The sequence below is a fragment of the Stenotrophomonas sp. BIGb0135 genome (assembly GCF_024810105.1).
GTDB classification, from domain to species: Bacteria; Pseudomonadota; Gammaproteobacteria; order Xanthomonadales; family Xanthomonadaceae; genus Stenotrophomonas; species Stenotrophomonas maltophilia_AB.
This window is the reverse complement of the sequence record NZ_JANUDX010000001.1, coordinates 682,612-740,282: the sequence shown is the minus strand read 5'-3', so window position 1 is coordinate 740,282 and position 57,671 is coordinate 682,612. Positions and strand designations below refer to the sequence as shown.

Genomic DNA, 57,671 nt, shown 5'->3' with positions numbered 1-57,671 from the left:
ACACCGCCGCCAGCACCACGGTGATCGCCACCACCGCGCCGGTGATCTGGGTCATGGCCTTCTGGGTAGCGGCCTTGGGCGGCAGCTTCTCCTCGGTCATGATCCGCTCGACGTTCTCGATCACCACGATGGCGTCATCGACCACGATGCCGATCGCCAGCACCATCGCAAACAGGGTGAGCTGGTTGATGGTGAAGCCGATGACGCTCATGCCCAGGAAGGTGCCGAGCAGGGCCACCGGGATGACCAGGGTCGGGATCAGGGTGGCGCGGAAGTTCTGCAGGAAGATCAGCATCACCAGGAACACCAGTGCCACTGCTTCGATCAGCGTCTTGACCACTTCCTCGATCGAGATCTTCACGAAGGTGGTGCTGTCGTACGGCGAGAACCAGCTGACACCGGCCGGGAAGCTCGGGGCCAGTTCGTCCATCTTGGCGGTGACCGCGTTGGCCACGTTCAGGGCGTTGGCGCCCGGCAGCAGCTGGATCGCGAAGGCACCGGTCGGCTTGCCGTTGTACTGGGTGTCAAAGCCGTAGTTGTTGGCACCGAAGGCGATGCGTGCGATGTCCTTGAGCATCACCCGCGAACCATCCGCGTTGGCGCGCAGGATGATGTTCTCGAACTCCTGCGGCGAGCTGAAGCGTCCTTCGGCCGACACCGTGGCGGTGAAGTAATGCCCCTCCGGCGACGGATCGGCACCCAGCGAACCGGCCGCGAACTGCACGTTCTGGTCCTTGATCGCGGCCAGCACCTGGCTGGCCGACAGGCCGTAGCCCTGCATCTTTTCCGGGTTGAGCCAGATGTTCATGGCGTACTCGGAGCCGAACTGCTGGGTGCTGCCGACGCCGGGGATGCGCGAGATCTGGTCGAGCACGCGCGAGCCGACGATGTCGTTCAGCGCGTCACGGTCGATCGACGCGGTGTCCGACTGCAATGCCACCACCATCAGGAAGCCGGCGTTGGCCTTGGCCACCACCACGCCCTGCTGGGTGACTTCGGTCGGCAGGCGCGGCGTGGCCAGCGACACCTTGTTCTGCACCTGCACCTGGGCGATGTCCGCGTCGGTGCCGGTCTCGAAGGTGAGGGTGATGGTGACGCGGCCGTTGGACGCGGAGGACGAGCTGAAATACAGCAGGTGATCGATGCCGGTCAGCTGCTGCTCGATCACCTGGGTGACCGACTTTTCGGCGGTGTCGGCGCTGGCGCCGGGGTAGGTGGCGCTCACCGTCACCTGGGGCGGTGCGATGCTGGGGTAGGACTCCACGCCCAGCCCGAGGATCGAGATCACGCCGGACAGCGAGATCAGGATCGCGACCACCCAGGCGAATACCGGGTGTTCAATGAAAAATTTAGGCATGACGGAGGGTTCCCGTTATTGCTTGTTCGATTCGGCAGCCGGGGCCGCGTCGGCCTTGTCGGCAGTCGCGTCGGCGGGTTTTGCAGCGGCGTCGGGCTTGGCGGCGGCCGGTGCGGCACCCCCCGCGGCCGGGGCCTGGCCGTTGGCTGCGGCGCTGGCCGGATCCCACGGCTTGGCCGTGGCCGGCGCCCCTTCCTTGACCTTCTGCACGCCTGCCACGATCACCTTGTCGCCCGCATCAAGACCGCCACTGACCAGCCAGTTGCCGCCCTGCTGGCCCTCGCTCTTGACGTTCTTGCGCGCCACCTTGCCGTCCTTGCCGACCACCAGCACGTAGCCGCCGGTGGTGTCGCGCTGGAGCGCCTGCAACGGCACCAGGAACGCGTTGTTGCGCTCGCCGAGGGTGGCCTGGAAGCTGACGAAGGCACCCGGCAGCAGGATCTGCTGCGGGTTGGGCAGTACCGCGCGCAGCGAGACCGCGCCGGTGGTGGGGTCGACGGTGGTCGAGGAGAAGTCCAGCGTGCCCGGCTGGTCGTAGAGGGTGCCGTCGGCCAGCTTGACCTGCACGGTGGACTTGCCGTCCCCGCTCAGCGCCAGCTGGCCCTTGGCCTGCGCGGCGCGCATCTGGGTCAGCTCGTCCACGCTCATGGAGAAGTTGACGTACAGCGGGTCCAGCTGGTCCACGGTGGTCAGCAGGGTGACATCGCCCTGGCCGACCAGCGCGCCTTCGGTGACCTGCTGCTTGCCGGCGCGGCCGCTGATCGGCGAGGTCACTTCGGCATAGCCGAGGTTGATCTTCGCGCTGGTCAGCGCCGCCTGGGCCTGCTGCACGGCCGCCGCAGCGGTGCGCTCGGTGGCTTCTGCTGCGTCCAGGTCCGACTTGGAGACGTACTTCTGCGGCGCCAGCGAACGGGCGCGGTTGGCGGCGGCCTTGGCGTTGGCGTAGGTGGCCTGTGCGGACGCCAGCTCGGCCTGCGACGCGTTCAAGGAGGCACGCAGCGGGGCCGGGTCGATCAGGAACAGGACCTGGCCCTGCTTGACGTCGGCGCCTTCCTGGTAGACGCGCTTGAGCAGCACCCCGGGCACGCGGGCGCGGACGTCGGCGCTGCGGTAGGGTGACAGGCGGCCGACCAGCTCACGCTGCAACGGCAGGGTCTGCGGCTTGGCATCGATCACGCCCACTTCCGGCGGCGGGGGCGTCTGTTGCTCTGGCTTCTTGCAAGCGGTCAGTGCGACAGCAACTGCGCAGGTCAGGGCAAGGCTGCGGAGTGGGGCGATCATCAGGAAAAACTCCGGTGTTGGTTTGAATGCGATGCCGCGGCGGTCTCCGGCACGGCGAACGCGCGCAGGAAGCTGTCAACGGAGAATTCGGCCCAGCGGCGGCGCACGGTGGCGTCAGCGCGGTGGGGGGTGTGGAAGCGCTGTTTCTCGAAATCCAAGCCGGCGATCATGCTCAATAACAGTTCGGCCATGAAGTGCGGGTCGTCATGCCCCAACTGGCCCAGCGCGGTGCGCGCCTGGAGCCATTCAGCGACGTGAAGAACGAGCGCGCCCGCCCCGTCGCGGTACAGGGCGCGGGCTTCCTGCGGGAAATGCGGGGAGTCGGCGGCGATCAGTCGCCGGGCCTGGGCCACGTGCGGCTGGTTGCAGTGCTCCAGGTAGTCGGTGGCGAACTGCAGCAGGCTGCCGCGCAGGTCGCCCTGGTCCAGGCTGTGCAGGCCGGCCGTGGCCCGGCTGACATGCCGCTGCATGACCCGGCGCAGCAGTTCCTGCTTGCTGCCGTAGCGGCTGTAGAGGGTCTGCTTGGAGCAGCCCGCCTGCTGGGCCACCGCATCCATGCTGATCTGCATGCCCTGGGTGGAGAACAGATCGCGCACGGCATCGAACACGCGCTGATCGCGCGCATCCAGGGTGCTGGCGGCGGGGTGGGGGGGATTCACGCGATGGACTATACCGTCCAGTTCAGAATTGGAGAAGCCTTGTGTTTGCCGCGGATTTGATACCCATCGTCAAGTTGCCACGGAAGTGGCCGATGCTTGCCTGCGTGGATCTCCTACGCGAGCGTCCGTACTCGTGCGGATTGACCATCGCGACGTAAACGCCACCCAACCCGATTTGCCTTATTCCGTCCTGCAGCAAGGTATTTTTGTGCGGTAGGCCTACAATTTCATTTTCCCAACTGAGCAACACGCACCGCTCTGCCATGAAACCGCAAAAACCAGCAGCCAAGACCGTGAAAAACAAATCCAAACCAGCCGATACGCAGACTGTTTCGCCAGTGGGCTTCTCGCTGGAGCCGGTGTACACGGCCTTGCGCAAGCGCTACCCGGCGGCCGGGCAGGCCGAGGCAGTGGCTTTCGCCGCCGACTTCTACAAGCGCATGGAGGCGGACGAGTTCCCCCACCACACCGCCGAGGAGTGGGCCGCGCTGGCGGCGGACACGCTGGAATTCGCGCGTGTCCGCAAGCCGGGCAAGGCCAATGTCCGCGTGTTCAACCCGAGCCTGAAGGCCAACGGGTGGGAATCGCCGCACACGGTGCTGCAGATCGTCAATGACGACATGCCGTTCCTGGTCGACACGGTCACCATGTCGCTGGCCGAGCATGGCATCGGCGTGCACGTGCTGGGCCACCCGGTGATCCGCTTCGCGCGCGACAAGGCCGGCAAGCTCAGCGGCGTCAGCGAGGGCAACGCCGAGTCGGTGATGCTGCTGGAAATCGACCGCCAGCCGGCCGATGCCATGGCCGACGTCGAGCAGGCGATCGTCAAGGCGCTGGACGAGGTGCGTGCCATCGTCCACGACTGGGACGCGATGCGTGCCAAGGCGCAGAGCCTGGCCGAGGACCTCGGCAGCCGCCAGCTCCCGATCGATGCCGCTTCGCGCGCCGAAGCGCAGGAATTCCTGCGCTGGGCCGCCGACAACCACTTCACCTTCTTCGGCTACCGCGAATACCGCGTGGAGAAGCAGGGCAAGGAAGAGGTGCTGGCACCGCTCAATGAAACCGGCCTGGGCCTGATGCGCGGCAAGGACAAGTCCGCCGCCCGTCCGGTCAAGACCCTGGCCGCGCAGGGCCTCAACGCCACCACCGGGTTGAAGGACGCGCTGATCCTGACCAAGACCAATGCCCGTTCGCGCGTGCACCGCGCCGGCTACATGGACTACATCGGCGTGCTGGAATTCGACGCCAAGGGCAAGATCATCGGCGAGCAGCGCTTCCTCGGCCTGTTCACCTCCAGCGCCTACAACCGCCGCCCGTGGGAAATCCCGCTGGTGCGCCAGCGCCACGAATACGTGATGACCCAGTCCGGCCTGGCGCCGAGCAGCCACAGCGGCAAGGCCCTGCGCCACATCCTGGAAACCCTGCCGCGCGAAGAGCTGTTCCAGTCCAGCGAGGACGAGCTGTTCCGCACCGCGATGGGCGTGCTGGGCCTGCAGGAGCGCGTGCGCAGCCGGCTGTTCCTGCGCCGCGACAAGTACAGCCGCTTCATCTCCGCGCTGGTCTACCTGCCGCGCGAACGCTTCAACACCGATGTGCGCCTGCGCATCGAAGCCATGCTCAAGGACGCCCTGCAGGGCGAATACGTGGACAGCTCGGTGGTGCTCGGCGAATCGCCGCTGGCCCAGGTGCACCTGATCGTGCGCCCGAAGGCTGGCCAGACCCTGGAAGTGGACACCAGCGTGCTGGAACAGAAGCTGGCCCAGGTGCTGCGCAACTGGCAGGACGACCTGCGTGAAGCGCTGGTGGCCCGCCACGGCGAAAGCGAAGGCCTGCGCATTGCCGCGCGTATCGGCAAGGCATTGCCGGCCGGCTACATCGAAGACTCCAGCACCGAGATCGCGGCCAACGACGTCAGCCAGCTCGACGCGCTGACCGGTCCGGACGACCTGCGCCTGAGCCTGCAGGCCGTGCAGCGCGACGGCGGTGACGGCCTGCGCCTGAAGCTGTATCGCCAGCTGGACGACATCCCGCTGTCGGACGCGCTGCCGATGATGGAAAACATGGGCCTGCGCGTGATCGCCGAGCGTCCGTACCGCCTGACGGTCGACAACGCCCCGGTCTACGTACAGGACTTCGAGGTCGAATCGGTGGCCGGTGCCATCGACGCGCCGAGCGTGGATGCCGCCTTCGGCGAAACCTTCGCCCGCGTGTGGCACGGCGATGCCGAGAACGACGGCTTCAACCGCCTCGTACTGGCTGCCGGCCTGCATTGGCGCCAGGTCGCCATGCTGCGTGGCTACTGCAAGTACCTGCTGCAGACCGGCGTGCCGTTCTCGCAGGCCTACGTGGAAGGCACCTTCACCCGCTACCCGCTGCTGGCGCGCCTGCTGGTGGAGCTGTTCGAAGCCCGCTTCGACCCGGCCACCGGGCATGAAAGCAAGGAGGCCATCGCCGAGGGCCAGGCCCAGCTGCGTGCGCACCTGACCGTGCTCGCCGGCGGCGACGAGGCCACCCTGAAGGTGCTCAAGACCGTGGTCGATGCGCGCAAGGGCGACCGTGCCGCGCAGATGGATGCCGCGCGTGACGCGCTGGTCAAGCTGATGGACCGCGTCTCCAGCCTGGACGAGGACCGCATCCTGCGCAGCTTCATGGGCGTGATCGATGCGACCCTGCGTACCAGCTACTACCAGACCGATGCCGATGGCCGTCCGGGCCACGTCATCAGCTTCAAGTTCGATTCGGCGCGGGTGCCGGACCTGCCCAAGCCGCGCCCGTACCGCGAAATCTTCGTGTACGGCCCGCGCGTGGAAGGTACCCACCTGCGTTTCGGTGCCGTGGCCCGTGGCGGCCTGCGCTGGTCGGACCGTCGCGAAGACTTCCGCACCGAGGTGCTGGGCCTGGTCAAGGCGCAGATGGTCAAGAACACGGTCATCGTGCCGGTCGGCGCGAAGGGCGGCTTCTTCGCCAAGACTCCGCCGGTGAACGGCGACCGTGATGCGGTGTTCGCCAACGGCGTGGCCTGCTACAAGCTGTTCATCCAGGGCCTGCTGGACATCACCGACAACATCGTCAACAACAAGATCGTGCCGCCGGTGGACGTGGTCCGCCACGACATGGACGACCCGTACCTGGTGGTGGCCGCCGACAAGGGCACCGCGACCTTCTCCGACATCGCCAACGGCCTGGCCATCGCGCACGGCTTCTGGATGGGCGATGCGTTCGCCTCCGGTGGTTCGGTCGGTTACGACCACAAGGGCATGGGCATCACCGCGCGCGGTGCGTGGGAGTCGGTCAAGCGCCACTTCCGTGCCCTGGGCCGTGACAGCCAGAGCCAGGACTTCACCACGGTGGGCGTGGGCGACATGTCCGGCGACGTGTTCGGCAACGGCATGCTGCTGTCGCGCCACATCCGCCTGGTGGCCGCGTTCGACCACCGCCACATCTTCCTGGACCCGAACCCGGATGCGGCCAGCACGTTCGTCGAGCGCGAGCGCCTGTTCACCGTGCCGCGCTCCAGCTGGGCCGACTACGATGCCAAGCTGATCAGCAAGGGCGGTGGCATCTACCCGCGCTCGCTGAAGTCGATCGAGATCACCCCGCAGGTGCGCGAGGCGTTGGGCCTGGACGACAACGTCAAGGCGCTGTCGCCGAACGACCTGATGAGCGCCATCCTCAAGGCGCCGGTGGACCTGCTGTGGAATGGCGGTATCGGCACCTACGTCAAGGCCTCGACCGAGCAGCACAGCGATGTGGGCGACCGCGCCAACAACGCGTTGCGCGTCAACGGTGGCGAGCTGCGCTGCAAGGTGGTGGGCGAGGGCGGCAACCTGGGCATGACCCAGCTCGGCCGCATCGAGGCCGCCCAGGCCGGCGTGCTGCTCAACACCGACTTCATCGACAACTCGGCCGGCGTGGATACCTCCGACCACGAAGTCAACATCAAGATCCTGCTCAATGACGTGGTACGGGCCAAGAAGTTGACCGTCGAACAGCGCAACAAGCTGCTGGCGTCGATGACCGACGAAGTGGCCGCGCTGGTGCTCAACGACAACTACCGCCAGAACCAGGCCCTGAGCCTGATGGAGCGGATGGCGGTCAAGCGCCTGGGCTCCAAGCAGCACTTCATCCGTACGCTGGAGCAGCAGGGCCTGCTCGATCGCCAGATCGAGTTCCTGCCCTCCGACGCCGAGCTGTCCGCGCGCAAGGCGCGTGGCCAGGGCCTGACCCGGCCGGAGCTGTCGGTGCTGCTGTCCTATTCCAAGCTGGTCGCGTTCGCCCAGCTGCTGGATTCGGACATCCCCGAAGACCCGTACCTGTCCAAGGAACTGCAGCGCTACTTCCCCACGCCGCTGCAGAAGAAGTACGCCGACGCGATGGAACGTCACCGCCTGAAGCGCGAAATCATCGCCACGGCCGTGACCAACCAGACCATCAACCGGATGGGTGCCACCTTCCTGATGCGCATGCAGGAAGACACCGGCCGCAGCATCGCCGAGGTCGCCAAGGCCTACACGATCAGCCGTGAAACGCTGGACGCGCGCGCCCTGTGGGCACAGATCGACGCCCTCGACGGCACGCTGCCGGAGTCGGTGCAGATCGACGCGCTGGAAGTGATCTGGAAGCTGCAGCGTTCGTTCGTGCGCTGGCTGCTGTCGCGCCCGGGTGCGATGCCGGGCATCACCGAGGCGGTCAACCGCTACCAGGCGGCCTTCAACGACATCCGTGTCGCCTCCGGCGTGCTGCCCGATTCCCAGCGCCCGGCCTACGAGGCCAGCGTGGCCGAGTGGAAGGAAAAGGGCCTGCCGCCGGCACTGGCGCAGCAGTTGTCCGAGCTGCAGTTCCTGGAACCGGCGTTCGACATCATCGAACTGGCGCGTACCCGCAAGCTCAAGCCGGTGGATGTGTCCAAGATCCACTTCCGCCTGGGCGATGCCCTGCAGCTGCCGTGGTTGTTCGAGCAGATCGACGCGCTGGAGGTCAATGGCCGCTGGCACGCCGTGGCCCGTGGCGTGCTGCGCGACGAGCTGGCCGCCCATCACCGCAACCTGGCTGCCCAGGTGCTGTCGATGAAGGGCGGCAGTGCCGAAGCCAAGGTGGCCGCGTGGATCGGTCGTGACGACAGCAGCCTGCGCTTCACGCTGTCGATGCTGGCCGAACTGGCCGAGCAGAAGACCCTGGACTACCCGACGGTGTCGGTGGCCGTCCAGCGTCTGGGCCAATTGGCGGCCCATGGCGCGTAAGCGATAGCGCCGGGCGCTGCCCGGTGGCATGAAAAGGAAACGGCCCCGCAATCGCGGGGCCGTTTTCGTTTCCGGTCGTGGTGCTCGCCGCTGCCCGGCAATCGCATCGACCCGACGGCGGATGCGCGGACCCGGCCAGCGGCCGGCACGACCGGGTATGCTCTTGCTGGCATACCCCACCCGGATCCACCGATGAGCGACACCCCCCGTATCGCCTTCCTGGCCAGCAACACCGAGGCCGCGCAGCAGGCCTTGGCCGTCATGCTGGCCCGGTATGGCACGTGCGCGCCCGAGCAGGCCGATGTGCTGTGCCCGCTCGGCGGCGATGGCTTCATGCTGCAGACCCTGCATCGCTACGCGGCGCTGGGCAAGCCGGTGTTCGGGATGAAGCTGGGCACGGTGGGTTTCCTGATGAACCAGTTCCGTGATGACGACCTGCCGGCACGCCTGGCGGCGGCCGAGCCGGCCAATCTGCGCCCGCTGGAGATGCTGGCATTGACCGAATCGGGTACCACCACCGGGTCGCTGGCGTACAACGATGTGTCGCTGCTGCGCCAGACCCGCCAGGCCGCGCACATCGGCGTGGACCTCAATGGCCAGGAGCGGGTGGCCGAGCTGATCGGCGATGGCGTGCTGGTGGCCACCCCGGCCGGCAGCACCGCCTACAACTATTCCGCGCACGGCCCGATCCTGCCGCTGGGCTCGCACACCATCGCGCTCACCCCGCTGGCCCCGTACCGCCCGCGTCGCTGGCGTGGGGCGATCCTCAAGGCCGACACCGAAGTGCGCTTCCGCGTGCTGGACCCCTACAAGCGCCCGGTCAGCGTGACCGCCGACTCGCACGAAACCCGCGACGTGGTGGAAGTGACCATCCGCGAGTCGCGCGAGCGCCGGGTGACGCTGCTGTTCGACCAGGAGCACAACCTGGAAGACCGCATCCTCAGCGAACAGTTCATGTTCTGAGCCCACCCGGGCGTGACGGCCGCGCACTGTGGGACAATGGCTGGCCGGCCGCTTCGGCCGCATTGGATTGCTGAGTGCCATGGGCGACAACACCCCCCGTCTGCTGACCGTCGCGGTGACCTCGCGCGCGCTGTTCGACCTGGAAGAAGGCCACGCGCTGTTCGAGGCCGAAGGCGTGGACGCCTACGCCGAGTACCAGCGCAAGCACGAGGACGACGTACTGCGCCCCGGCGTGGCGTTCCCGGTAGTGCGCAAGCTGTTGGCGCTCAACCAGGGCCAGTCCCCGGAGTCGCCGCGCGTGGAAGTGATCCTGCTTTCGCGCAACTCGGCCGACACCGGCCTGCGCATCTTCAATTCCATCCAGCACTACGGCCTGGGCATCATCCGCGCCACGTTCACTGCCGGCGAGCCGACCTGGCCCTACGTGAAGCCGTTCGGTACCGACCTGTTCCTGTCGGCCAACCCGGAATCGGTGCGCCGCGCGCTGCTGCATGGCATCGCGGCGGCCACCATCCTGCCGAAGCCGCCAGGCGAGACCATCGCCGCGGCCGAGCAGGTCGACCTGGGCCGGCCGCTGGGCCAGCTGCGGATCGCCTTCGATGGCGATGCGGTGATCTTCGGCGATGAGAGCGAGCGCATCTCGCGCGAGCAGGGCGTGGAAGCGTTTGGCCGGCACGAGCGCGAGAACGCGCGCGAGCCGCTCAGCGGTGGCCCGTTCCGCAACTTCCTCTCCGCCCTGCACACCCTGCAGGCCGTGTTCCCCTCGGGCGAGGATGCCCCGATCCGCACCGCGCTGGTCACCGCGCGTTCGGCGCCGGCGCACGAGCGGGTGATCCGCACGCTGCGCGAGTGGGGCGTGCGCCTGGATGAAGCGCTGTTCCTGGGCGGGCGGCACAAGGGGCCGTTCCTGGAAGCGTTCGGGGCCGACATCTTCTTCGACGATTCGCAGCACAACATCGACAGCGCCCGCCAGCACCAGCGCGTGGCCGCCGGCCACGTACCGCATGGCGTGGCCAACGACGGCTGACCTATCGCCGTGGCGGGCCGCGGCCGTGCTTACCGGAGCGGCAGGCCCGACGGCACATCCGGCGCGCTGACCAGCGGCAGGCGGATGTCGACCAGCTTCCAACGCAGGCCGGAGCGCTGCAGCACGAAAACCACGGGGGTGCCATCCGGGGTGTGGGTGGTGGCGGTGAAGCGCGACAACGACTCGAAGCGATGCGTGGCGCCCTGCAGCGGCCGTGCCTTGCGCGGTGCCGCGTACGCGTCGCTGCTTTCCAGGTCGTTGCGGGCGCGTTTCCACAGGGTGTGGCCTTCCAGCAGCGCGCCGATCCCGGTCGGGGTGACCATCGCGTCCACCGCGGTGCCGGTGAGCGTTTCGCTGGCCGACAGCAGCAGCGCGCCGATGACGTTGGACTGCACGTCAGCGCCGGCGCGGCGGACCACGTAGTCGTTGAGCTGCGCGCGCAGGTTGGCCCGCAGCATCGGGAAGTCCACGTAGCGGTCGAGCTTGGCGGTGTCGCGGGTTTCGATGGCCTGCGACAGGCCGCGCACGGTGAGGTAGGGGCCACTGAAAAACACGCCTGCCAACAGCAGCAGCAGGGCCAGCAGCAACCAGGGAAGCTTTTTCATCACATCACGCATCTGCAGGGCATCGGGTTGAGCTTGCCGCAGTGGGTGTCGGGAAATGTGAAGGCTTACTGGCTTGGCGATCGCCCTGACTGGAAGGCGGCCACCAGGCGCGCGCGCTCGTCCGCTTGCAGTGCGTCCACCCGCGTGTCCAGGACCTGCGCCAGGTTGCCGATGCGGGTGGTGCCGAGCACGCCGCTGGCGATCGCCGGGTTCTGCAGCACGTAGGCGAACGCGGTCTGCGCGGGCGTCTGCGACCGCACCGTGGCGACCGCGCGCTGCATCGTGCGCGCACTGCGCATCAGTTCGCGGCTGGACGGCTTCAACCACGCGCGGGCGAGGTACCACGCGTCGGCCAGGCGCGGCACCCGCGGCCGTGCGGGCAGCAGGTGGCCCTGGGCCAGCACGGTGCCGGCCAGGACGCCGATGCCCGCCGCGTGCATGGCCGCGATCAGCGGTTCGCGGTCCTGCTGCAGGGCGTTGTAGTCGATCAGCGCGACATCGAACATGCCGGGGTGGGCAGCCATGAACCGCATGGTGCCGGCCGTGTGGGTATTGATGCCGAGCAGGCGGAACATGCCGTTGCGGCGCATGCGCGCCAGTGCCGAGAGCAGCTCGTCGGTGATCTGTGGCACGCCGATGCCGTGCAGCTGGAAGATGTCCAGGTGGTCGCAGTGCAGGTTGCGCAGCGAGGCGGCGCAGCTGCGCTCGATGGCCTCCGGGGAAAAATCGCGGTGTTCGGCACCGCTTACCCCGGCCTGCCCGGTGAGGGTGCCGGCCTTGCTGGAGATCACCAGCCCATCGCGCGGGTGCGCGGCGAACGCGCGCTGGAGGATGCGCCCCAGCCGCGGCTCGGCATTGAAGGCGGCGTAATTGTGGCCGGTGTCGAACAGGTTGACGCCGCGCTCCAGCGCGTAGCGCACGATGCGCTCGGCCTGGTCTTCGGCGAAACGGCGATGGCCCCAGAAGCCCGAGCAGCCCAGCGCGACCTGCGATACCTGCAGGCCGCTGCGGCCGAGCGGGCGCAGCGCCACGGGAGACGGCGTCGGCATGCGGCTCAGAACTCCAGGTCCAGCGCGGCGCACAGGTAGTCCACGAACGGCCCCAGCGTGACCAGGTCGGCGGCGATGGTCTGGCGCAGGCGCGGGCCGGTCATGGTGGCGTCGTCCAGCGCGCGCCAGAACACCCAGTTGCGGTGTTTGAGGTCATCGATGAACTCGAAGTCCGGCTCGAAGCCGCGCGGGGCACGCACCAGCTTTTCGCTTTCCTCGAAGTCGAACTTCTTCCGCAGCACCGGCGAGTGCGCGGCGGCCTTCCAGCTGCCCGGGTTGTCGACGATGAAATGCCGCACCTTGCGCTGCGTGGCCGGCTCGGGATGCCACAGGCCGGCACCGACGAAGCTTTCGCCTGGCTGCAGGTGGATGTAGAACGACGGCGCGGGTACCTGCCTGCGGCGCTCATGGAACAGGCGCGCGCCCTGCCAGCTCTTGTAGGGCGATTTGTCGTTGGAGAAGCGCGCGTCGCGGTAGATGCGGAACAGCGAGCCACCCACGCCGCGCGGGTCGGCGCGGAAATGCGGGCTGACTGCGGCCAGGTCGGGCTGCAGGTCGGCGATCAGGCGCAGGAACGGCTGGCGCACGTGCTCCTCGTACTGCGGTTTGTGCTCGTTGAACCAGCTCTTGTCGTTGTTGCGGGCCAGCCCACGCAGGAACGTGAAGCTCTTGGGGGTGAAATAGCTGCTCACAGGCTCTGCTCCAGGTGGGTGCCCCAGTCGCGCAACTGTTGCAGCAGGGCGAGCCGGGCCGGGTCGGCGGCGTGCTCGGTGGCCAGTGCATCCAGTTGTTGGCGGAACTGCGGCAGGTTCTGCTCGCCCAGCGCGGTGTCGCCGAGCAGGCGCTGGCGACGATAGTCGTTCCAGCGTGAGTGCTCGGTCGCGTCCAGGGTGTCCAGATGATTGCGTGCGCGGTAGCGGAACAGCAGCTCGGGCATGCGCGGGTCGCGCAGGCGCTCGGCGAAGCTGGCCAGTTCGGCCGGTGGACTCGTGCGGATGCGGGCCATCAATGCCTTGTCGCCGTCGGCCAGGAAACCGTCGTACAGCGAGGCATCCACGTCGCTTGGGGGCAGCGCACGTTCGCCGCCGAACACCTGGCGGGCCTTCTCGGCCAATGCCGGTCCCAGCTCGCGCAGGCGCGCGGCCTTGGCTTCGATGGCGGCCACGTCCAGGCCAAGGCGCGCATGGTCGGCGGCCCGCAGGTGGTTCCAGGCGACCAGCGCAGGCACCTTGTTGACGTGCACTTCCTTGAGCGGCACGCGCTGTTCGCCCTCGGCCAGGTCGGCGGCGCGGGTGTACAGGCGTGCGGCGATGGTCTCGGCGGGCAATGCCAGCAGCGCGTCGACGTCGCCGTCCAGGTCGAACACGATGACCCGGTTGCTGATGTACGGATGGCGTGCCAGCGGCAGCACCGGGGCGGCGCACAGGCGCTGGGCCGGATAGCGCATCGAGATGTGCAGGACCGGCTGCATCGCCTCCACGTCGAGCAGGCTGGCCACGAAGCGCTTGTCGCGCAGCTTCAGGGCGTAGTCCCACAGCCGCGGCTGCGCCTGTTTGAACAGGCGTGCCATGCCGATGGTGGCGTACACGTCCGACAGCGCCTCATGGGCATCGCCCTGGCGCACGTCGTTGGCGGTGGCCAGGTGCTCGAGTTTGAACGAGGTGGCGCCATCTTCGCGCTGCGGCCACACCACGCCCTCGGGGCGCAGCGCGTGCAGCAGGCGCATCATGTCCAGCAGGTCCCAGCGCGAATTGCCGTTGCGCCACTCGCGCTCGTAGGGATCGTAGAAGTTGCGGAACAACCCGTGGCGCACGAACTCATCGTCGAAGCGCAGCGTGTTGTAGCCCAGCGAGCAGGTGCCCGGTCGCGCCATCAGGTCGTTGATGCGCGAAAACGCGTCGGCCTCGCTGACGCCGGTGGCGAGCGCGTGCTGCGGGGTAATGCCGGTGATCAGCGTGGCCACCGGCGAGGGCAGCAGGTCGTCGGCCGGCTTGACGTAGAAGCTGACCGGCGCCTCGATGATGTTCAGCTCGGCATCGGTACGGATCGCGGCGAACTGCGCGATGCGGGTGCGCCGAGGGTCCTGGCCGAAGGTCTCCAGGTCGTAGAACAGGAAGCTGTCTGCCATCAGTGTGCGCCCTCCAGCACCGGCAACTGCGCGTGCACGATCCGCTCCAGCGCCGGCCAGTCGATGTGGTCCATGCTGTCATGCCCGGCGGTGGCGTCCTCCAGGATGCGCCGCTGCAGTTCGGTGCGCGCCAGCGCCACCGCATACGGTGTGTGCAGGAAGGTCACCATGGTGTAGTGCGGCACGAAGCGGGTCGGCCAGCGTGCCTGCAGCGCCTGTTCGAGCTCGCGCTGCAGCAGGAACGCCGGATCGGCCACGCGGTCGCGCATCTCCAGGTAGTTCTCCAGCGCCATCTGCTGGATCGCCTCGGCATTCGGCTTGCGGTCGGCCTCGAACGCGGCGAAGGCCGCGGCCAGCGAATCCTGCGCCAGCAGGTGGCCGGCCAGCGCCACGCAGTCCTCGAACGCGCAGTTCATGCCCTGGCCGTGGAACGGCACCATCGCATGCGCGGCATCGCCGAGCAGCACGGCGCGGCCCTGCAGGTGCCAGTGGGTGAGGTGCAGCGTGCCGAGCAGGCCCGGCGGATGTTCTTCCCAGTCGCGGCGCAGGTTGGGGATCAGCGCCAGCGCATCGGGGAAGTCGCGCGCGAACAGCGCCTCGGCTTCGGCGCCCGTGGTGGTGGTGGCAAAGCTGGGCTCGCCCGTGTTGGGCAGGAACAGGGTGACGGTGAAGGTGCCTTCGTCGTTGGGCAGGGCGATGCACATGTAATGCCCGCGCGGCCAGATGTGCAGGGCGTTGGCCTCGATGCGGAAGCCGCCGTCGGCGGTCGGCGGGATCTCCAGCTCCTTGTAGGAGTGGTCCAGGAACTCGATGCGCTCGTCCAGCGGCTGCTTGCGGTTCATCGCCGCGCGCAGCGCCGAGCCGGCACCGTCGGCGCCGATCAGGGTGTCGAAGCGGATGTCATGCGGCTGGTCGTCGCGGTCGTCGATGAAGCGGGCGTAGCCGGCATCGAAATCCACGGTGTGCAGGCGGCGGTGGAAGTGCACCTGCGCGCCGGCGTCCTCGGCCAGCTGCAGCAGCGTGGTGTTGAGGTCCTTGCGGTGGATCGACCAGATCACCTCGCTGTCGTCGCGGCCGTAGCGCTGCAACTGCGGCTCGCCCTGGCGGGGATGCACCATCCGGCCGCGCATCATCACGGCCTTGGCCATGACCGCGTCTTCCACGCCGGCCTGGCGCAGCGCATTGCGTCCGCGCTCGGCCAGCGCCAGGTTGATCGAACGGCCGGACTCGTAGTCGCTGATGCGCGGGTCGCCGCGGCGCTCGTAGAGGGTGATGCGCCAGCCTTGGCGCGACAGCAGGATGGCGAGCAGGGAGCCGGCCAGGCCGGCGCCGATGATGCTCAGCGAGCGTGAGGGGGTAGCGATCAAGTCGGTGTCCGCAAGGGGGAGGGGGCGCGGCTTAGTGGCCGGCCCAGGCGCCCACTTCATCGATGAAGTGGTGCAGGTCCTGGTAACGGTTGTAGAGCGGGGTGGGCGAGATGCGGATGACGTCGGGCTCGCGCCAGTCGCCGAGCACGCCGACGGTCTGCAGGTACTCGAACAGGCTGCGCCCACGCTCGCGCCCGCCGACCACGCGCAGCGAGAGCTGGCAGCCGCGACGCTCGGGTTCGCTGGGGGTGAGCACCTCCAGCACGCCGGCCAGACGGGCGCGCACCAGCGAATCCAGCAGCCCGGTGAGGCGCAACGATTTGGCGCGCAGCATGGCGATACCGCCGGCCTTGTCGACCACGTCCAGGGCCGCGCGCAGCGGCGCCAGGCCCAGCACCGGCGGGTTGCTCAACTGCCAGCCTTCGGCGCCGATGGCGGGCACGAACTGCGGGGCCATCTTGAAGCGGGTAGCCTCTTCGTGTCCCCACCACCCGGCAAAACGCGGCAAGGTGGTGTCGCGGTGGTGGCGTTCATGGACGAAGCAGCCAGCCACGGCGCCCGGGCCGGCGTTGAGGTACTTGTAATGGCACCAGACCGCGAAGTCGGGCGCGATGTCATGCAGGTGCAGGGGCACGTTGCCGACCGAGTGCGCCAGGTCGAAACCGACCCGGGCGCCCTGCAGGCGGGCCATGCGGGTGATCGCCTCCAGGTCGAACACCTGGCCGCTGCGGTACTGCACGCCGGGCCACAGCACCAGCGCCAGGCGCGGGCCATGTTGGGTGATCGCACGCTCGATGGCCTGCAGGGAAATCGTGCCGTTGGGTTCGTCGGGCTGCACCTCGATGAGGTCGGTGGCCGGGTCGAAGCCATGGAAGCGGATCTGCGATTCGACCGCGTGGCGATCGGTGGGAAACGCGCCGGCTTCGATCAGGATCGCCGGGCGCTGCGCGCTGGGCCGGTAGAAGCTGACCATCATCAGGTGCAGGTTGACGCTGAGGGTGTTCATGGCGACCACTTCACTGGGCAACGCGCCCACGACGCGGGCGAGCTGTTCGCTGACCAGGCGGTGGTAGCGCAGCCACTGGGTGTCGCCGGTGAAGTGGCCTTCGACGGCCAGGCTGGCCCATTTGTCCATCACCTCCTGCACCGCCGCGCGCGCAGCCCGCGGCTGCAGGCCAAGCGAATTGCCGACGAAGTAGACCTGGTCGCGATGGTTGTGCTGCGGGAACACGAACTCGCTGCGGATGGCGCGCAGGGGATCGGCGGCGTCCAGGGCAACGGCATGGGTGCGGCTGAGAATGTCGGACATGGTGCGACCAGCGGTGACAGTGACCGACAGTTTATCCGGTGGTGGGGGTGTGGGGTGTCGTGGGGTGTGTGTTGGTAAAGGTAGCCGTAACAGCAATGGCGTCCTGTCGGGTCGTCGGCTGGGCTGGCGCGGTGCGGGTGGGGTGCCGGGACACGCAGCAAACCCCGCGCGGCGGTCCGGCCCAGCCGCTGGCGCCTGTGCGTTCGGGCGCTTGCGAGGCGGTGCCTCGCAAGCAAAGCGCCCTCACTCCCGGGGGCTCGGCGTTGCCATCCATGGCAACACACGGTCCCGGCAACGCACACGCACACGCACCCCCCAGCAGTGGGTCGGTTTCCATGGGAAATGCCGGAAATGCCGGAAATGCCGGAAATGCCGGAGATGCCGGAGATGCCGGAAATGCCGGAAATGCCGGGAAGCGCGGGAAGACTCCGGCAATGAGGGAAACGCCGGGAAATGCTGGGAACAGGGGGGCACGGGGAACAGAGGGAACACGGGGAACACGGGGGAACACGGGAGACGCGGGAGACGCGGGAAACGCCGGAAACGCCGGAAACGCCGGAAACGCCGGAAACGCCGGAAACGCCGGAAACGCCGGAAACGCCGGAAACGCTGGAGAGGCTGGAGACGCCGGGAACGCCGGGAGCGCCCGGAAACGCTCGGAACGCCGGGAAAACGTGGGGAACGTCGGAATACGGGAACTGCGGGAAACGCTGGGAACGCCTGAACGCCGGAACGCCGGAACGCCGGAACGCCCGGAAACGCTCGGAAACGCCCGGAAACGCTCGGAACGCCGGGAAACGTGGGGAACGGCGGAAATAGGAAATACGGGAAACGCTGGGAACGTCGGAACGTCGGAACGTCGGAACGTCGGAACTCGGAACGCCGGAAACGTCGGAAACGATCGGAACGCCGGAACGCCGGCAACCGCGGCAACCGCGGCAACCGCGGAAAAAAAAGGCGGAAAAAACGCGGAAAACGCTTGGTAGAGCCGAGCCATGCTCGGCTGCTCTTCATTCAGAGGTCATGCTGCCATCGCATGAAGAAGAGGTATCGGCACTCGATCGAGGATCGACCCTACCGGCCCCTTCTCCCCCGCATCTGCCAGCCCACAAAACGCGCACATGCATCCATCCGCGTCCGAGCCCTCACCCCTCAACCGCCACCGCACTGCCCGGCAACGGATCCACGTGCCCGCACGCATCACACGTCCGCAGATCCAGCGACGACTGGTAGCGCGCGAACACCTTCGGCAGGTCGGTCTCGATGTTCTCCAGCGCGAAGTACTCTTCGTACAGCTTGTGGTTGCAGCGCTCGCAGTACCACAGCAGCCCATCGCGCTCGTGCGCCAGCCGCTTGCGCTCCACCACCAGGCCCACGCCGCCAGCCGGGCGGCGCGGCGAGTGCGGCACCTTGCCCGGCAGCAGGAAGATCTCGCCGGCGCGGATCGGAATGTCGCGCACTGCGCCATCCTCCTGCACCTTCAGCGTCATCTCGCCTTCAAGCTGATAGAACCACTCGGGGCCCTCGTCGTAATGGAAGTCGGTGCGGCTGTTCGGGCCGCCCACCACCATCACGATGAAGTCGCCGTCCTCGATCATCTTGTTGCCGACCGGCGGCTTGAGCAGGTGCCGGTGTTCTTCGATCCAGCCCAGCAGATTGATCGGCATCGGGAGCATGGCGCAAGGTCCGTAGTGGGGGAGGTCAGTCGCGCTTGCCGCGACGCGGAACGTGCGCCAGCGCCCGCTCATAGGCCGGCTGCAGGTCTTCCGGCGCACCGACGTCGATGCCCATCTCGCGCACCCGCCCGTCCTTCAGGCTGTACACCCAGCCGTGCACCATCAGCTTCTGGCCGCGCGCCCAGGCGTCCTGCACGATCGTCGAGCGGCAGGCATTGACCACCTGCTCGATCACGTTCAGTTCGCACAGCCGCGCGTGCTTCAGCTCCGGGTCGTCGATCGCATCCATGATCGACGCGTGCTTCTGCGCCACGTCGCCCACGTGCCGCAGCCAGTTGTCGGCCAGGCCCACGCGCGTGTTGTGCAGGGTGGCGTGCACGCCGCCGCAGCCGTAGTGGCCCACGATCAGGATGTGCTTCACCTTCAACTGGTCCACCGCGTACTGGATCACGCTCAGGCAGTTCAGATCGGTATGCACGACCACGTTGGCCACGTTGCGATGCACGAACACTTCGCCCGGCGCCATGCCGATGATCTGGTTGGCCGGCACGCGGGAATCCGAGCAGCCGATCCACAGGTATTCCGGGTGCTGCTGCTTGGCCAGCTGGTGGAAAAACTCCGGGTCTTCTTTTTCGATCCGGTCCGCCCATTCGCGGTTGTTCTGCAGCAGCTTGTGGATGTCTTTCATCGTGCGGGGTCCCTGACGTCGGGTGGGGGCAAGGCGCGGCCAGGCCGGCCGCGTCGTCGCAGGAGGGGGAGGTCAGTCGGCGGCGGTGCCGCCCTCGCGGCGCCAGCGCATCCACTGCGCCAGCTCGCGTGACGCCGGGGCGTCCAGTGCCGACAGCGCGTCGATCACGCTGGACTGGTTGGCCTCGGGATGGTTCTGGCTGAGTTTGAGTTTGATCTGCACCTGCGCCGGGCGGAAACGGAAACCGACAATGCCGGCGAGCATGCGCTGTTGGCGCGGCTCGATCGGCAGCAGGTCCCAGTCGCCGCCGACCTGCGCTTCGTAGTGCGCGCTCAGGCCATCCAGCATCGCGATCAGTGCCTCATCATCGGTGACCGGCTCCAGTACGCCGCGCAGTTCCGCGGCGGCGTAATTCCAGGTCGGCACACGCGCCTGTGCGGCCTTGTGTTCACCCCGTCCCTGGGGCTCACCCTGCGGGCCAGCCTTGGGCTGTCCAACGCCGTTCCTGACGGCGTTGTCCGGATACCAGCCGGGGGAGACATACGCATGCGGGCCGTGCACGAGCATCAACGCGGGGCCGGCATGGCCCGCCTGCGGGTTGGGCTTGGCCCAGTGGCCTTCGATCAGGATGCCATCGGCGTCGCGCCGGTACAGCACCGGCATCCGCGTGGCCTGCGGCAGTCCGTCGGCGCCGGTGGTGACCAGGGTGACGAACGCATCGCGCGCCAGCAGCCGGTCCAGCCAGATCAGGTCGGTCTCGACGAAGGCGGACGGGATGAACATCGTCGGTTACGCGCGGGCGCCCAGGCTCTGGATCATGCGGCCGTGCAGGGCATCGTCGCTGTCGGCCTGCGGCGGCTGCACTTCATGCAGCGAGAAGCCGCGGATCAGGGCGTCTTCTTCGTCCAGGCCGTCGTAGGCGACGAACTCGGCGTCGAACAGTTGCGAACGCGCGGTGTCTTCGCTGTCGTAGCTCAGCGTGTTGCCGTCGCTGTCCAGCACCTCGGCGGTGCCGGCGGGGCGCACGCGCAGACGGGCCCAGATCAGCGTGTTGCCCAGGCTGGCCAGGAACCACTCGTCGCGGTGGGTGGGGGTGTCGTTCATATCAATACCATCGAAAGCAGCCAGAGCAGGGCAGCCATGCCCAGTCCGGCCAGCAGGGTCAGCAGCGACACCCAGGCCGGTGTCGCCAGCCCGGACAGCGCCCGGTCGGGGGTCTGCCGGTAGTCACGGCCGAGCAGCCAGCGCAGCGCGTCCGGGCGCAGGAACGCGCCGCTGCCGAAGCGTTCGGCCAGCGGCGGGTGGCGGTCGCGGATGTGGATCAGGGTCAGCGGCCAGAAGATCACGAAGGCACTGAACCCGGCGATCGCCACGCCGACGAAACACAGCGCGAAGAACAGGGTCATGGGTCAGGGCCTCCTTGGATGGACCAGCGCGCGTGGATCAGAACTCGGCGGTACCCGGTGCGCGCGGGTAGGGGATCGCGTCGCGGATATTGCCCAGCCCGCACACGTACACCACCAGGCGCTCGAAGCCCAGGCCGAAACCGGCGTGCGGGACCGACCCGTAGCGGCGGAAATCGCGGTACCAGCCGTAATGCGCCGGGTCCAGGCCGAACTGCGCCATGCGCGCGTCCAGCACGTCCAGGCGCTCTTCGCGCTGGCTGCCGCCGATGATCTCGCCGATGCCCGGTGCCAGCACGTCCATCGCCGCGACGGTCTTGCCGTCGTCGTTCAGGCGCATGTAGAACGCCTTGATGTGCTCGGGGTAGTTGGTCACCACCACCGGGCGGCCGATGTGCTCCTCGGTCAGCCAGCGCTCGTGTTCGGTCTGCAGGTCCAGGCCCCATTCGACCGGGAAGTCGAACTTCTTGTCGGCCTTCTGCAGCAGCTTCACCGCCTCGGAGTAGTCGATCTGCTCGAACGGGGCATTGATGAACGCTTCCAGCTTGGTGATCGCGTTCTTGTCCACGCGCTCGGCCAGGAAGGCCAGGTCGTCGCCGCGCTCGTCGAGCACCGCGCGGAACAGGTACTTCAGGAACTGCTCGGCCAGGCGCGCGTCTTCGGCCAGGTCGGCGAAGGCGATTTCCGGCTCGATCATCCAGAATTCCGCCAGGTGGCGGGTGGTGTTGGAGTTCTCGGCGCGGAAGGTCGGGCCGAACGTGTAGACCTTGCTCAGCGCCAGGCAGTAGGCCTCCACGTTGAGCTGGCCGGACACGGTCAGGAAGGTTTCCTTGCCGAAGAAGTCACGGCTGAAATCGACCTCGCCCTTGTCGTTGCGCGGCAGGTTGGCCATGTCCAGGGTCGAGACCCGGAACATCTGGCCGGCGCCTTCGGCATCGGAGGTGGTGATGATCGGGGTGCTGATCCAGTTGAACCCGTTCTGGTGGAAGAACCGGTGTACCGCCTGGGACAGGCAGTTGCGGATGCGGGTGACCGCGCCGAACAGGTTGGTGCGCGGGCGCAGGTGCGCCACTTCGCGCAGGAACTCCGCGCTCATCGGCTTGGGCTGGATCGGGTAGGTCAGCGGGTCGTCGACCAGGCCGACGATCTCGATGTCGTGGGCCTGGATTTCGAACGACTGGCCCTTGCCCTGGGACTTCACCAGCGTGCCGCGGGCGATCACCGAGCAGCCCGGGGTCAGGCTCTTGATGTCGTCGAAATTGGGCAGGGTGTCATTGGCCACCACCTGGATGGGGGCGAAGCAGGAGCCATCGGTGACATTGACGAAGGCCAGCGCCGCAGAGCCGCGTACCGTACGAACCCACCCGCGTACTGTTGCCTCGCCGCCTTCCGGGATCTTCCCGGCAAGCGCATGTTCAACGCTGACCACCGTCATGACTTGAATCCTCTGTTGATCGACTCGATCTCTGAACACGGAGTTTAACGGGTGCGGTGTTCGGCTTGCGAGGCATTTTTCGCGCGCTCTCCGGGGCTGCGCGCCATGTGAACCGCAGCGACGGCCGTCGAAGCCGGGCCGCGCCATACCCTCTATAATGATCACGATCCGCTGGAGTTGCCTGTCATGGCCGTAAGCCTTACCCCTGTTGCCTTTGCCCGTGTGCAGAAGTTCGTCGAGCAGACCCCCGGCGCGCTGGGCCTGCGTTTCGGCGTGACCCGCACCGGCTGTTCCGGCTGGGGCCACATCACCGACCTGGCCCGCGATGAGCGCGATGGCGACACCGTCTTCGAGCAGGATGGGGTCCGCATCTACGTGGACGCCCCCAGCCTGGCGCTGGTGGACGGCACCGAGATCGACTTCGGCAAGCACGGGCTGAGCGAAACCTTCACGTTCAGGAACCCGAACGCGACCGCTGAATGCGGCTGCGGCGAGAGCTTCACCACCGAGGCCGACAAGGCCTGAGCGGGGCAGGGGTGCGCCCGGCCTTGGCGCGGCAGGTTGGCCGCATCGTCCGCCTGCCATGACCGAACGGCCCGTGTTCCGGTATCAGCCCAATGCCTACTCGATATCCTTCGAGGAGGTCGAGGGTGTCTGCGACTGCTGCACGCAGCGCCGTTCGGTGCGATACCGGGGCTCGTTCTACTGTGCCGGGGAGACGCCAGGCTACCTGTGCCCCTGGTGCATCGCCGATGGCTCGGCCGCCGCCCGATTCTCGGGTGAGTTCATCGGCTGGGCCGATATCGAAGGGGTGTCCCCCGATCCGGCCGATCCGCCGCCCGCGATTCCCCGCGAGCTGCTGTTGGAACTATGCGATCGGACGCCGAGCTACCCTGCGTGGCAGCAGGCGGTCTGGTTGACCCATTGCGACCGCCCGTGTGCCTTCCTCGGGTATGCAGGGGCTGACGATCTGGCGCCGTACCTGGACCAGGTCCTGCCTGACATTCGCGAGGTAAGCCCTCGCGATCCCGACGGGGTGCTGAAACACCTCGGTCGCGATGGGGCGATGGCGGGCTGCCTTTTTCAGTGCCTGCAGTGCGGCCAGCATCGGCTGCATGTCGATATGAGCTAGGATAAGTTGCTGAAAACATTGGGTAATGCGTATTCTCGGCGGCGCGCGATCTTCGGCCTGCGCCCGTGAACGCTGCTGTGGTTTCCGTGACAGCGCATCTGTGCCATAATTTGCGGCTTCCTGCCTGATTCCGGGCAGGACCCTTGCCCCACCGCGTTCACCTGCGGGGGGCTGTCCGGCCCCCAAAGGGCCACATCCGAAAGGTAAAAACACATGAGTCGTCATTACGAAGTCGTGTTCCTGGTCCATCCGGACCAGAGCGAACAGGTCCCGGCCATGATCGAGCGCTACAAGGCGCTGGTCGAGAACGGCAGCGGCACCATCCACCGTCTGGAAGACTGGGGCCGTCGTCAGCTGGCCTACCCGATCCAGAACCTGGTGAAGGCCCACTACGTCATGCTCAACATCGAGTGCGACCAGGCCGTGCTGAGCGAGCTGGTGGAAAGCTTCCGCTTCAACGACGCCGTGCTGCGCAACCTCGTCATCAAGCGTGACGAAGCCGACACCGAGCAGTCGCTGATCATGAAGAGCAAGGACGAGAAGGGTGACAAGCCCGAGCGTGGCGAGCGTCGTCGTCGTGATGACGAAGAAGGTGAAACCACCCCCGCCGCTGACACCGATGCCGGCGAAGACGCCGCTTCGGCCGCTTAAGGAGCACTGACATGTCCAAGTTCTTCCGTCGCCGCAAGTTCTGCAAGTTCACGGCCGAAGGTGTCAAGGAGATCGATTACAAGGATCTCAACACCCTGCGCCAGTACCTGACCGAGAACGGCAAGATCGTGCCGAGCCGCGTCACCGGTACCAAGTCGAAGTACCAGCGCCAGCTGGCAACGGCCGTCAAGCGCGCCCGTTTCCTGGCCCTGATCCCGTACACCGACAACCACGACGTCTGATGAAAGCCGGCGGCTTCGGTCGCCGCTTTCGTGGACCTGGCCGCCCGCGCTGCAGAGCGTCGGGCGGTTTCACGGTCTACCGTTCGGATATTCGGACAGCCATCCGCTGCGGGGCCCTGCCTCGCTAACGAATACATATTTGGAGTTACACCATGAAGCTGATTCTTCTTCAGAAGGTCACCAACCTCGGCGGTCTGGGCGATCTGGTCGACGTGAAGCCGGGCTACGGCCGCAACTTCCTCGTCCCGACCGGCAAGGCCGTTCCGGCCACCAGCACCAACGTTGCCGAATTCGAAGCCAAGCGCGCCGAATACGAAGCCAAGGCCCAGTCGATCCACGCTGACGCCGAAGCCCGCAAGGCGAAGCTGGAAGGCAAGAGCGTCACGATCGCCGCCAATGCGTCGACCGAAGGCAAGCTGTACGGTTCGGTTGGCCCGCGCGATATCGCCGAAGCCTTCACCGCTGCCGGCCTGCCGCTGGAAAAGAGCGAAGTGATCCTGGGCGAAGGCGCCTTCCGCAACGTGGGCGAGTACGAGGTGACTGTTCACCTGCACGCCGACGTCGAAACCACCGTCAAGGTGGTGGTGGAAGCCGAAAAGGCCTGATCCCTGCCGAAAGGCTGGAATCGCTGAAACGGGTGCCCGCGAGGGTGCCCGTTTTTGTTTGTGGGGGAGCCAAGGCTACGGCACGCGCTGGCGCCTTGGCTTTCCGGGGGAGGGTGGCGGGTAGCCTTGGCCGGGACACGCCGTAAACCCGTCCATGGGGGCTCGATGTGCGCCTTGCGCGCTCGTGCAATCCTGCACAAGCGGCAAGACCGGGGTTGGGCGTCCGGCCCAACCCGTCCGGCGCATGCGCCGGACCCATGGCGCACAACGGTCCCGGCCAAGGCTACCCGCCACCCTCTGCAGGGGATATCGGGGTGGGCGGTTGGGGTGGGGCTGCAGCGGTGCCGACGTCACTGGCGGGGTAGTGAGAAATGGATGTTGAGGAGGCGAGCGGTAAATAGGAGCGGCAAAGGCAGCCACGCATGGCGTGGCGCTACGCTCTCCCGCACCCTCTCGCTTTGCCGGACCGCGGAGCGGGGTTTACGGCGTGTCCCGCGCCCCCTCCCGCACCGCCCCGCGTGCGCCGCAGGTGAGAAGCCGTGCTTTGGCTTTGGCGCTGGCTCCGCGCCTTGACGCCTTCAAGCATTCAAAAACCCCCAACCCCCAGCAAACAGCTGCCCCGTTATACTCAGGCTATCGCGTCGCCCTTGGGGCCATTGAAACCCAGCAACATCAATGGCTTGAAGGTGGGAATCGCCCCGACATCCACCCTGGCGGGGGTCGCTTCAGGCCCTCGCCCCGGAAACCAACCCCGCCATGCGTCTGTCCACGATCAAGCTGTCCGGCTTCAAGTCCTTCGTCGATCCGACCACGCTCCACCTGCCGACCAACATGACCGGCGTGGTGGGGCCCAATGGCTGTGGCAAGTCCAACATCATCGACGCCGTGCGCTGGGTCATGGGCGAAAGCTCGGCCAGCCGCCTGCGTGGCGATTCGCTCACCGACGTCATTTTCTCCGGCTCCTCCGCGCGCAAGCCGGTCTCCCAGGCGACCGTCGAACTTATTTTCGACAATACCGACCACACCATTTCCGGCGAGTACGCCTCGTTCAACGAAATCTCGGTCAAGCGCCAGGTCAGCCGCGACGGCAGCAGCAACTATTATCTCAATGGCACCAAGTGCCGACGTCGCGACATCACCGACCTGTTCCTCGGCACCGGCCTGGGGCCGCGCAGTTACTCCATCATCGAACAGGGCATGATCAGCCAGATCATCGAAGCCCGCCCCGAAGACCTGCGCGTCTACCTGGAAGAGGCCGCCGGCATCTCCAAGTACAAGGAGCGCCGCAAGGAAACCGAAACCCGCATCCGGCATACCCGCGAAAACCTCGACCGCCTCGGCGACCTCCGCGAGGAAATCGGCAAGCAGCTCGAACACCTCAAGCGCCAGGCCCGCCAGGCCGAGCAGTACCAGGCGTTGCAGGAAGAGCGCCGGGTCAAGGATGCCGAGTGGAAGGCGCTGGAATATCGCGGCCTCGATGGCCGCCTCAGTGGCCTGCGCGAAGCGCTCTCGCAGGAAGAAACCCGCCTGCAGCAGTTCATCGCCGAACAACGTGACGCCGAAGCGCGTATCGAAACCAGCCGCGTGCGCCGCGAGGAAGCCGCCGATGCGCTCAGCACCGCACAGGCCGAGGTCTACCAGGTGGGCAGCACGCTGGCCCGCCTCGAGCAGCAGATCCAGCACCAGCACGAAATGGCGCAGCGCCTGAACAAGGCGCGCGACGAAGCACAGCAGGCCCTGGCCGAACTTGGCCAGCACATCAGCGGCGACGAAGCCAAGCTGGCCGTATTGCGCGAGTCGGTGGACGAGGCCGAGCCGCGACTGGAACAACTGCAGGAAGAAAACGAGATCAAGCAGGAAGCCCTGCGCGATGCCGAAGCCCGCCTCGCCGACTGGCAGCAGCGTTGGGAAGCCCACACCCGCAGCACCTCCGAGGCCTCGCGCGCCGGCGAAGTCGAGCGCACCCGCGTGGACTACCTCGATCGCCAGGTGCTGGAGGCCGACCGCCGCCGTGAAGCGCTCAGCGCCGAACGCACCGGCCTGGACCTGGACGCGCTGGCCGAGGTGTTCGAGGAACTGCACCTGCAGCATGAAGCCCAGAAGGAGTCGCTGGACGGGCTCACCGAACTGGTCGAGCAACGCAAGCAGGCCGTGGCCGCACTGCAGGACCGCCAGCGCACGGGCCAGACCGAACTGGCCGAGATCCGCAAGCAGGCACAGGCCGCGCGCGGTCGCCTGTCGTCACTGGAAACCCTGCAGCAGGCCGCCCTCGGCCAGGAGCAGGGCGCCGCCGTGGCGTGGCTGAAGTCGCGTGGGCTGGATTCCGGCGCGCGCGTGGGCGAGCGCCTCACCGTCGAAAGCGGTTGGGAAAACGCGGTGGAAAGCGCGCTCGGCCAGCTCATCGAAGGCGTGCTGGTGGCCGCTCCCGAGCAACTGGTCGGCGAACTGGCCGAGCTCGGCGACGGCCGCATCGCGCTGGTGTCCGACAGCCAGGAGGCGCTCAATGTCGCGCCCACCTCGCTGGCGGCCAAGGTGCAGGGGCCGACCGCGATCCGTCGCCTGCTCGCGCGCCTGCACGCGGCGGACGACCTGGATGCGGCGCGTGCGCTGCAACCCACGCTGGCCGAAGGCGATTCGGTCATCACCCGCGGCGGCGAACGCCTGGGCGAAGGCTGGGTGCGCGTGTCGCGCTCCGGCGCGGCCAAGCAGGGCGCGCTGCTGCGCGAGCGCGAGATCGTCACCCTGCGCGCGCAGATCGATACCCTGCAGGAGCGCGAAGCCGCGCTGGAACAACAGCTCTCCGCCTTCCGCGAACAGTTGCTGGCCGGCGAGCAGCATCGCGAGGACGCGCAGCGCCACCTCTACCAGGCCCATCGCAGCGTCTCCGAACTCGGTGGCCAGCTGCAGAGCCAGCAGGGCAAGGTCGAGGCCGCCCGGACCCGCATCGACCGCATCGAAGGCGAGCTGGTGCAGTTGCTGGAAACCCTCGATACCGGCCGCGAGCAGGTGCGCGAAGCACGCGCACGCCTCGACGATGCGGTTACCAGCATGGGCGACCTGGAAGCGGTGCGCGCCGCGCTGGAAGGCGAGCGCCGCCAGCTCACCGATGCCCGCGACCAGGCGCGCGACCAGGCCCGCAACGTGCGCGAGAGCGCGCACTCGCTGGCCCTCACCCTGGAGTCGCAGCGCACCCAGATCGCCTCGCTGAGCCAGGCGCTGGAGCGTATGAGCACCCAGCGTGGCCAGCTCGACACCCGCCTGGGCGAGCTGCATTCGCAGCTGGACCAGGGCGACTCGCCGGTGCAGAGCCTGCAGGCCGAGCACCAGAACGCGCTGAGCGAACGCGTCCGTGCCGACCGCGTGCTGGGCGAGGCGCGGACGCTGCTGGACGGCATCGATGCGGAACTGCGCAATTTCGAGCAGACCCGACACAAGCGCGACGAGCAGGCCCTGGCCCAGCGCGAGCGTATTTCCCAGCGCAAGCTCGACCAGCAGGCGCTGGTGCTGAGCGCCGAGCAGCTGTCGGCGTCGGTGGAGAAGGCCGGGTTCGTGCTGCAGGACGTGATCAATACGCTGCCCGAAGAGGCGCGCGTGTCCGATTGGGAACAGACGGTGCACCAGATCGACGGGCGCATGCGTCGCCTGGAGCCGGTCAACCTGGCCGCCATCCAGGAGTACGGCGAAGCCTCGCAGCGCTCGGAGTACCTGGACGCGCAGAACACCGACCTGACCACCGCGCTGGAAACCCTGGAAGACGCGATCCGCAAGATCGACCGCGAGACCCGCGGCCGCTTCAAGGACACCTTCGACCGCGTCAACGCCGGCGTGCAGCAGCTGTACCCACGCCTGTTCGGCGGTGGCCATGCCTACCTTGAACTCACCGGTGAAGACCTTCTCGACACCGGTGTCGCCATCATGGCGCGGCCGCCGGGCAAGCGCGTGTCAAGCATCTCGCTGTTGTCCGGTGGCGAGAAGGCGATGACGGCGGTGGCGCTGGTGTTTGCGATCTTCCAGCTCAACCCCGCGCCGTTCTGCCTGCTGGACGAGGTGGACGCGCCGCTGGACGAAGCCAACGTCGGCCGCCTCGCCAACATGGTCAAGGAGATGAGCGAGAAGGTGCAGTTCCTGTTCGTGAGCCACAACAAGGCCACGATGGAAGCCGCGCACCAGCTCTCGGGCGTCACCATGCGCGAGCCGGGCGTCAGCCGACTGGTCAGCGTGGACCTGGAAGAGGCGGCACGATTGGCGGGCGCCGCCTGACGTGCCATGCTTACCTGAACGTATTTAGCCGGAGACCCCCACCGAATGTCCGACATGGCACTGCTCCGCATCGGCATCCTGGCCGCCGGCCTGCTGTTGATCGCCGCGATCTTCCTGTTTGGCCGCCCGAAGAAGAAATCGCAGGGTCGCCGCGTCGACGCGGCCGATACCGGCGCCGGCGCGCGTCGTGAGCCGAGCCTGGGCGAAGGCGACAGCGCCGAGGCCGGCCGTGATGGCGTCCCCGGCGAAGACGGGGTGACCCAGGCCGAGCTGGGCCTGTCCGATGTCGACGGCGCCGCCGCCAGCGACCTGGGCAAGCGCGCCAACCAGGATTTCGACAAGATCGTGTCGCTGTTCGTGGCCGCCCGCGCCGGCGAGCAGTTGCGCGGCGAAGACATCGTGGTGGCTGCGGAGAAGACCGGCCTGGTGTTTGGCCACATGAACGTGTTCCACCGCCTGGTCGAAGGCCACCCTGAGCGCGGTCCGATCTTCTCGATGGCCAGCATCATGAAGCCGGGCAGCTTCGACATGGCCAACATCCGCGAGATGGAAACCCCGGCCATCGCGTTTTTCCTGACCTTGCCCGCGCCGCTGACCGCGCTGGATGCGTGGGAGAAAATGCTGCCCACCGTGCAGCGCATGGGCGAACTGCTCGACGGCGTGGTGCTGGATGACAGCCGCGCTACGCTCGGCCGCCAGCGTGTCGCGCACATCCGTGACGAACTGCGCGCCTATGATCGCCAGCACCAGGCCCCGCCGCTGACCAAAGCCCCGCGCTGGTAAGGCGATCGGGTGTGGTGCAGCCGAGCATGGCTCGGCTCTACCTTGGGGGAAGGGTGGCGGCGCGCAGCGACGGACGGTGGTGCAGCCGAGCATGGCTCGGCTCTACCTTGCGGAAGGGTGGCGGCGCGCAGCGACGGACGGTGGTGCAGCCGAGCATGGCTCGGCTCTACCCGGCAAAGGGCGTAGCGGCGGACGGTAGAGCCGAGCCATGCTCGGCTGATTGTCGAGCTCATTCCTGCAATGGCCAACGGCACCATGCATGGGGGTATTCCCCCAGTCTGTCGGCCAGTCCCGCCCTAACGGGATTGGCGGCGATGTAGACCGCATGCCGGCGGAGCGATTCATCGCACCGCACCGCGTGGTCGAAGTACCCTGGCTGCCACAGCGACGCCTCGCGTCCGAGCGTCTGGTTCAGCAGCCGGCCGCTGCGGGACTTGAACATCTGCATGCAGGCGGCAAGCGTCCCGCTGCGTAACTGGAACATCCAGTGCACATGGTCGGGCATCACCACCCATGCCAGTGAACACGTGCGTTTCGTGCCTTCGACAAATCGCAAGGCATCGATGATGACCGCGGCGTTTGCGGGTACTGCGAGAAAGTGCGCTCTCCCCAGCGTCACGGTGGTGACCACATAGACCTGGGCGATTTCGGAGTGACGTCCAATCTGCAGTCGAGGGCTGGTCATCGCCACACGTTGCCCGTGTGGCGGCCACGCGTGGATCGGCCTGGTGCCTGATCTGCTGTCGGGAATCTGTGCGATGTTGTCTCGCGATCAGCCGAGCATGGCTCGGCTCTACCGATGAAGGGGCGTCGCGGCGGGCGATCAGCCGAGCATGGCTCGGCTCTACCGGAGGAGGGGGTGTCGCCGTGGGCGGGGTAGAGCCGAGCCATGCTCGGCTGCGTGGACCGTCAGGACGAGGCGCCCACCACCGCCGCGAACGCGTCGCGGAACCGGGCCATCTCCGCTTCGGTACCCACCGTCACCCGCACCCGCTGCGGCCAGATCGGCCAACTGCGGCCGATCACCACGCCGCGCTCTGCCATCGCAGCAATGAACGCGGTGCCGTCGCGCTTTACGTCGACCACGAAACAATTCGCTTCGGACGGCACGCAGCTGAAGCCGCGCGCGCCCAGCCAGCCGACGGTGGCCTGGCGCACGCGGGTGTTCTCGGCCTTGCGCTGCGCGACCAGCGTGGGTTCGCGCAGGCTCGCCAACCCGGCGGCCAGGGCCGTCACCGGCAACGGGTTGTCGCCCAGGCTGGCCAGCTCGCGCAGGTGGTCCGGGTGGGCGGCGGCCACGCCCAGGCGCAGCCCGGCCATGCCGTAAAGCTTGGAAAACGTGCGCAGCACGATCAGGTCCTCGCGTTGCATCACCTGGCCGATCACCGAGCGCTGGTCGCTGTACTGCAGGTAGGCTTCGTCGACCAGCACGCGGGTCTGTGCCGGCTTGTTGGCGAGCAACCAGGCGATGTCCGCCGCCGGGGTGATCGAGCCGGTCGGGTTGTTGGGATTGCACAGGTACAGCAGGCCGGCGTTGATCCGTGCCGCGGCAGCGGCCATCGCACGCACGTCGTGCGCGCCGTCTGCGCGCAGCGCGATTTTCGCCACCGTGGCGCCACGTGCGGCAGCGAGGTCGCCGAGTGCCTCGAAGGTCGGGTCGGCCACCACCAGCCCGGCGCTGGACGAGGTCCACAGGATCGCCGCGCGGTTCAGCGGTTCGCTGGAGCCTGGGTATAGCCGCACCTGCGCCGTGCCCAGGCCCTCCTGCTGGGCGAACAGATCGCGCAGTTCACCGGCCAGCCCGAACAGGTAGCGGCCGCTGCCGGCCACGATGTCGCGTGCGGCCACCTGCGCGGCCGGGGCCGGGCCGTACGGGCATTCGTTGAAGTTGAGCAGGACCGGGGCGTCTGCCGCGGTGCGCGGTGCGGCTGCCGCCGCGCCAGGGACACCCAGCCCGGCCAGGGCCAGGCCGGTGCCGGCCAGTTGCAGGAACGAGCGGCGGGAGGGGGCGGTCACGGTCACGGGACACCTGCAGTGAGGGACTCCGCGCACGCTAGCGCCGTGGTCGGGTAACGGCAATAGTCCGGGCGCCGAACTGCGGGGTGGCTGGCGCAGCCGACAGGCCATAAAATCTACTGCCCCGTCAGGATGCTTCCCGCATGAGCCCCAGCCCCGCTGAACGTGCCGAGGTGCTGCGCCGCCAGATCGACGAAGCCGGCAAGGCCTACCACGAGCGCGACGAGCAGCTGATTCCGGATGCCGACTACGATCGGCTGGTCCGCGAGCTGGAGGCGCTGGAAGCAGCCCATCCCGATCTGGTCCAGGCCGATTCGCCCACCCAGCGCGTGGGCGGCAAGGCATCGTCGCGGTTTGCCGAAGTGCGCCACGCGGTGCCGATGTTGTCGCTGGGCAACGCCTTCAGCGACGAGGAAGTGCAGGATTTCGTGCGCCGCATCGGCGAGCGCCTGCGCCGCGATGCGCTGTATTTTTCGGCCGAACCCAAGCTCGACGGCCTGGCGATCAGCCTGCGCTACGAGAACGGCCGCTTCGTGCAGGGCGCTACCCGCGGCGACGGTGCGACCGGCGAGGACGTCAGCGCCAACCTGCGCCAGATCGAGGTGATTCCCCAGTCGCTTGCCGGTGAGGGGTGGCCGCAGGTGCTGGAGGTACGCGGCGAGGTGTACATGGCGCGCGCCGATTTCGAGGCCTACAACGCGCAGGCTCGCCTGCATGAAGGCAAGGTGCTGGCCAACCCGCGCAACGCCGCCGCCGGCTCGCTGCGCCAGCTCGACCCGAAGATGAGCGCCAGGCGCAAACTGAGCTTCTACGCCTATGGCACCGGACAGGTGCAGGGCGGCGAGCTGCCGGCCACGCACTCGGCCACGCTGGCGCAGCTGCGCGCGTGGGGCTTCCCGGTCAGCGATCTGTGCAAGGTGGTGGAGGGCAGCGACGGCCTGTTGGCCTACTACCGCGATATCGGCGAGCGCCGCGATGGCCTGGCCTTCGATATCGATGGCGTGGTCTACAAGCTGGACGACCGCGCCGGACAGGAGCAGATGGGCTTCGTCTCGCGCGCACCGCGCTGGGCGATCGCGCACAAGTTCCCGGCCCAGGAGCAGGCCACCACGGTGGAAGCCATCGAGATCCAGATCGGCCGCACCGGCGCCGCCACCCCGGTGGCGCGGCTGGCCCCGGTCGCGGTGGCCGGGGTGATCGTCTCCAACGCCACCCTGCACAATGCCGATCAGATCGCACGCCTCGACGTGCGCGTGGGCGATACGGTCATCGTGCGCCGCGCCGGCGATGTGATCCCCGAAGTGGTCAGCGTCATCGCCGACCGTCGCCCGGATGGCGCCACGCCGTGGCGCATGCCCAGCCAGTGCCCGGTGTGCGGCTCGGAGATCGTGCGCGAAGAGGATGCGGCCGCGTGGCGCTGCTCGGGCGAGCTGAGCTGCCCGGCGCAGCGCAAGGAGGCCATCGCCCACTTCGCCTCACGTCGCGCGATGGATATCGACGGCCTCGGCGGCAAGTACATCGAAACGCTGGTCGACGCCGGCATCGTGCGTGGCGTGGCCGACCTGTACCGGCTCACCCGCGACCAGCTGCTGCAGCTCAAGCTGGTGCTCGACGCCGAATCGCCGGAGGCGCTGGCCGCGCAGATCGGCCTGCACCTGCCGCCGGAAGGCAGTGGCGAGTACCTGCGCCGCATCCTCCAGCTGGACGGCACTGACGACCGCTGGCGCGCGCAGGCGCTGGCGATGCCGGCCGCGTTCACCTGGAACACGAAGAAGATCGCGACCCGATGGGCCGACAATCTGATCGCGGCAATCGACGCCAGCCGCGACACCACCCTGGAGCGGCTGCTGTTCGCGCTCGGCATCGAGCACGTGGGCGAGAGCACCGCCAAGGCGCTGGCGACCTGGTTCGGCGACCTGGAGCTGATCCGGCAACTGCCGTGGCCGCTGTTCAAGCGCGTGCCCGACATCGGCGGTGAAGTGGCGCGCTCGCTGGGCCACTTCTTCGAGCAGGCCGGCAACCAGGACGCGATCAATGCCTTGCTGCAGGTCGGCCAGGTGCGCATCACCGATACCCATGCGCCGTCGGCCAAGCTGCGCGAGGGCCTGGATTTCGCGCAGGTGCTGGTTGAATCCGAAATTCCCGGGATCACCCGCCTGCGCGCCGAAAAGCTGGTGGCCATGCTGCCCGATGCCGCCGCCGTGCTGGATGCCGAGGCAGTGCGGTTCGTGGCCGCCGGGCTGCCCAACGAGGTCGCCCTGGGCCTGGCCAATTGGCTGGACAGCGACGGCCACGGGCCGATGCTGCTCAAGGCCGAACAGTGCCGCCAGCAGTTGCTGGCACGCGCACCGGAACAGGCCGAGCAGGTGGCCGGCCCGCTTGATGGCCAGACCGTGGTGCTCACCGGCACCCTGGCGCAGATGACCCGCGATGAAGCCAAGGCGCGGCTGGAAGCACTGGGCGCGAAGGTCTCCGGGAGCGTGTCGAAGAAGACTGCGTTCGTGGTCGCCGGCACCGAGGCGGGCTCCAAGCTGGCCAAGGCCGGCGAGCTCGGCATCGAGGTCTGGGACGAAGATCGTCTGGTCGCCTTCCTGGCGCAGCACTGAGAGGCCCGCATGCACACCGTCCCGTTGGATTTCCGCGTTGCCACCGTCGCCGATACCGAGCTGCTGATCGGCCTGATGCGCGCGTTCTATGCCGAAGACAAGCTCGACTTCGACAACGATCGGGTGCGCCGCGCGCTCGCCGCGTTGCTGGAAGAACCGCGCAATGGCGAAGTGCTGTTGTGGTTGGCCGAAGATGGCCACGTGGTCGGCTATGCCGCGTTGGCGATGGGCTTCAGCCTGGAGCAGGGCGGTCATTTCGCGCTGCTCGACGAGCTGTATCTGCAGCATGACGCGCGCGGCCGCGGCCGCGGCAAGCAGGCGCTGGCGATCCTCGAACAGCGCGCCAACGCGCGCGGCGTGGCGCGCATGCGGCTGGAAGTGAACCATCACAACGAGCTGGCGCGGCGGCTCTACCTGGCCACTGGCTACGTCGACGATACCCGCGACCTGCTGACCCTGCCGCTGGCCGAGCGGCTGAAGGACGCGCGCGCATGATCGCCGCCCTGCGCCAGCGTGCCGCGCTCAATGCGCTGATCCGTGGCTTCTTCGCCGAGCGCGACGTGCTGGAAGTGGAAACCCCGATCCTGTCGGCGGCCGGCAACACCGAGCCGAACATCGACAGCTTCCAGACCCGCTTCAGCGGCCACGTGGACGCCGGCACCACGCAGCGTTGGCTGCGCACCTCGCCCGAGTACCCGCTCAAGCGCCTGCTGGCCGCGGGCGTGGGCGACTGCTACGAGCTGGGCCGGGTATTCCGCAACGGCGAAGCCGGCGGCCGCCACAATCCCGAGTTCACCATGCTGGAGTGGTACCGCGTGGGTTGGGACCACCACCGGCTCATCGAGGAGACCGTCGCGCTGGTGCATGCCGCGCTCGGCCTGGTGCAGCGCACCGCGCGCGTGCACGTCATCGACTACCGCAGCCTGTACCGACAGCACGCCGGCGTGGATCCGTTCGAGGCCAGCCTGGCGCAGCTGCAGGCCCCGCTGGCCGACGTGCGCATCGATGCGGACGGGCTGACCCGCGATGACTGGCTGGACCTTCTGATGACCCACTGCATCCAACCGCATTTCGATGACGACTGCATGACGGTGGTGCACGACTGGCCGGCCAGCCAGGCAGCGCTGGCGCGGGTGCGACCGGGCACGCCGCCGTTGGCTGAACGATTCGAGCTGTACCTGGGGGCGGTGGAGCTGGCCAACGGCTACCACGAGCTGAACGATGCAGCTGAACAACGTGCGCGCTTCGAACGCGACCACGCCACCCGCCGTCGTCGTGGCGACGTGCTGCCGCCGCTGGACGAGCACCTGCTCGCCGCGCTGCCCTCGCTGCCGGCCTGTGCCGGGGTGGCGGTGGGCGTGGACCGCCTGCTGATGGCGATGAACCGCACCGGTCGGATTGCTGACGTGCTGGCGATCGAGTTCGCGCGGGCCTGAACGGTTTTGCCGGCCGTTTGCGCCGGTTTTCGACGCACGGGTGTCTTGCGCGCCCTGCATGATGATGCTCTGATCACACCGGATGTCCGAAGGTGGTCATGTGATCGTTCTGGTGCGGCGGGGACTGTGTTGATGAAGCTGTTGGATGTAGCCGACCTGCCGTCGTGGAACGCGCCGCGTTGGACGTGGACGTGGTGGACGCTGGTGCTGTGCAGTACGGCGTTGCCGCTGCACGCAAGCGCGGCCGAGACCGGCTATGCCGGCCAGGTGGTGCGCTGCGAATCGCGTGACATGGAGTGGGTGCACTGCGACATGCCGGTGGCCAATGGCGTCGACCTGGTCCGCCAGTTGTCCGGCAACAGCTGCGTGCGTGGCACCGAATGGGGGACCGACCGTTCCGGGGTATGGGTGACGCTGGGCTGCCGCGGCGAGTTCCGCAGCCGCGTTGCCGCCGGTGCCGGTCAGGCGCGCAACGTGCGCCGCGTCCTGCGCTGCGAATCCAACGGCCGCCCGCAGAACTGCCCCGTGGTGCTGCAGGGCGCCCCCGTGCGGCTGCTGCGGCAGTTGTCCTCGATGCCGTGCCGCGAAGGCCATAGCTGGGGCGTGCGCCGCAATGAAGTGTGGGTGACGCGTGGCTGCCAGGGTGATTTCGAGATCGGCGCCGCCGACGGCACCGGCTTCCTGGACATGCCGCGCACGCTGGTCTGCGAATCCAAGTCGCGCCAGCGCCGCTTCTGCGGGGCCACCATCAGCAAGGGCGTGCGCCTGTCCAGGCAGCTCTCCGGCAGCGCCTGCGAGGAAGGCCGCGGCTGGGGCTGGGATGCGCGCGGGGTGTGGGTGGACAACGGCTGCCGGGCCGAGTTCCAGGTCAACTGAGCCCGGATATGGCGGCGCGCACGCGCGCCGCTACAATGGGCGGATGAACGCATCCACCGACATCGACTACGCCCGCTACGACCATATCCGCCCGATCCTGTGGACCGGCGATTCCCTGCAACTGCTCGACCAGCGCAAGCTGCCGTTCGTGGTGGAACACGTGGAATGCCGTGACAGCGATGCCGTGGCCGAGGCCATCCATGCGTTGACCGTGCGCGGCGCGCCGGCGATCGGCATTGCCGCCGCCTGGGGCGTGGTGCTGGCCGCCGGTACGGTGCAGGCCGATGACGGCGCCCAGGCGCTGGCCAAGCTGGAGCCGGCGTTGCAGCGGCTGAATGCCTCGCGCCCGACCGCGGTCAACCTGGCGTGGGCGCTTGCGCGGATGCGCCGCGCCCTGGCCGCGGCCGGGGCCGACTGGCAGCAGGTACTGGCCAATGAAGCCCAGGCCATCGCCGAGGAAGACCTGGCCGCCAACCGCCACATGGGCGCGCTGGGCGCCGGCCTGATCGAGGCCGGCAGCGGCGTGTTGACCCACTGCAACACCGGCTCGCTGGCCACTGCCGGGTTCGGTACCGCGCTGGGCGTGATCCGCGCCGGCATGGCCCAGCACCGCATCGCCAAGGTCTTCGCCGGCGAGACCCGGCCGTGGCTGCAGGGTGCGCGCCTGACCGTGTGGGAGCTGCAGCAGGACGGCATCGACGCCACCCTGATCGCCGACTCGGCCGCCTCGCACCTGATGAAGACCGGGGCGGTGCAGTGGGTGATCGTCGGTGCGGACCGCATCTGCGCCAATGGCGATACCGCCAACAAGATCGGCACCTACCAGCTGGCCATCGCCGCCCGCCACCACGGGGTCAGGTTCATGGTGGTGGCCCCGTCCTCCACCGTGGACATGGACACTGCCGACGGCGAGCAGATCGAGATCGAGCAGCGCGATCCGGGTGAGCTGTACGGGGTAGGGGGCATGCGCACCGTGGCCGAGGGCATCGCCGCCTGGAACCCGGTGTTCGACGTCACCCCGGGCAGCCTGATCGATGCGATCGTGACCGAGCGTGGGGTCATCCTGAACCCGACGGTGGCCAACATGCAGGCCGCCTTCGGCTGAGCGGCAGCGCTGCCGGGGCGCGGGCCCCGGCGCGGATGACGGGCGGTGTACGGGGAAGCGACCACGGCCAGCGTCAGCGCCGCGCGCGAAGGCCGGCTGCGGCGGCGCCCCGCACCCCCTTGGCTGCGCGGACCGGCTGCCGCTGCGGCCAACGCCCGGGCAGTGCCGGCCGGTCGCCGGCAGGCGGGCGCGCAACGCCCCGTAAGTTCCTGATTCTTGCCGGTAAAACCCCTGTAAAAGCAGGCGGAAAACGGCCCGTTGTGGTAGACTCCAACGGTTAATCGAGATTCCGACGCGGCCGCCCCGAAAGGGCTGGCGCGGCGGACTGGACCGCACCCAGACAACGGAACCCGAATGGCAGAAACCGCCAAGGAAATCATCCAGGTCAACCTGGAAGACGAGATGCGCAAGAGTTACCTCGATTACGCGATGAGCGTGATCGTGGGCCGCGCACTCCCGGATGCGCGCGATGGCCTCAAGCCGGTGCATCGTCGCGTGCTGTTTGCGATGAGTGAACTCAACGCGCACGCCAACAAGCCTTACTTCAAGTCGGCGCGTATCGTCGGTGACGTCATCGGTAAGTACCACCCGCATGGCGATCAGTCGGTGTACGACACCCTGGTGCGCCTGGCGCAGCCGTTCTCGCTGCGCTACATGCTGGTCGATGGCCAGGGTAACTTCGGTTCGGTCGACGGCGACTCCGCCGCGGCAATGCGTTACACCGAAGCGCGCATGTCCAAGCTCACCCATGAGCTGATGGCGGACCTGGACAAGGAAACCGTCGATTTCCAGCCCAACTATGACGAAAAGGAACTGGAGCCGACGGTCATGCCGACCCGGTTCCCGAACCTGCTGGTCAATGGTTCGGCCGGCATCGCGGTGGGCATGGCCACCAATATCCCGCCGCACAACCTGACCGAATCGATCAACGCCTGCATCGCGCTGATCGACAATCCCGAGATCGACGTCGACGGCCTGATGGAGTACATCCCGGGCCCGGACTTCCCGACCGCGGGCATCATCAACGGTACCGCCGGCATCGTCGCCGGCTACCGGACCGGGCGTGGCCGGGTGCGCATCCGCGCCAAGGCGGAGATCGAAGTGGCCGACAACGGCCGCGAGTCGATCATCGTCACCGAGATCCCGTACCAGGTGAACAAGGCCCGGTTGATCGAGAAGATCGCCGAGCTGGTCAAGGAAAAGAAGCTCGAAGGCATCAGCGAACTGCGCGACGAGTCCGACAAGGACGGCATGCGCATCTTCATCGAGATCAAGCGCGGCGAGTCGGCGGAAGTTGTGTTGAACAACCTCTACCAGCAGACCCAGATGGAGTCGGTGTTCGGCATCAACATGGTGGCGCTGGTCGATGGCCGCCCGCAGTTGATGAACCTCAAGCAGATGCTCGAGGCCTTCGTGCGCCACCGCCGCGAAGTGGTCACCCGTCGCACCGTGTTCGAGCTGCGCAAGGCGCGCGCCCGTGCGCACGTGCTGGAAGGCCTGACCGTCGCGCTGGCCAACATCGACGAGATGATCGAGCTGATCAAGACCTCGCCCAACCCCACCGAGGCCCGCGAACGCATGCTCGCGCGCCTGTGGGAGCCGGGCCTGGTCGGGTCGATGCTGGGCGCTGCGGGCGCGGAAACCTCGCGCCCGGAAGACCTGCCCAAGGGCGTGGGCCTGATCACCGGCGGCTACCAGCTGACCGAGATCCAGGCCACCCAGATCCTGGAAATGCGCCTGCACCGCCTGACCGGGCTGGAGCAGGACCGCCTGACCGAAGAGTACAAGCAGCTGCTGGAAACCATCGCCGGGCTGATCCACATCCTGGAAGATCCGGACCGCCTGCTGCAGGTGATCCGCGAAGAGCTGATCAACGTGCGCACCGAGTTCGGCGACGAGCGCCGCACCGAGATCCGCCACAGCGAAGAAGACCTGGACATCCTCGACCTGATCGCCCCGGAAGACGTGGTGGTCACCCTGTCGCACGCCGGTTACGTCAAGCGCCAGCCGGTCAGCGCCTACCGCGCACAGCGCCGTGGCGGCCGTGGCCGCAGCGCCGCGTCGACCAAGGAAGAGGATTTCATCGAGCAGTTGTGGCTGGTCAACACCCACGACACGCTGCTGACCTTCACCAGCGCCGGCAAGGTGTTCTGGCTGCCGGTGCACCAGTTGCCCGAAGCCGGTTCCAACGCCCGTGGCCGCCCCATCATCAACTGGATTCCGCTGGAACCCGGTGAGCGGGTGCAGGCGGTGCTGCCGGTGCGCGAGTACGCCGAACGCCAGTTCGTGTTCTTCGCCACCCGCAACGGCACGGTCAAGAAGACCCCGCTCAGCGAGTTCGCCTTCCGCCTGGCGCGCGGCAAGATCGCGATCAACCTCGACGAGGGCGATGCGCTGGTCGGCGTCGGCCTGACCGATGGCGACCGCGACATCCTGCTGTTCGCCTCCAACGGCAAGACCGTGCGCTTCGGCGAGGACAAGGTCCGCTCGATGGGCCGCACCGCCACCGGCGTGCGCGGCATCAAGATGGCCAAGGGCGAGGAAGTGGTCAGCCTGATCGTGGCCGAGAGTGCCGGCGGCAACGAGGACGAGAACGAGGATGACGGCAACGTCGAAGAAGTCGCGATCGAAAACGGCGACGCCGTGATCGAGGTCGGTGACGACGACAACATGCTGTACATCCTGACCGCCACCGAGAACGGCTACGGCAAGCGCACCCCGCTGCCGGATTACCCGCGCAAGGGCCGCGGCACGCAGGGCGTGATCGGCATCCAGACCACCGAGCGCAACGGCAAGCTGGTGAGCGCGGTGCTGATGGGCGCGGCCGACGAAGTGCTGTTGATCTCCGATGGCGGCACGCTGGTGCGCACCCGCGGTTCGGAAATCAGCCGCGTGGGTCGTAATACCCAGGGCGTCACCCTGATCCGCCTGTCCAAGGACGAGAAGCTCCAGGCCGTCGAGCGCATGGATGCCTCGATCGAAGACGAAGAACTGGCGGTGGATGCGGTGCCGCCTGTCGAAGGCAGCGTCGAGATCGCACCGGTTGCCGGTGGCGAGACCCCGCAGGGCTGATCGCAGCGCCTTGCGGTACCACGACAACGCCGGCCTCGTGCCGGCGTTGTCGTTTCCGCGCCGGGTGCGGCCGCGACGCACCTTGCCGATCGTGGCGGCCGGGCGAAAGAACGCATGCACTTCACGGGCACGGTGGGATAACGGCACCCGAACCAGCGGACGTTTGCGTCCGCGATGGCCTTCCCCCTGCAGTCGGAGCCGCTCCGGCTGTGCCGCCAGGAGCGCACGATGTCCGCCTCACCCCACGCCGTCCCCCCCGATTCCTCATCCGCCGTGCGACGCCCGCGCCACGGCCTGGTCACCGTCTTGTCGCTCGTGCTGGTGCTGCTCGGCCTGGTGCTGGGCGGGCTGGGCGCGTGGCTGGCCACCCTCGGTGGCTCCTGGTACTACCTGCTCGCCGGTATCGGGCTGCTGGTGTCCGGCGTGCTGCTGTGGGGCAACCGGCGTGCCGGAGCGCTGTGGTTCGGCGCGGTGTTCGTGGGCACGCTGCTGTGGACCGCGTGGGAGTCGGGCAGCGACTACTGGCGTTGGGTGCCGCGGCTTGGACTGATCGTCGGCATCGGCTTCGTGCTCGCGTTGCTGCTGCCCACGCTGGACCGGCCGTTCACCCGGCGGCTCTCGCGCAGCTTGGCCGGCGTGCTGGCGGCGGTGTTCGTGGCGGCGTTCGTGCTGGCCTTCGTGCCGCACGGCATCACCGCGGCCAATGGTGACTTCCCCGAGCCGATGACCAGTGCCGGGCTCGCGCCCACCGCCGATGCGCCGTTGCAGCCGGCCGACAAGCCGGCCGACGGCGATTGGGCCGCCTACGGGCGCAACAACGCCGCCACCCGTTTCTCGCCACTGCAGCAGATCACCCCGGACAACGTCGGCACGCTCGAACAGGCCTGGCTGTTCCGCACCGGCGACCTGCCCGAGAAGCGCTGGGGCGCGGAGACCACGCCGCTCAAGGTGGGCGACACGCTGTACCTGTGCACCGCGCGCAACCAGTTGGTGGCGCTCAATGCCGCCGACGGCACCGAGCGCTGGCGCTTCGACCCGAAGATCAAGGACAAGTCGATTCCGTACACGGCGGCCTGCCGTGGTGTGTCGTACTACGAAGTGCCGGCCATCGCGCAGCAGGCCGCCGATGCGGACGTTGCCGCCGACCTGGCCAATGCCGCGCCGGGCGTGCCGGTGCTCACCCAGCTGCCGCGCAGCGCCTGCGCGGCGCGCATCATCGAAGGCACCCTGGATGGCCGCCTGATCGCGGTGGATGCCGCCACCGGCAAGCCGTGCGCCGGCTTCGGCAACAACGGGCAGGTCGACATCACCCTGGGCATGGGCGACAGCCCGGCCGGCTACGTGTCCATCACCTCGCCGCCGGCGATCGTGCAGGGCGTGGTCGTCACCGGCCACCAGGTGCTCGACGGCCAGCGTCGCGACGCGCCGTCCGGGGTGATCCAGGCCTATGACGCGGTGACCGGCAAGCTGCGCTGGGCCTGGGACATGGACCAGCCGGAACTGACCGGCCTGCCGGCGCAGGGCAAGACCTACACCCGTGGCACCCCCAACATGTGGACCACCGCCACCGGCGATGACCAGCTTGGCCTGGTCTACCTGCCGATGGGCAATTCGGCGGGCGACTACTGGAGTGGCTCGCGCACCGAGAACCAGAACAAGTACGCCACCTCGCTGGTGGCCATCGACGTCAACACCGGGAAGCCGGCCTGGCATTTCCAGGCGGTGCGCAAGGACGTGTGGGACTACGACATGGGTTCGCAGGCCACGCTGGTCGATTACCCCACCGCCGCCGGCAAGGTGCCGGCGATCCTGCTGCCGACCAAGCAGGGCGACATGTATGTGCTCGACCGCCGCACCGGCCAGCTGCTGACGCCGGCCGAGGAGCGCAAGGTGCCCGCCGGTGGCGTGGAGCCCGGGCAGCGCTCGCCCACCCAGCTGTTCTCGCTGTACCACACGCTGCGCAAGCCGGACCTCACCGAGCGCGACATGTGGGGCATCACCCCGATCGACCAGTTGGTCTGCCGCATCCAGTTCCGCAAGGCCAGCTACGAAGGGTTCTACACCCCGCCCACCGCCGACCGTCATTCCATCGAGTATCCCGGCTACAACGGCGGCTCGGACTGGGGCAGCGTGTCGGTGGATCCGCGCCGTGGCGTGATCGTGGCCAACTACAACGACATGCCCAACTACAACCTGCTGGTGCCGCGCGCCAAGGCCGACAAGCTGGGATGGGTGCCGCGCGAGGACGTGCGCGCCGACAAGGGCGGTGCCGAAGGCGCGGGCGACCCGCAGGTGGGCACGCCGTATGCGATCGACGTCAACGCCGGCTGGCGCCTGCCGTTCACCAAGCTGCTGTGCAAGCAGCCGCCGTACGGTGGCATCCGCGCGGTCGACCTGCGCACCGGCAAGACGCTGTGGGACCGCCCGTTCGGCAGTGCGCGCGGCAATGGCCCGTTCGGCATCCGCTCCGGCCTGCCGATCGAGATCGGCACGCCCAACAACGGCGGCTCGGTGGTCACCGCCAGCGGCCTGATCTTCATCGCCGCGGCTACTGATGACCTGCTGCGCGCGATCGACCTGAAGACCGGCAAGGAGCTGTGGCACGCCAAGCTGCCGGCCGGCGGCCAGGCCAACCCGATGATCTACGCGTTCGGCGGGCGCCAGTACGTGGTGATCATGGCCGGCGGCCATCACTTCATGGAAACCCCCGCGGGCGATTACGTGATTGCCTACGCGTTGCCGAAGTAAGCGGCGTCGGGTGGGCGCATCGATTACGATGCGCCCACCTCCCGCATCTCACCAGCACCCATGAGCACGACCCGCGCCGCGCACCTGGTATCGCTCTCGTTGTGCGGCGTGCTCGCGCTGACCGGCCACGCCGCCGCCGGCACCCAGGGCGCGGACGCGGCGCTGGCGGACTGGGAGGCGCATGGCCGCGGCGATGGGCTGGCGCGGCCCGATACCCAGTGCCAGGACTTCCTGCTGGCCTTGGGCCGCAAACCGGCCACCATCGAGTACCTGGGCTGCGAGCAGGACGACGCCTCCTACCTGCAACCGATGACCGCGCGCTACCGGGTGAGCGGGGCGTCCGCGGTCGCGGTGGAGGCCTACCTGCACCAGACCTTCGGCATGCCCATGTTGACCTATGCCTGCTGCGGCTGGAGCAGCGGTGCGCCGTATGCATGGCGTGCGGGCCCCGATGCAGTGGGCTACGACATCGGCATGGGGGTGGAGACCGTGCGTTATCCGCGCGAGCAATGGGCGCGGATTCCCGGTTTCGAGATCCGCGTGGGCGTGGTGAGGCGCAGTCCCTAGGACCGGGGCGCAGGTTGCAGGTACTCTTGGGCCTCCGGTTCACTGGCACACAAGGAAGACCATGCACCTGTCCCTGTTGCGCACCACCGTGGTGGCGCTTGTCCTGGCCCTCAGTCCCGCCGCCCTCGCTGCCGAGGGGGCGCCCCTGGAACTGACGCCCGCCGAAGGGCTCACTTACTGGACGCCGGCGCCGGGTACGTTCACGCCCAGGACGATGGCCGACCCCGAGCGCGTTGCGTTCGCCGACGAAGTCACCCTGGCCTACACGATCACCGCGCGCGGTCGTACCACCAACGTGCAGGTGATCGACGCCACGCCCGCGGGCGCGCACACCGGCTGGGCGGTCAGCGCGATCAAGGCCATGCGTTTCGAGCCGACCGCGCGCAATGCGGCGCGTACGCCGATCCGCAGCCAGATCACCAGTCGTTGGGATGGGCCGGCCCCGAAGTAGGGCCCACCGCAGGCGTCAGCGCGGGACCCGCACCATGCGGTTGAGCAGATGCTCGACCACGCCTGCAGGCTCGGCGGTCCGGCCCACGTGCGTACTGGACATCTGCACCACCGAACTGCGCTTGGCGGTGAGGAAGTGGAAGCGGGCACGTGCCGGCAGCTGCGCGATCGGGCCCGCGTCGGCATCGCCGCGGCAGATCGCCACGATCGCATCCAGCCACGGCTGCAGCGCGTCCAGGTCCAGGGCCGGTGCGAAGGCATGCAGGCGCGCCGGATCGATGTCGATGGCCGCTTCCAGGTGCCTGGCCCCGGGGCACGACACGATCACCCCGACGTTGATGAACTCCTCGCGTTCGACGCGGGGCACCACGCGGATCACCGCGTAGTCATACGTGTGCAGCGTGGGCACGGACGGCCTCCTGGACGAAGACGGCACGCACCTGCAGGCGGCGCTTGAGATAGGTCACATAGGCCTGGCGATAGGCCGCCGGGCTGTCGAAATACGGCTCATCCACCAGCCAGCTGTCCGGCACCAGGCCGACGATGCGTTCGATCTCGGCATCGGTGAGCAGGGCCGCCAGCGCGGCATCGGCCTCGGCGATCTTCGTGGCGAACGGCAGCAGCACATGGTCGCGGATCAGCACGAAGGGCTTCTCGCAGGCATCCCCGGCGTTGGCCCAGTCGTGGTGGAAGTACATCGCCGCGCCGTGGTCGATCAGGTACAGCGTGCGGTGCCACACCATCAGGTTGGGGTTGCGCGCGGTGCGGTCCACGTTGCTGGTGAGCGCATCGAACCACACGATCCGCGAGGCCAGGTCGGCGTCCACCGGCATCGCCGCCGGGTCGTAGTTGATAGCCCCGGGCAGGTAGTCGCTGCCCAGGTTGAGCCCCTCGCTGGCACGGATCAGGTCCTGGATCTCCGGGTCGGGCTCGGTGCGGGCGAACTCACGGTCCAGTTCCACGAACACGATCTCCGGGATCGGCAGCCCCACGCTGCGCGCCATTTCCCCGGCGATCAGCTCGGCGATCAGCGCCTTGGGGCCTTGCCCGGCCCCACGGAACTTGAGCACGACCATGCCATCGTCGTCGGTCTCGACCACGGCGGGCAGGGAGCCGCCTTCGCGGAGGGGGGTGATGTAGCGCAGGGCGTGCACGGTTCGCATGGCGGCATTCTAGCGTGTGGCATCCATGGCCGAAGCACGGGAAGACGCCGTGCTGCGCATGATGCGGGTCGCTGGCGGGGGCATGCCGTGGTTGTGTACTCGCCGAGCCGAGCCGAGCCGAGCCGAGCCGGGGCGAGCCGAGCCGAGCCGAGCCGAGCCGAGCCGTGGCGGTCGGGCATGCGTGATGGGCTTCCCGGAGCCGCTCCATGGACGACTCGCGTTGCCGCCAGCGGCGCGCGGCCGGTTGGACGCGCTCGGCGCGAGTCGGTGTCCTGAGGTCTGCGCCGTCGCCTGAAAGGGCGTCGAAATGTGATGAGTTTCTCGTTGAATATGAGTGCTCGTCAGTGAAATTTTGGCGAATCCGATGTGCTTCGTGTTAATCGGGTGAAATATCGGTCGCCCCGGGTTTTGCGTGTTACAAGAGGGCGCCAGGCAAGCCTTGCCTGGTATTCGATGTTGGGACCACGACGAAACTAAGGAGTCATACCATGGCTAATCTTGTTCGCGCCTTGCAGGTTTCCCTCAATCTGCGTTCGCACAGTCCGACCCAGAGCATCCGTTCGAAGTACATCTACTGGATCATCTTCTAAGCGCAGCGGTTTTCGCGTGTTTTCATGAACCTCCAGGGGTGGTCGATGGCCACCCCTGGCTTCGGAGGGCATATGGCGGATCGCAGCGCAGGCACGGAAGTCATTTCGATCGATGATCTGCTGGAACGGGTCCGCCAGGAAGGCCCGGTGCTCAACTTCCAGAATGATGTGGTGGGTATTTTCGACCCGGCCCTGGCGGTGAAAGTCGACAAGGCGAACACCGACCAGCACACGGTGCCGGATTCGCTGATCGATTATCTCGGGCTGCGTGGATCCGCGCCGCCGGTGGCGTGGCGCGAGGTGCGCGCGCTGCTCAGCGAGCAGGGCGGTCGCCTGGCTGCACCCGAGCAGATGCGTGCGCTGTATCTGCGCATGCACGCCTTCCTGTCCCGGCGCTGCGGTGCGGTCCAGGACCTGAGCGAGCTCAGCTGGTGGGCGATCTCCGAGCCGCTGCTGCCCTTGCTGATCGATGGCATGGATGCGCGCGATACCGATGCGCTGATCGGCGAGCAGAAGACCCGCTACAGTGGCATCGTGCTGCAGGATTTCGGCTTCTTCCGCCGCCTGCTGAATCTCCACCTGTCGCGCAAGGCGGCGCGCACGGTGGTGCGCCATATCAAACGGCGCGTGCGCGATACCGACGTGCATGACGATTTCCTGCAGTCGCTGCTGCCCCTGGTCGGCCGTATCGGCGTGGATCGCGTGGCCTACCTCATTTCGACCGTGCTGGCCGGTATGTCCGGGCTGCCCGGGATCACCGCCGCGAGCCTGCTGTATGCACTGCACCGCTTCCCCGAGTGGCAGCAACGGATCCGCGCCGAGACCAGCGCACTCAGCCTCGAGTCGCTGTACACGCTGCCGATGCGCGAGCTGCCGTGTACGTCGCGTTTCATCAAGGAGACGATCCGGGTGTGGCCGGGGCTGTTCGCGCTGCGGCGCCCCGCCTGGCACGACATCGAGGCCGAAGGCGTGTCCATCAGGAGGGGCGCGGCCTACGAGCTGTCCTCGTACTACCAGCATCATTCCCCCGAATTCTGGGATCAGCCCGACGTGTTCGATCCGGACCGCTGGCTGCCATCGCGCCGGCAGCCCAACAAGGGTGCCTACGTGCCCTTCGGGTTTTCCTCGCGCGCGTGTATCGGCAGTGCGGTCGGGCACGCGCAGCTGGTGCTGTTCTGTGCGTTGATCACCCGTGACTTTGACATCCAGGTCCAGGCCGAGCCCGCCCCGTGGATGAAACTGGAGGGGTTTGCCATTCCAATCGATTTCAAGGGCGTGGTGACGCCGCGCGCGCGTGCTGGCTGACGGCACGCACGACGCATGCCGCTGGCGGACGCTGGGCCGCCTTGGCGGGTGGGCGGGCATCGTGCGCTGCGTCTTGACCGGCCCACGGGTGGGGTCTAGAAGGCAGGGGTCAACCCCGGTTCGCAGTGGAGGTCGTATGAAGAACGTCATTGCCGCATCGCTCGCCCTGTTGCTGCTGCAGGCCTCCTCGACATTTGCCGCGCCCCCGACGGTTTCGCCGCTGGCAGGGCGCTGGACGCTGGATGTGGCAACGTTGCCGATGCCTGCGGAGGCGCGACCGCAGAGCGTCACTCTGGAGTTCGCGGAAGTGCCCGGCGGCAAATGGTCCTCCCGGGTCGCCATCGTCGAGCACAGCGGCAATCGGCTGGACGCTGCCTCCACGATGCTGCTGGATGGCACGCCCGCCCCGGCCACCGGCACCTATCCGGTGGACCGCGTAGCGGCAAAAATGCCGGCGCCCGGGGTATTGGTGGTGCAGTTCATCTACCAGAACATTCCGCGCTCCACCCGCGTGTACACCGTGAGCGCCGACGGCAAGGTCCTGACCGAAACCGAGGCCTATTTCCGGGACGGCCAGCCGGTGCTGCGAACGGCACATTTCGATCGCGCCAGGCAATGACGGCCCCCCAGCCGTAGCGGCCTGACGGTCTCCGCCTCGGGCGGATTGGCAAGCGGTGGCGGGCATGCCATCTTGCCGGCCACACAGGCGCGGGGCGAGACGATGGGGAAGGGATATGCGTATCTGGCGCTGACGGTCATCGGTGCGCTGATGCTGTGGGCGACCGGTCAGTTCGACGAAGTGGCCGGTGGCACCAACGTGAGAGCGCGCGAGGCGTACTGGCAGGAGCAGGTGGACGATGCCGCGCTGCGGGGGCAATCCCGTGCGGCGGTGGACGCATTCGCGGCCACCCACCACCTGGTGCTTCAGTGCGAGAAGACCGCTGTTGCCTCGTACCTCACCGAGTGCCTGGTGGACGATCCGCAGGCCAAAGGCGGTACCGCCACGCACCCGGTGACCCTGCAACTGGCGTTCATGTTCCAGGGCGACACCTTGCACACGTTTGCCGCCAGCCCGCGATCGCTGGAGTAGCGGGTCCCCGAGCAGTGCGTCACTGCATCCTAAGCGCGAGTATGCAGGAGCGGGGCAATCTTTCGGATGATGCGGCGCTCGGTTCACGGATGGAATCCATCTCAACTGAGAGGCCAGGTCGGTGAGGCCGCTCTGTATTACTCGTCCATGCTCTCCATGGACGGTCTCTCGTTTGACGCCGGCGGCTTCCAGTTCGGAGGCGACGTAGTCAACGTCGGTACTGCAGATCGGTGTCGCAGACGTGTCTCTGCGTGGAATGCCATCCAGGAACTCGACATCCAGCCGCGCCCGTGACTCGCCCGCATTTCTCAGTACCAGTGCAAAGCCCCACTGTGAAGTGAGGCTAGCGCTGAAGCCGGATTTTTCACGAGCCGAATGATCTTGCCGGTTTGCTTCATGGCTGTCGAAAGCTGCACAGTCGTCATCGCGCTGATCGATTTCGTCGTCCTGATCAGGTTCAGCAGGCGCGTCACCCACTGCTCGGGAGTGAAAGCGCCTGACGGTGCATCTTGAGCAGAAAGCGGTGCCGGATGCGTTCGCGTGTGATCAGCGGGCGAAGACGCCGCTGTATTCGCACAGGCACAGAAGGCGGATACACAGAGGGCAACCGTCCAAGGCCGCGAAAACACGTACCCCAACATGAGCGATCCTTGCGTGATGGACGCTGACCGTAGGGCCGGCCAGGTGAAGCGCAGGTTAAGCCGAAACGCACGTGCGCAATAGCGCGCGCAACTGGTCTAGGATGTCCGTGAACATCGCGGAGGTGCACGCATGAACGACACAGCGACTCACGCAATGCCGCCCTTGGATGGCCCCAAGGCCGCGCAGATGATCGGCAAGGTGGTACTGGTCGGTGTTACCCGCTACGGCGGCGATGGCCAGGTGCAGGGACTGCAGCAATATGCTGGCAGGGTGCTGCGGATCAGTTTCGACGAAGGCGTGGTGCTGGCCGACGATGTCGACGGGCACGAGCGTTATCTGCCGCCGATGCTGGACAACTACATGGCTGCCGAGCCGGGCGAGTACCGGATGCTTTCCACGGGGGCCACGGTGGTCGATCCGGACTATGTGGTGACCTGGGACCTGCACGCGCGGCAGTAACGGGACCGGGGGACCCGACGCCGTCGAGGGGCTGCCTTTGCGGCGTCGGGCGGCTAGCACTTCCGGCCCATCCCCGAGTGCGCCGGTGGTGCTAGATTCGGTGGATGCCCGTTCGCGGGTAACCACCACCACACAGGGGACAGGAATGCTCATCCGTCGTACCTCGCTGGCCGCGGCCGTCGCCGTTGCCACCCTCGGCCTGCTGGCCGCCGCGCCGGCCTTCGCCGGCTATGACAAACCGCCGGAGCACCTGCTCAAGGTGCTCAAGGCACCGCCGCCGCCCGTGCCCAGCCTGGACCCCAGCGGCCAGCGCCTGCTGCTGACCACCGCGCAGACCTATCCGTCGATCGAGCGCGTCGCCCAGCCGTACCTCAAGCTGGCCGGCGTGCGCCTGGAGCCGAAGAACCGCAGCCGCCACGATACCCAGGGTGGCTATGGGATCCCGGCCTGCGTGGCCGATTTCACCCTGGTGGATGTGGGCACCGCCAAGCACACCAAGGTGGTGCTGCCGCAGGGCTGCGCGGGTGCGGCGCAATGGTCGGCGGACGGCCAGCGCTTCGCGTTCCAGAACGCGGTGGATACCGCGGTGCAGCTGTGGGTGGGCGATGCGGTGACCGGGCAGGTCAAGCAGATTCCCAACGTACAGCTCAACCCGATCTTCGGCGGCACGGTGCAGTGGCTGGGCGGTGGCCAGCAGCTGCTGGTGAAGCTGGTGCCCCCCAACCAGGGCCCGGCACCGTCCAGTGGCACCGGCGCGGGCGGCCCGGACGTGCAGGAGTCGCTGGGCGGCAGCGGCGAGAGCAGCACCTACGAGGCACGCGATACGCTTACCAGCGCGCACGATGAGCAGCTGTTCGCCTATTACGGCGCCTCGCAGCTGGCGGTGGTGGATGTCGTCGCCGGCAGCGTGCGCACGGTCGGTGCGCCGGCCCTCTACGACGGGGTCAACGCCGCGCCCGATGGCGTGCACGTGCTGACGGAAACCTTGAAGGCACCGTTCTCGCATGCGGTGACGTACCAGCGGTTCGCCAATGACGTGGCGGTGCTCGACCTGGGCACCGGCCGCAGTACGCCGATCGCCAGCCTGCCGTTGGCCGACCGCGTGCCGGTGCATGGCGTGCCGGAAGGCCCGCGCGAGTTCGACTGGCGCTCCACCGACCCGGCCACGCTGGTCTACGCCGAAGCGCTGGACAAGGGCGACTGGAAGGTAACGGTGCCGCATCGCGACCGCGTGCTGTCGCTGAAGGCGCCGTTTACCGGCAAGCCGCAGGAAATCGCCCGTACTGCGCAGCGCTTCGAAGGCATCGCCTGGAGCGCCGATCCGGCGGTGTCGTTCCTGTTCGAGAACGACGAGAACCGGCATTGGCGCCAGACCCGCATCGTCGATGTGGACCAGCCGAACAAGGAAGGCCGCCTGCTGTGGGACCTGTCCAGCGACGAGCAGTACGCCGACCCGGGCAACCTGGTGTTCAAGCGCCTGCCCAACGGGGCCCCGGTGGTGCGCCAGGACGGCGCGTTCGTGTTCCTGCGCGGGCAGGGTGCCTCGCCGCAAGGTGATCGCCCGTTCCTGGACCGCCTGGACCTGGGCTCGCTGAAGACCGAGCGCCTGTTCCGCAGCGGTGCCGATGCGTATGAGCAGGTGCTGGGCCTGACCGCCACGCCCGGCCGCTACCTGACCTGGCACCAGTCGGTGATGGACCCGCCGAACGCCTTCGTGCGCCAGCAGGGCGAGCGCGCAACGGCGGCGAAGGACGGTGAGGCGCAGTACGCCTCCACCGCCACCGCGCTGACCCGACTCACCGACCCGACCCCGGAAGTGCGCCAGATCCAGAAGCGGCTGGTGACCTACAAGCGCGCCGATGGGGTGGACCTGTCCTTCACCCTGTACACCCCGCCGGGCTACAAGGAAGGCCAGCGCGTGCCGGCAATCCTGTACGCCTATCCGGCCGATTTCGCCAACGCCGCGCAGGCCGGGCAGGTCTCCGGGTCGCAGCAGACCTTCACCCGCCTGGCGCCGTACCGGCTGATGCTGCTGGCCGGCTACGCGATCATCGACAACGCCTCGTTCCCGATCGTGGGCGATCCGAAGAACGCGTACGACACCTACCTGGAACAGCTGGAAGCCGACGCCAAGGCGGCGGTGGACAAGGCGGTGGACCTGGGCGTGGTGGACCGCAACCGGATCGGCGTGACCGGGCACAGCCACGGTGGCCTGATGACGGCCAACCTGATCGCGCACACCACCCTGTTCAAGGCCGGCGTGGCTACCAGCGGGTCGTACAACAAGACCTTCACCCCGTTCGGCTTCCAGAACGAGCGTCGCTCGGTGTGGCAGGCACAGGACGTGTACCTGAAGGCCTCGCCGTTCTTCTACGCCGACAAGATCAAGCTGCCGCTACTGCTGGTCCACGGCGAGGACGACGCCAACCCGGGCACCGAGCCGTTCCAGTCGCGCAAGCTGTACCAGGCGATCCGTGGCAACGGCGGCACCACCCGCCTGGTGATGCTGCCCAATGAGCCGCATTGGTACACCGCGCTGGAATCCAATGAGCAACTGGTCTACGAAATGCTCAACTGGTTCGACACCTACGTGAAGAACGCCCGCTGACGTAGCGCGTGGGTCGACGGTCCCGCTGCACCCGATCGGCCGCCCCGCAATGGGCGGCCGATTTTCATTCGTCTGGACGCCGCCGCGCGTGGCAGGCAGAGTGCTGCTGGAAAAACGGTGCTGGGGTGCACCGGAGGGAGAGGGCGGATGGATCGAATCGCACGACGAATGCGGGCACGCTTGCGCCGGCTGCTGGCCCTCGGCGCGCTGCTGTGCGCGCCGGCATGGGGCGGAGCGCAGCAGGCCGATGCGGCTTCCCAGCCAATGCCAGAACCCGGCGCGCGCCCGCGCACCTGCCTGGTCCTCGGTGGTGGCGGTGCGCGTGGCGCGGCACATATCGGCGTGCTCAAGGTGCTGGAGCGCGAGCACGTGCCGATCGACTGCATCGTGGGCACCTCGATGGGCGCGGTGGTGGGCGGGCTGTACGCCTCCGGCTACAGCGCCGACGAGATCGAGCTGGTGCTCGATCGGATCGACTGGGCCGAGGTGCTGCACGACAAGCCGCCGCGCAACGAGCGCAGCATGCGCCGCAAGGAGGATGACCTGCGCCTGCTGGGCGGCGTGGAGGTGGGCCTGAGCAATGGCAGGATCGCGTTTCCGCGCGGGCTGATCCAGGGCCAGAAGCTGGAGATGCTGCTGCGCCGGCTACTGCTGCCCACCTGGCAGGTCCGCGATTTCGACCGGTTGCCGATCCCGTTCCGCGCGGTTGCCACCGATATCGTCAACGGCGACAAAGTGGTGTTTGCCGAGGGCGACCTGGCGCTGGCGATCCGCGCCAGCATGTCGGTGCCGGGCGTGTTCGCACCGGTGCGCTACCAGGATCGCCTGTTGGTCGATGGCGGCGTGGTGGACAACGTGCCCATCGACGAAGCGCGACGCCTGGGTGCCCAGCGCCTGATCGTCTCGCGCGTGGGCACGCCGCTGATGACCGAGGCGCAACTGGACTCGCCCCTGGCGATCAGCCACCAGATGGCCAGCGTGCTGATGCAGCGCGAGGTGCTGGCGCAGTTGGCCACGCTGGGGCCGCAGGACCTGCTGATCACGCCGCCGCTGGGCGACATGGGCAGCCAGGATTTCAACCGCTCGCCGCAGGCTGTGGGCATTGGCGAGCAGGCCGCGCAGGCCAGCGTGGTGGATGTCCGTCGCTACCAGGTGGACGCGGAACGCTATGCCGCCTTCCAGCATCGCCACCGGCCGCCGGCCTACGCGGCACCGATTGTGGCCTTCGTGGAGGTGCTGCAGGGCGACACCCGCACGGCGCGGTATCTCCAGCAGCGCATGCAGCCGCAGATCGGCCAGCCGTTGGCGCCGGAGAAGGTGGAGCAGCAGGTGGCCACCGCCTATGGTGAGGGCCGCTATGAGCAGGTGCAGTGGCGGCTGGACGAGCGCGAGGGGCGCCAAGGCCTGGTGCTGGCGCCACAGGACAAGCGCTGGGGGCCGGATTTCCTGCACTTCGCGTTGCGCCTGTCCGATGATTTCGACGGCAGCAGCAACTACCAGCTGATCAGCGAGCTGACCCGTACCGGCTTGAGCGAGCAGGGCGCCGAGCTCAAGCTGCGGGTCTGGCTGGGCGAGGTGGAGGAGGCGTTCGCCGAGTATTACCGCCCCTTCGGCCGCAGTAGCCGGCATGCGCTGTCGACCTATGCCAAGTACCGCGCCACCGACCTCGACCTGGCCTTGATGGGGGGCGGGGCGCTGGCCGAGTTTCGTTACAGCCAGTGGCTGGGGGGCCTGCGGTGGGCGTATTCGCCGCACCCGGACTGGGAGTTCGCCGCCTTCCTCGAGCGTGGGCAGGAGCGCCTGCGCCTGGATGTGGGCAATCCCACCGAACTGGGCAACTACCGCGCCGACATGGGCAGCGTTGGCTGGCAGGTGCGCCACGATTCCATCGACAGTTCCGCCTTTCCCAGCCGCGGCCAGCGCCTGTCGCTGACCCGCCAGCACTACCTGGACAGCCTGGGCACCGATGATTCGGCGGCCGTTACCCGGCTGCAATGGGACGGAGCGTGGTCGCACGGCCGCAACCGCTGGCTGGGCGGCGTGCGCGCATCGTCGGCACACGGAGGCGACGATCTGCTGGCTACCTATGGTTTCCTCGGCGGGCTGGGCAACCTTTCCGGCTATCCGGAAGAGGCGATTTTCGCGCCACAGACCGCGCTGGCGCGGGTGGTGTATTACCGCCGGGTGGCCCACGCCGACTCGCTGCTGACCATCCCGCTGTATGTCGGCGGCAGCCTGGAATGGGGCGGTTTCTGGCGCAGCCGCAACCAGGTGGACATCGACGGCATGCAGACCGCCGGCAGCGTCTTCGTCGGCGCCGACACCTTCCTGGGCCCGGTGTTCCTGGGTTATGGACGTGCCCAGGGTGGGCACGATGCGTTCTATCTCACCTTCGGTTCGCTGCTGCGCACGCTGGACGGGTTCTGAGCGCGGCCGCCGGCATCAGCCCAGCGGCAACGGCTCGTAGGCGCGGGCGATGCGGTCGTGCAGGGCGCGTACCGCTTCGGCCTTGGCATCCACCCGGCGCTCGTCGCCGAAGGCGCGCAGGAACAGGCAGGCCGCATGACCCTGCGCCTTGTGTTCGTAGTCGGCGATCCATTGCAGGCGACCGGGCAGGAACGCCTGCTCGGCCGACCACGCCGCCACTGGCGGACGGATGCGCCGGCGCATGCCGATGCGCCACGGTTTGGGCGTGAGCCGCGCGCGGAAGCAATGCTGCACCCGGCACATGCGGGCATAGAGTTTGTCGGTCTGCAGGGCATCGAACAGGCCCTGCACGGCAGGGTCGTGCGCGGAGAAGGTGGCGTGCATCGCCAGCAGGCGCAGCCCGGCCGGCGTGCGGTAGGCGCGCAGGTGCCAGCCTGGATGCTGCCGGGTGAAGTCCTCCACCCGGGCCAGCGCGCGCGCCTCCAGCTGCGCGTCGCGGTGGTTGGCGCGCTTGAAGGCCAGCACCACCGCATTCACCGCCACCAGCACTGCGCTGCCCAAGGCCAGGCCGGCCATCCAGTTCCAGACGTTGCCGGCCGCGATCGCGACCCCGGCCCAGAGCACGCAGGCCAGCATCGTGGGAATGACGCAGCCGGCCGGGCCCGGGCGGTGGTCGATGTCGGCGAAGAGCACGTCCGGGGTGTTCAGGCACAGCGCGCCGTAGCTGTTGCGGGTGATGACGACGTCGCCCTGGCGCTCGACGATCTGCTCGCGGATCGGGACGCCTTCCACGCCGTACTTGGTGCGGCGTTCCTGATGCGGTAGCGGCTGCCCGGCGGCGATGGCATGCAGCGCCTCCAGCGCCCGCGCGTCGGCATGGGCCTGCGCGGCGGCGACGCTGTCGTCGGACCAGCCGAAGCGGCGCACGATCAGCCGCCTGCGGTTGTACCGCACTTCATGCCGGGCCTCTGCCCAGTACTCGGGAACGATCATGACGGTCCTTGTCGCGGAGAAGAAACTGCGCCGAAGTCTGCCACGTCGGACACGCCCGCGGCACATCCGCGGCGGTCGGCGGGGCTTGCTGGATTCCCTGGCACCCATGCAAGAATGCCGGTCGGCAACCAGGAGGGCCGCCGATGCTGCACGCCGACGTGGTGGTATTCGATTTCGATCTGACCCTGACCCGCTGGGAAACAGCGGCGCGCTTCTTCAAGGCGGCCTTGCGGGCACAACCGTGGCGGATGGCGGTGGTCGTGCTGGCCGCGCCGGTGCTGTTGCCGCTGCTGGCACTGCGTCGCACCCGACGGCTGCCGGTGCGGTTCGCGGTATGGATGGCGACCTTCGGCCGCAGCGGCACGCAACTGGACCGGTTGGCGCAGGCGCATGCGGACGCGGTGTTCGCGGCGGGCGAGCCGGTGTTCATCGAGGACGCGGTGGCGTGCCTGCGCACTCACCTGGCCAACGGCGACCGCGTGGTCATCGCGACCGGCTGCTGGGAGCCATTGGCACGCGCGCTGCTGGCGCGCGGTGGCCTGGCCGAGGTGCCGCTGGTGGCCTCCACGTTGCGCCCGTGGCTGGGCGGCTGGGTGAGCGACCAGCATTGCCTGGGCCCCAACAAGATCCCGCTGCTGACCGCGCGCGGCTACCCGCCACCGTGGGCGATGGCCTATACCGACCACCACGCCGACCTGCCGTTGCTGCGCAACAGCGCGCAGTGGTGCCTGGTGAGCCCGAAGCCCGGGTGCGTGCGTCGCATCGAACAGGCACTGCAGGTGCGCGCGCCGATACTGCCGTGGCGTGGCCAGGGGGCCGCACGCTGACGCTTGCATCGGGCCGGCGCGTCAGCCGATGATGCGGCAGGGAAACGACGACCCGCGCCGACCATGCCGGCGGTGCCGCGGCGATCGAGGACAAGGATGTGGCCAAGCTGCGTGTCATCACCCGCGACAACGGCGCTGGATTGAGCCGCGATCTGGCGATCGTGGCCGACGTGCTGCGGGCCGGTCACCAGGTTGCCGCAGTGGGCCTGGGGCGCCATCGCTGGCGTAACCACGTGTACCAGTGGTGGACGCGCGCCTCCTGCCGGGTGCGCGGCCGCTTCGACGTGCAGGTATCGCTGGAGCGCATCTATGCACCCACCCTGGGCTGCGCCGCGCGCAACCTGCTGATCCCCAACCCGGAGTGGTTCGCGCCCGATTGGGTTGCCTTGCTGCCGCGGTTCGAACGGGTGCTGTGCAAGACCCGGCATGCCGAAACCCTGTTCGCACAGCTGGGCTGCGCGACGCTGTATACGGGCTTCACCTGTGCGGACCGCTTCGATCCCGCGGTGCCGCGCGTGCCCGCGTTCTTCCACCTCGCCGGGCGCAGCACGGCCAAGGGCACGGCGGTGCTGCTGGACACCTGGGCACGCCACCCGGAGTGGCCGCCATTGACGGTCGTGCAGCGCCACCGGCATGCCCGCGCCGCAGCGGTCGCATCCAACATCGTGCTGCATCCCGGGTATCTCGACGATGCCGTCCTGCGCAGCCTGCAGAATGCGCACCGCTTCCACATCTGCCCGTCCGAGGCGGAAGGCTATGGGCATTCGATCGCCGAGGCGATGAGCGTCGGCGCGGTGGTGCTGACCACCGACGCGGCACCGATGAACGAGC

At 67.9% G+C, this 57,671-nt stretch carries 47 protein-coding genes and 1 pseudogene (2 of these 48 only partly in view); 28 read left to right on the top strand and 20 right to left on the bottom strand.

Going from position 1 to position 57,671, the window contains the following annotated elements:
• The 3 genes in view from M2421_RS03360 to M2421_RS03350 are tightly spaced (at most 15 nt apart) and all read right to left on the bottom strand, a layout consistent with a single transcriptional unit that may run on beyond the window.
• Positions 1-1,357, bottom strand: partial view of a multidrug efflux RND transporter permease subunit gene (locus M2421_RS03360; protein ID WP_259203238.1) — the 5' portion only. The gene continues 1,817 nt to the left of window position 1, outside the view; 1,357 of the gene's 3,174 nt are visible here — the first part of the coding sequence; it begins with the start codon at positions 1,355-1,357; its stop codon lies off the left edge, out of view.
• 15 nt (positions 1,358-1,372) lie between these two features.
• Positions 1,373-2,638, bottom strand: coding sequence for an efflux RND transporter periplasmic adaptor subunit (locus M2421_RS03355; protein WP_259203237.1), 1,266 nt, complete (start codon positions 2,636-2,638; stop codon positions 1,373-1,375).
• Positions 2,638-3,297, bottom strand: a complete 660-nt coding sequence (locus tag M2421_RS03350) for a TetR/AcrR family transcriptional regulator (protein WP_259203235.1) — start codon at positions 3,295-3,297, stop codon at positions 2,638-2,640. Before M2421_RS03350 ends, M2421_RS03355 begins: the two co-directional genes overlap by 1 nt.
• Positions 3,298-3,644: 347 nt before the next feature.
• On the opposite strand from M2421_RS03350, the pseudogene M2421_RS03345 reads away from it, so the two are divergent.
• The 3 genes and pseudogenes from M2421_RS03345 to M2421_RS03335 form a co-directional block, all read left to right on the top strand.
• A pseudogene (locus tag M2421_RS03345) lies at positions 3,645-8,537 on the top strand (NAD-glutamate dehydrogenase domain-containing protein); the annotation flags it as partial.
• Between the two features lie 192 nt (positions 8,538-8,729).
• On the top strand, positions 8,730-9,500 hold the full coding sequence (locus tag M2421_RS03340) for an NAD kinase (protein ID WP_259203232.1): 771 nt from the start codon (positions 8,730-8,732) through the stop codon (positions 9,498-9,500).
• Between the two features lie 79 nt (positions 9,501-9,579).
• The gene (locus M2421_RS03335) at positions 9,580-10,527 is read left to right on the top strand and encodes a 5'-nucleotidase (protein WP_259203230.1); all 948 of its coding nucleotides are present in this window, start codon (positions 9,580-9,582) and stop codon (positions 10,525-10,527) included.
• A gap of 29 nt (positions 10,528-10,556) precedes the next feature.
• On the opposite strand, the gene M2421_RS03330 is transcribed toward M2421_RS03335, so the two are convergent.
• The 6 genes from M2421_RS03330 to kynU form a co-directional block, all read right to left on the bottom strand.
• Complete coding sequence (locus M2421_RS03330; RefSeq protein WP_259203227.1) at positions 10,557-11,132, bottom strand: DUF2939 domain-containing protein; 576 nt, start codon at positions 11,130-11,132, stop codon at positions 10,557-10,559.
• A gap of 65 nt (positions 11,133-11,197) precedes the next feature.
• Positions 11,198-12,181: an aldo/keto reductase gene (locus M2421_RS03325; protein WP_259203225.1), complete on the bottom strand. Its 984-nt coding sequence runs from the start codon at positions 12,179-12,181 to the stop codon at positions 11,198-11,200.
• A gap of 5 nt (positions 12,182-12,186) precedes the next feature.
• Positions 12,187-12,873, bottom strand: a complete 687-nt coding sequence (locus tag M2421_RS03320; RefSeq protein WP_259203222.1) for a DUF2461 domain-containing protein — start codon at positions 12,871-12,873, stop codon at positions 12,187-12,189.
• Positions 12,870-14,309, bottom strand: coding sequence for an exodeoxyribonuclease I (sbcB, locus tag M2421_RS03315; RefSeq protein WP_259203220.1), 1,440 nt, complete (start codon positions 14,307-14,309; stop codon positions 12,870-12,872). Before sbcB ends, M2421_RS03320 begins: the two co-directional genes overlap by 4 nt.
• The gene (locus M2421_RS03310; protein ID WP_259203219.1) at positions 14,309-15,676 is read right to left on the bottom strand and encodes an FAD-dependent monooxygenase; all 1,368 of its coding nucleotides are present in this window, start codon (positions 15,674-15,676) and stop codon (positions 14,309-14,311) included. Before M2421_RS03310 ends, sbcB begins: the two co-directional genes overlap by 1 nt.
• A gap of 31 nt (positions 15,677-15,707) precedes the next feature.
• Entirely contained in the window at positions 15,708-16,985 is a 1,278-nt protein-coding gene (gene kynU / locus M2421_RS03305; protein WP_259203218.1) for a kynureninase, read from the bottom strand.
• 434 nt (positions 16,986-17,419) lie between these two features.
• Here kynU and M2421_RS03300 point away from each other — a divergent pair, with 434 nt between their 5' ends.
• Positions 17,420-17,971, top strand: a complete 552-nt coding sequence (locus M2421_RS03300) for a hypothetical protein (RefSeq protein ID WP_259203217.1) — start codon at positions 17,420-17,422, stop codon at positions 17,969-17,971.
• A 159-nt stretch (positions 17,972-18,130) separates the two neighbouring features.
• Here the strand turns inward: M2421_RS03300 and M2421_RS03295 are convergent, their stop codons facing one another.
• From M2421_RS03295 to asnS, 6 genes are all read right to left on the bottom strand, one after another.
• Entirely contained in the window at positions 18,131-18,661 is a 531-nt protein-coding gene (locus tag M2421_RS03295) for a 3-hydroxyanthranilate 3,4-dioxygenase (RefSeq protein WP_259203215.1), read from the bottom strand.
• A gap of 25 nt (positions 18,662-18,686) precedes the next feature.
• Positions 18,687-19,349 carry a carbonate dehydratase gene (can, locus tag M2421_RS03290; protein WP_259203213.1) on the bottom strand — a complete coding sequence of 221 codons (663 nt, stop codon included), beginning with the start codon at positions 19,347-19,349 and terminating at the stop codon, positions 18,687-18,689.
• A 72-nt stretch (positions 19,350-19,421) separates the two neighbouring features.
• Positions 19,422-20,132, bottom strand: coding sequence for an FMN-binding negative transcriptional regulator (locus M2421_RS03285; RefSeq protein ID WP_259203212.1), 711 nt, complete (start codon positions 20,130-20,132; stop codon positions 19,422-19,424).
• A 6-nt stretch (positions 20,133-20,138) separates the two neighbouring features.
• Positions 20,139-20,453 carry a hypothetical protein gene (locus tag M2421_RS03280; RefSeq protein WP_259203211.1) on the bottom strand — a complete coding sequence of 105 codons (315 nt, stop codon included), beginning with the start codon at positions 20,451-20,453 and terminating at the stop codon, positions 20,139-20,141.
• Entirely contained in the window at positions 20,450-20,755 is a 306-nt protein-coding gene (locus M2421_RS03275) for a hypothetical protein (RefSeq protein ID WP_259203208.1), read from the bottom strand. The genes M2421_RS03280 and M2421_RS03275 overlap by 4 nt, the downstream gene beginning before the upstream one ends.
• Before the next feature lie 37 nt (positions 20,756-20,792).
• Positions 20,793-22,187, bottom strand: a complete 1,395-nt coding sequence (gene asnS / locus M2421_RS03270) for an asparagine--tRNA ligase (protein ID WP_259203206.1) — start codon at positions 22,185-22,187, stop codon at positions 20,793-20,795.
• A 186-nt stretch (positions 22,188-22,373) separates the two neighbouring features.
• On the opposite strand from asnS, the gene M2421_RS03265 reads away from it, so the two are divergent.
• From M2421_RS03265 to zipA, 7 genes are all read left to right on the top strand, one after another.
• Positions 22,374-22,712: an iron-sulfur cluster assembly accessory protein gene (locus M2421_RS03265; RefSeq protein WP_259203205.1), complete on the top strand. Its 339-nt coding sequence runs from the start codon at positions 22,374-22,376 to the stop codon at positions 22,710-22,712.
• Positions 22,713-22,770: 58 nt separating this feature from the next.
• On the top strand, positions 22,771-23,319 hold the full coding sequence (locus M2421_RS03260; protein ID WP_259203203.1) for a CbrC family protein: 549 nt from the start codon (positions 22,771-22,773) through the stop codon (positions 23,317-23,319).
• A 213-nt stretch (positions 23,320-23,532) separates the two neighbouring features.
• Entirely contained in the window at positions 23,533-23,970 is a 438-nt protein-coding gene (gene rpsF, locus M2421_RS03255; RefSeq protein ID WP_259203201.1) for a 30S ribosomal protein S6, read from the top strand.
• A gap of 11 nt (positions 23,971-23,981) precedes the next feature.
• Positions 23,982-24,212, top strand: coding sequence for a 30S ribosomal protein S18 (gene rpsR, locus M2421_RS03250; protein WP_002804494.1), 231 nt, complete (start codon positions 23,982-23,984; stop codon positions 24,210-24,212).
• Positions 24,213-24,364: 152 nt separating this feature from the next.
• Positions 24,365-24,817: a 50S ribosomal protein L9 gene (gene rplI, locus M2421_RS03245; protein WP_259203194.1), complete on the top strand. Its 453-nt coding sequence runs from the start codon at positions 24,365-24,367 to the stop codon at positions 24,815-24,817.
• A 756-nt stretch (positions 24,818-25,573) separates the two neighbouring features.
• Complete coding sequence (gene smc / locus M2421_RS03240) at positions 25,574-29,077, top strand: chromosome segregation protein SMC (RefSeq protein ID WP_259203193.1); 3,504 nt, start codon at positions 25,574-25,576, stop codon at positions 29,075-29,077.
• A 45-nt stretch (positions 29,078-29,122) separates the two neighbouring features.
• Complete coding sequence (zipA, locus tag M2421_RS03235) at positions 29,123-29,860, top strand: cell division protein ZipA (protein ID WP_259203192.1); 738 nt, start codon at positions 29,123-29,125, stop codon at positions 29,858-29,860.
• Between the two features lie 229 nt (positions 29,861-30,089).
• On the opposite strand, the gene M2421_RS03230 is transcribed toward zipA, so the two are convergent.
• Both M2421_RS03230 and M2421_RS03225 read right to left on the bottom strand, forming a co-directional pair.
• Entirely contained in the window at positions 30,090-30,545 is a 456-nt protein-coding gene (locus M2421_RS03230; RefSeq protein WP_259203189.1) for a transposase, read from the bottom strand.
• 224 nt (positions 30,546-30,769) lie between these two features.
• Positions 30,770-31,876 carry a pyridoxal phosphate-dependent aminotransferase gene (locus tag M2421_RS03225; RefSeq protein WP_259203188.1) on the bottom strand — a complete coding sequence of 369 codons (1,107 nt, stop codon included), beginning with the start codon at positions 31,874-31,876 and terminating at the stop codon, positions 30,770-30,772.
• Positions 31,877-32,019: 143 nt separating this feature from the next.
• Between M2421_RS03225 and ligA the strand changes: the two genes are divergently transcribed.
• The 9 genes from ligA (at position 32,020) to M2421_RS03180 (ending at position 44,737) form a co-directional block, all read left to right on the top strand.
• Positions 32,020-34,482 (top strand): NAD-dependent DNA ligase LigA, encoded by a 2,463-nt coding sequence (gene ligA / locus M2421_RS03220; protein ID WP_259203187.1) that lies wholly within the window; start codon positions 32,020-32,022, stop codon positions 34,480-34,482.
• Positions 34,483-34,491: 9 nt separating this feature from the next.
• Positions 34,492-34,977, top strand: coding sequence for a GNAT family N-acetyltransferase (locus tag M2421_RS03215; RefSeq protein WP_259203186.1), 486 nt, complete (start codon positions 34,492-34,494; stop codon positions 34,975-34,977).
• Positions 34,974-35,918 carry an EF-P lysine aminoacylase EpmA gene (gene epmA / locus M2421_RS03210; protein WP_259203184.1) on the top strand — a complete coding sequence of 315 codons (945 nt, stop codon included), beginning with the start codon at positions 34,974-34,976 and terminating at the stop codon, positions 35,916-35,918. The genes M2421_RS03215 and epmA overlap by 4 nt, the downstream gene beginning before the upstream one ends.
• A gap of 132 nt (positions 35,919-36,050) precedes the next feature.
• Positions 36,051-36,794 (top strand): DUF3011 domain-containing protein, encoded by a 744-nt coding sequence (locus M2421_RS03205; RefSeq protein ID WP_259203183.1) that lies wholly within the window; start codon positions 36,051-36,053, stop codon positions 36,792-36,794.
• A gap of 43 nt (positions 36,795-36,837) precedes the next feature.
• On the top strand, positions 36,838-37,899 hold the full coding sequence (mtnA, locus tag M2421_RS03200) for an S-methyl-5-thioribose-1-phosphate isomerase (protein WP_259203180.1): 1,062 nt from the start codon (positions 36,838-36,840) through the stop codon (positions 37,897-37,899).
• A 354-nt stretch (positions 37,900-38,253) separates the two neighbouring features.
• Entirely contained in the window at positions 38,254-40,971 is a 2,718-nt protein-coding gene (gyrA, locus tag M2421_RS03195; protein WP_259203179.1) for a DNA gyrase subunit A, read from the top strand.
• 228 nt (positions 40,972-41,199) lie between these two features.
• Complete coding sequence (locus M2421_RS03190; protein ID WP_259203178.1) at positions 41,200-43,719, top strand: membrane-bound PQQ-dependent dehydrogenase, glucose/quinate/shikimate family; 2,520 nt, start codon at positions 41,200-41,202, stop codon at positions 43,717-43,719.
• A gap of 60 nt (positions 43,720-43,779) precedes the next feature.
• Positions 43,780-44,286 (top strand): DUF4952 domain-containing protein, encoded by a 507-nt coding sequence (locus M2421_RS03185; protein WP_259203177.1) that lies wholly within the window; start codon positions 43,780-43,782, stop codon positions 44,284-44,286.
• Positions 44,287-44,347: 61 nt separating this feature from the next.
• Positions 44,348-44,737 (top strand): energy transducer TonB, encoded by a 390-nt coding sequence (locus M2421_RS03180; RefSeq protein WP_259203175.1) that lies wholly within the window; start codon positions 44,348-44,350, stop codon positions 44,735-44,737.
• Positions 44,738-44,752: 15 nt separating this feature from the next.
• Here M2421_RS03180 and M2421_RS03175 read toward each other — a convergent pair whose 3' ends face one another.
• Both M2421_RS03175 and M2421_RS03170 read right to left on the bottom strand, forming a co-directional pair.
• Complete coding sequence (locus M2421_RS03175) at positions 44,753-45,145, bottom strand: DUF3037 domain-containing protein (protein WP_259203174.1); 393 nt, start codon at positions 45,143-45,145, stop codon at positions 44,753-44,755.
• The gene (locus tag M2421_RS03170; RefSeq protein ID WP_259203173.1) at positions 45,123-45,899 is read right to left on the bottom strand and encodes a HipA family kinase; all 777 of its coding nucleotides are present in this window, start codon (positions 45,897-45,899) and stop codon (positions 45,123-45,125) included. Before M2421_RS03170 ends, M2421_RS03175 begins: the two co-directional genes overlap by 23 nt.
• 662 nt (positions 45,900-46,561) lie before the next feature.
• Between M2421_RS03170 and M2421_RS03165 the strand changes: the two genes are divergently transcribed.
• From M2421_RS03165 to M2421_RS03140, 6 genes are all read left to right on the top strand, one after another.
• Positions 46,562-47,794 carry a cytochrome P450 gene (locus tag M2421_RS03165; RefSeq protein ID WP_259203171.1) on the top strand — a complete coding sequence of 411 codons (1,233 nt, stop codon included), beginning with the start codon at positions 46,562-46,564 and terminating at the stop codon, positions 47,792-47,794.
• 136 nt (positions 47,795-47,930) lie between these two features.
• Complete coding sequence (locus M2421_RS03160) at positions 47,931-48,413, top strand: LuxR family transcriptional regulator (RefSeq protein WP_259203170.1); 483 nt, start codon at positions 47,931-47,933, stop codon at positions 48,411-48,413.
• 102 nt (positions 48,414-48,515) lie between these two features.
• Complete coding sequence (locus M2421_RS03155; RefSeq protein ID WP_259203169.1) at positions 48,516-48,884, top strand: hypothetical protein; 369 nt, start codon at positions 48,516-48,518, stop codon at positions 48,882-48,884.
• 795 nt (positions 48,885-49,679) lie between these two features.
• The gene (locus M2421_RS03150) at positions 49,680-49,985 is read left to right on the top strand and encodes a hypothetical protein (RefSeq protein WP_259203168.1); all 306 of its coding nucleotides are present in this window, start codon (positions 49,680-49,682) and stop codon (positions 49,983-49,985) included.
• A 145-nt stretch (positions 49,986-50,130) separates the two neighbouring features.
• A complete protein-coding gene (locus M2421_RS03145; RefSeq protein WP_259203167.1) occupies positions 50,131-52,593 on the top strand; it encodes a prolyl oligopeptidase family serine peptidase in 2,463 nt (820 codons plus the stop codon).
• A 168-nt stretch (positions 52,594-52,761) separates the two neighbouring features.
• Positions 52,762-55,020, top strand: a complete 2,259-nt coding sequence (locus tag M2421_RS03140; protein WP_259203166.1) for a patatin-like phospholipase family protein — start codon at positions 52,762-52,764, stop codon at positions 55,018-55,020.
• Positions 55,021-55,035: 15 nt separating this feature from the next.
• Here M2421_RS03140 and M2421_RS03135 read toward each other — a convergent pair whose 3' ends face one another.
• The gene (locus tag M2421_RS03135; protein ID WP_259203164.1) at positions 55,036-56,013 is read right to left on the bottom strand and encodes a hypothetical protein; all 978 of its coding nucleotides are present in this window, start codon (positions 56,011-56,013) and stop codon (positions 55,036-55,038) included.
• Positions 56,014-56,156: 143 nt separating this feature from the next.
• Between M2421_RS03135 and M2421_RS03130 the strand changes: the two genes are divergently transcribed.
• On the top strand, positions 56,157-56,840 hold the full coding sequence (locus M2421_RS03130; RefSeq protein ID WP_259203163.1) for an HAD family hydrolase: 684 nt from the start codon (positions 56,157-56,159) through the stop codon (positions 56,838-56,840).
• Between the two features lie 98 nt (positions 56,841-56,938).
• Positions 56,939-57,671 carry the 5' portion of a glycosyltransferase gene (locus M2421_RS03125; RefSeq protein ID WP_259203162.1) on the top strand. The gene runs 290 nt beyond the window's last position, so the window shows 733 of its 1,023 coding nt (coding positions 1-733); the start codon lies at positions 56,939-56,941; the stop codon falls past the right edge of the window.

Excerpts from the sequence above, each read along its gene's own strand:
- M2421_RS03355 (WP_259203237.1), bottom strand. The coding sequence starts at position 2,638 with ATGATCGCCCCACTCCGCAGCCTTGCCCTGACCTGCGCAGTTGCTGTC.
- M2421_RS03340 (WP_259203232.1), top strand. The coding sequence starts at position 8,730 with ATGAGCGACACCCCCCGTATCGCCTTCCTGGCCAGCAACACCGAGGCC.
- M2421_RS03335 (WP_259203230.1), top strand. The coding sequence starts at position 9,580 with ATGGGCGACAACACCCCCCGTCTGCTGACCGTCGCGGTGACCTCGCGC.
- M2421_RS03330 (WP_259203227.1), bottom strand. The coding sequence starts at position 11,132 with ATGAAAAAGCTTCCCTGGTTGCTGCTGGCCCTGCTGCTGCTGTTGGCA.
- M2421_RS03325 (WP_259203225.1), bottom strand. The coding sequence starts at position 12,181 with ATGCCGACGCCGTCTCCCGTGGCGCTGCGCCCGCTCGGCCGCAGCGGC.
- sbcB (WP_259203220.1), bottom strand. The coding sequence starts at position 14,309 with ATGGCAGACAGCTTCCTGTTCTACGACCTGGAGACCTTCGGCCAGGAC.
- kynU (WP_259203218.1), bottom strand. The coding sequence starts at position 16,985 with ATGTCCGACATTCTCAGCCGCACCCATGCCGTTGCCCTGGACGCCGCC.
- M2421_RS03300 (WP_259203217.1), top strand. The coding sequence starts at position 17,420 with ATGAGGGAAACGCCGGGAAATGCTGGGAACAGGGGGGCACGGGGAACA.
- M2421_RS03295 (WP_259203215.1), bottom strand. The coding sequence starts at position 18,661 with ATGCTCCCGATGCCGATCAATCTGCTGGGCTGGATCGAAGAACACCGG.
- can (WP_259203213.1), bottom strand. The coding sequence starts at position 19,349 with ATGAAAGACATCCACAAGCTGCTGCAGAACAACCGCGAATGGGCGGAC.
- M2421_RS03285 (WP_259203212.1), bottom strand. The coding sequence starts at position 20,132 with ATGTTCATCCCGTCCGCCTTCGTCGAGACCGACCTGATCTGGCTGGAC.
- M2421_RS03280 (WP_259203211.1), bottom strand. The coding sequence starts at position 20,453 with ATGAACGACACCCCCACCCACCGCGACGAGTGGTTCCTGGCCAGCCTG.
- M2421_RS03275 (WP_259203208.1), bottom strand. The coding sequence starts at position 20,755 with ATGACCCTGTTCTTCGCGCTGTGTTTCGTCGGCGTGGCGATCGCCGGG.
- asnS (WP_259203206.1), bottom strand. The coding sequence starts at position 22,187 with ATGACGGTGGTCAGCGTTGAACATGCGCTTGCCGGGAAGATCCCGGAA.
- M2421_RS03265 (WP_259203205.1), top strand. The coding sequence starts at position 22,374 with ATGGCCGTAAGCCTTACCCCTGTTGCCTTTGCCCGTGTGCAGAAGTTC.
- M2421_RS03260 (WP_259203203.1), top strand. The coding sequence starts at position 22,771 with ATGACCGAACGGCCCGTGTTCCGGTATCAGCCCAATGCCTACTCGATA.
- rpsF (WP_259203201.1), top strand. The coding sequence starts at position 23,533 with ATGAGTCGTCATTACGAAGTCGTGTTCCTGGTCCATCCGGACCAGAGC.
- rpsR (WP_002804494.1), top strand. The coding sequence starts at position 23,982 with ATGTCCAAGTTCTTCCGTCGCCGCAAGTTCTGCAAGTTCACGGCCGAA.
- rplI (WP_259203194.1), top strand. The coding sequence starts at position 24,365 with ATGAAGCTGATTCTTCTTCAGAAGGTCACCAACCTCGGCGGTCTGGGC.
- smc (WP_259203193.1), top strand. The coding sequence starts at position 25,574 with ATGCGTCTGTCCACGATCAAGCTGTCCGGCTTCAAGTCCTTCGTCGAT.
- zipA (WP_259203192.1), top strand. The coding sequence starts at position 29,123 with ATGTCCGACATGGCACTGCTCCGCATCGGCATCCTGGCCGCCGGCCTG.
- M2421_RS03230 (WP_259203189.1), bottom strand. The coding sequence starts at position 30,545 with ATGACCAGCCCTCGACTGCAGATTGGACGTCACTCCGAAATCGCCCAG.
- ligA (WP_259203187.1), top strand. The coding sequence starts at position 32,020 with ATGAGCCCCAGCCCCGCTGAACGTGCCGAGGTGCTGCGCCGCCAGATC.
- M2421_RS03215 (WP_259203186.1), top strand. The coding sequence starts at position 34,492 with ATGCACACCGTCCCGTTGGATTTCCGCGTTGCCACCGTCGCCGATACC.
- epmA (WP_259203184.1), top strand. The coding sequence starts at position 34,974 with ATGATCGCCGCCCTGCGCCAGCGTGCCGCGCTCAATGCGCTGATCCGT.
- M2421_RS03205 (WP_259203183.1), top strand. The coding sequence starts at position 36,051 with ATGAAGCTGTTGGATGTAGCCGACCTGCCGTCGTGGAACGCGCCGCGT.
- mtnA (WP_259203180.1), top strand. The coding sequence starts at position 36,838 with ATGAACGCATCCACCGACATCGACTACGCCCGCTACGACCATATCCGC.
- gyrA (WP_259203179.1), top strand. The coding sequence starts at position 38,254 with ATGGCAGAAACCGCCAAGGAAATCATCCAGGTCAACCTGGAAGACGAG.
- M2421_RS03190 (WP_259203178.1), top strand. The coding sequence starts at position 41,200 with ATGTCCGCCTCACCCCACGCCGTCCCCCCCGATTCCTCATCCGCCGTG.
- M2421_RS03185 (WP_259203177.1), top strand. The coding sequence starts at position 43,780 with ATGAGCACGACCCGCGCCGCGCACCTGGTATCGCTCTCGTTGTGCGGC.
- M2421_RS03180 (WP_259203175.1), top strand. The coding sequence starts at position 44,348 with ATGCACCTGTCCCTGTTGCGCACCACCGTGGTGGCGCTTGTCCTGGCC.
- M2421_RS03170 (WP_259203173.1), bottom strand. The coding sequence starts at position 45,899 with ATGCGAACCGTGCACGCCCTGCGCTACATCACCCCCCTCCGCGAAGGC.
- M2421_RS03165 (WP_259203171.1), top strand. The coding sequence starts at position 46,562 with ATGGCGGATCGCAGCGCAGGCACGGAAGTCATTTCGATCGATGATCTG.
- M2421_RS03160 (WP_259203170.1), top strand. The coding sequence starts at position 47,931 with ATGAAGAACGTCATTGCCGCATCGCTCGCCCTGTTGCTGCTGCAGGCC.
- M2421_RS03155 (WP_259203169.1), top strand. The coding sequence starts at position 48,516 with ATGGGGAAGGGATATGCGTATCTGGCGCTGACGGTCATCGGTGCGCTG.
- M2421_RS03150 (WP_259203168.1), top strand. The coding sequence starts at position 49,680 with ATGCCGCCCTTGGATGGCCCCAAGGCCGCGCAGATGATCGGCAAGGTG.
- M2421_RS03145 (WP_259203167.1), top strand. The coding sequence starts at position 50,131 with ATGCTCATCCGTCGTACCTCGCTGGCCGCGGCCGTCGCCGTTGCCACC.
- M2421_RS03140 (WP_259203166.1), top strand. The coding sequence starts at position 52,762 with ATGCGGGCACGCTTGCGCCGGCTGCTGGCCCTCGGCGCGCTGCTGTGC.
- M2421_RS03135 (WP_259203164.1), bottom strand. The coding sequence starts at position 56,013 with ATGATCGTTCCCGAGTACTGGGCAGAGGCCCGGCATGAAGTGCGGTAC.
- M2421_RS03130 (WP_259203163.1), top strand. The coding sequence starts at position 56,157 with ATGCTGCACGCCGACGTGGTGGTATTCGATTTCGATCTGACCCTGACC.